A 54,252-nucleotide genomic window follows, 5' to 3' on the forward strand; every position below is an offset into this window, starting at 1 on the left:
GGAATCGATTTCGAGCAGATGGAGCAGGATGGAATGCTCAAGATTATCTGCGCTTACCCGGAATCCACAGGTCTTGAAGACCACCTTCAGATCATCAAAACGGAGATCAGCGAGTTCAAGCCGGCACGGATGGCGATCGATTCCCTCTCAGCCCTCTCGAGGGGGGTCAGTCACAACGCCTTCAGGCAATTCGTGATTGGGGTCACAGGCTATGCCAAGCAGGAGGAGATCGCCGGCTTCTTCACCAATACTTCAGAGGAATTTATGGGCAGTCATTCCATCACCGACTCCCACATCTCCACGATCACTGACACGATCATCCTGCTTCAGTATGTGGAAATCCGTGGTGAGATGGCTCGAGCCATCAACGTGTTCAAGATGCGTGGCTCATGGCATGACAAAGGAATCCGTGAGTTCGTGATCACTGGAAGTGGCCCGGAAATCAAGGATTCCTTCTCCAACTTCGAGCGCATCATCAGTGGTGTTCCCCACCGGGTCACCACCGATGAGCGGGCCGAGCTCTCGCGCATCGCCCGCGGCATCGATGGCGAGGTCACGTTCTAGAGCCGACTAGACCTCGGCCAGATTCGGCTCAGCCAGACGGGACTTCTGGGAGCGGCGCTCCCCTTCCACCATCAGCTCATCGCTGTCGGCCTGCTCCAGGGGCAGGTCGAACCAGAAAGTGGTCCCTACCCCAGGCTCGCTTGCCATCTGGATGTCCGTGCCGTGCTTCTCGAGGATGCCACGCACGATTGAAAGACCAAGCCCGGTGCCTGCCTCGGTATGAACTGCATTCTCCACCCGATAGAAGCGTTCGAAGATGCGGTGCTGATCTTCTCGGGAAATACCTGCGCCCGAGTCAGCGATCTCGACCCGCAGCCGTGGCAGGGGTGAGCTGAGTTCACAGCTCGGAGCATCACTGGCTGGTCGGTTGGAGGGATCAAAATGGCAGGAGTCGGGCCAGGGGTAGGCCCTCAGCATCAGGCTGCCACCGGCCTGGGTGAACTTGAGCCCGTTGCCCACGAGGTTATCGAGAACCTGGAGCAGCAGATCCCAGTTGCCCCGCACCCTGGGCAGATGAGCATCCACCTCCAGCTCCAGCTGCACCCCTTTCTCTTCAGCGTTGAGGCGGTAGTTGCGCAGGGTCTGCTCCATGGCCGGGCGCACTTCCATCGGCTCCAGCATCCAGGTGCGCTCGGATTCCAGCCGAGAGAGATCGAGCACGTCGTTCACCAGCCTGGTGAGGCGGTCGGTCTCGGCGTTGGCGATCGCCAGGAATTCCTGTGTTTCTTCCTCGCTCAGCTGATCGCGTAGGTCGTGCAGCGTTTCCACGTAGCTCTTGATGTTGAACAGCGGGGTGCGCAGCTCATGGGACACATTGCTGATGAAGCGACTCTGGGCAGCGTTGAGTTCGACTTCTCGCGTCAGGTCCTGCACGGTCATGGCAATGCCCTTCAGGCTTTCCCCCGCGGCATCTTTGACGGTTTGCAGAACGATCCTCAAGGTGCGCGGCGGCTCCCCGAAACTGCAGCGCACATCAGCGCTGTCCTTCTCCCCGCTGACCAGGGAATCCAGCGGTCCCTGCAGCTCCATCGCCAGCACATCGGGCAGTTCACTGCCCAGTTCGTTGCCTTCGAGGTTGCGGCCTTCCCAGCGGAACAGCCGCCTGGCGGTCGGATTGACCAGCACGATCCGCCCTTCGCCATCAAGCAGGGCCGCGCCATCCGCCATGGTGGCGATCAGGGTCTGCTGCTTCACCTGGGCGGCGGTGAGTTCCTCAATGTTGGCGGCGTCGTAGACCTCCAACTGGGAGGCCATGTCGTTGAAGCCATTGAGAAGCTCCCCCAACTCTCCGCCCACGGGCAGGGCGATGCGGGCCTCGAAATCGCCACCGGCAATAGCGCGCACACCCCGCAGCAATTCCTTCACCGGGCGTGTGATCGTGAGGGCATTGAACACCGCCCCCAGGATCACAAGCACCCAGATCGAGATGAACACCGCCACGGTCACCTCCCGGGTGAGGGCCGCGCTGGCGAGCACCGCCTCATTGGGGTTGATGCCGAGGGCAAGCACACCCAGATAGCGCCCCTCGCTCACCATCGGCACGAACACATCGGTCACCTGGCCATCGGGGCTGAGGTGTTGCCGGATCAGGGGGTTCTGGGGGCGGCGCTGCAGTTCGGCGGGCAGTTCCAGGCGACGGCTGAGCAGCAGTTCGCTGCCGCCGTTGGTGGCGCTGATCGGAATCCCGAGATAAATCACCCCTTCGGGATCGGCGAAAAAGATGTAGCGCAGGCTGCGGCTGGAGCGCCAGAAGCGTTCAGCCACCGCCGCCAGTTCCCGGTCATTCCCTTCCGCCACCAGCGGCGTCACATTGGCCGAGAGCAGCAGGCCCAGATCCCGGGCGAAACGGGTGTCGCTCATGCGCGCATCCCTCTGGATGCCATTGAGCGCCAAGAAGGTGATTCCGGTCATCATCAGGCTGACCACCAGGGTGGCCACCGCCAGCAGCTTGGTCTGGAGGCTGAACTCCGCCCACCAGAGCTTCAGTTGCTCCCACCAGCCAGGAGGCAAAGGCATGGCGCCGCCGCTGTCGGGGCTGGGGGTTGAGGACGGCAAGGCGTCGTTCACGCCTGGAAGCGAAGCTGCTTTGGCACCCTAGGGGCGCCGGACCTGGTGACCGATGTCTCGGCGAAAGGTGATGCCTTCGTAATGCACCTGATCAAGGCCGGCGTAGGCACTGGCGAAGGCCGCATCGAAATCCTCCGCCTGGGCCACCACTGCCAGCACCCGGCCCCCTGCGGTCACGCAGGTGCCCGACTCCTCCAGGCGGCTGCCGGCATGGAAGAGCTGTCGCTTAGGGGTGGTCAGCGGCTGGGTGTGGATCGCATCCCCCCGGCGCACCTCACCGGGGTAGCCCTCGGCTGCGGCCACCACACAGGCGCTGCAGCCCCCGGCGATGGTCAGGGGCGGCGCCTGATCCAGGGTTCCCTGGGCGCAGGCCAGCAGAACAGCTGCCAGTTCCCCGCCCAGCAGGGGCATCAGGGTCTGGCATTCGGGATCGCCGAAGCGACAGTTGAACTCGATCACCCTGGCGCCGTCGTCGCTGAGCATCAGCCCGGCGTAAATCACGCCTCGGTAGTCGATGCCCCGCTGGCGCAGGGCCTCCAGGGTGGGTTCGAGCACCACCTGGCGGACATGCTCAAGGGCGGCGGCATCGAGCAGGGGAGCAGGGGCATAGGCCCCCATCCCGCCAGTGTTGGGCCCGGTGTCTCCCTCCCCGATGCGCTTGTGATCCTGGGCCGGCGGCAGCAGCACCATCGTCCGACCATCGGTGAGGGCAAACACCGACACCTCAGGACCGCTCAGTCGCTCCTCCAGCACCAGGCTCTGGCCGGCCTCTCCGAAGCGGCCCGCGAAAATGTCTTCGATGGCGGCGCGGGTGTCCTCAATGCTCTCGGCCACTGTGACCCCCTTGCCGGCCGCCAGGCCATCGGCCTTCACCACCAGGGGCCTACCCTCCCGCCCCAGCACCTCCAGGGCTTCGCTGCGGCTCGAGGCGGCCCAGTAACCGGCGGTGGGCACTCCCGCCTCCAGCATCAGCGCCTTGGCCCACTGTTTGCTGGCTTCGAGCCGGGCCCCGTCGGCTCCCGGCCCGAACACCGCCAGGCCCCCGGCCCGCAGGCGATCGGCCAGGCCGTCGGCGAGTGGTCCCTCAGGGCCGACCACCACCAGGGTCACCCCCAGCTCCAGGGCTGCGCGCAGCAGGCCCTCCTGGTCGGACTCGCTGATGGCCAGGGACTCACAGCCCTCCAGCTGGGTCGTGCCGCCATTGCCTGGAGCCACCCAGACACCCTCCACTCCAGGGCACCGTGACAGGGCCCAGGCCAGGGCATTTTCACGGCCGCCTGAGCCCACCACCAGCAGCCGCTGCACGCTGGCCTCGGAGGAGGCGGAGGGTGGGAACTGGACCGAAGCTGTCATGGGGCTGGAGCGGCGGAGGTGGCCAATCGGTTCCCTTAGGTTGCCCTCTGGTGGACCGCCAGCCGTGTCATTCCTTCTTTACTTGCCGGTGGTTCCCGCTGCACCGCTGGCATGCCGTGCCCTGGCCCGCCGGGGTGGGCGAGCGGCAGGTCTGCTGACGCTGCTGTTCCTCTGCGCAGGCGTTTCGGGGGGTGCTCGTGCCCAATCGCAGCCGATTTTGCTGCCAGGGCCAGTGCCACAGCCAGTGCCGGCGCCCGTGACGCCTCTGCCGATGGACGAGCAGGTGTTTGCAGCCGCTCTGGCGTCCGATCAGCTGACGGTTCTGGAGCAGGCCTGCCAGGACGCCGCCCGGTTTGATCTTCCCGTGCGGCTCCGCCAACTCAAGGACCGGCTGGTGGCCCTGCGCCCCGCTCCCCAGCCCCTGCCGGTTGTGCTCGCCAATGCCAATGCTCTGATCAGTTGCCTGGCACCGGAGGCAGCCCTGTCGGTGCTGGATCGCTATGGACCGGGTCCTGGGCTGGAGCGGCAGCAGTGGCTGACCCTGCAGTGGCGGGCGGCGAATGCCGGCCTCAACCATCGCCGTGCGGCTGAAGCCCTGCGACGGCTGAGTGCCGGGGAGCGCAGCCGCCTGGAGACCATGGCTCTGCCGGTGCGGTTGCGGGATGATGGCACCCTTGATACCCGCTCGGCGCTCGACGTGCTCGCCTCCCACCTGGCGGCGATGGGCCGCCGGCAGGAAGCGGCTGAAGTGTTGCTGGCCGGGCGCTTGCCGGGTGTGGTGGGGGCTGAGCGGCTGAAGCTGGCGGCTGCGCTGCTCGATGACCTTCCGCTGGCCCAGCGCAACGCCCTGGTTGAGATGGCCCTTGATCAGGCCGCTGTCGCTGGGGCCTGGGGTCTGGCGGCCCAGTTGCTTGATGACCAGCAGGCCCTGCAGCGGCTCGAAGGGGGCGATCCGGAACCAGCTCGGCAGAGGCGGTTGCGCCTCAGTCGCCGCATCGACGACGCCTACGCCGAATGGCTGCTGCAGCGCGATGATCCCTCCGAGGCTGAGCGCAACACAGTCCTGGAGCGGCGCCTTCGTTCTCCGCGCAAGCAGGGAGGCCATGCGCCCTCTGCAGCTCAGCCGGCCACCCTGGCGCCCCAGGAGCCAGGGACCCCATCCGCCCCCGATTCCGCCGAGCCCACCACCCCATGACCGCCTTTCAGCTGGGCCCACTCCTCTACGAAGGCAAGGCCAAGCGGGTCTTCCAGACCGATCAGCCTGACCTGCTGGCCGTGGAGTTCAAGGACGAAGCGACCGCCTTCAACGCCCTCAAGAAGGCCGAGCTGGAGGGGAAGGGTGCCCTGAACTGCCGCATCTCAGCATTGCTGTTCGAGCACCTTCAGCGCTCGGGGGTGCCCACCCACTACCTGGGGGTGCAAGGCCTGCGCTGGATGCTGGTGCGGCCGGTGCGGGTGATCCCTCTTGAGGTGGTGATTCGCAACCTGGCAGCCGGATCGCTGTGCAAGCAGATGCCGATTGCGCCCGGAGTGCCGCTGGATCCTCCGCTTCTCGACCTTTACTTCAAAGATGACGCCTACGCGGATCCCTTCCTGAGCGAGGCCCGGCTGGAGCGGCTGGCTCTGGTGAGCAGCCAGGAGCGCCTGGAGTTGGAAGCCTTGGCCCGTCAGGTCAACACGCTGCTGCTGGAGCTGTTTGCCGGCATCGGACTGCAGCTTGTCGACTTCAAGCTCGAGCTGGGTTTTACGGCCGACGGCCAGTTGGTGGTGGCCGATGAGATCAGTCCCGACACCTGCCGCCTCTGGGACCTCGACGTGGCCGATGCCAAGGAGCGCATCCTGGACAAGGACCGCTTCCGCCAGGACCTCGGCGGGGTGATTGAGGCCTATGGGGAGGTCCTCAAACGGGTCCAAGGGGTGATCCAGGGGCCGAGCACATACAAGTAGTGTCACGGCAATTTGCGGCACTGCCGCTTTGACTCGGAGACCCATGGGTGTCATCACCAACGCCCGCACTGGCACTGCCTTCTCCGAGGCTGGGCCTCGGCCCATGCCGCTCACCGTCTGGCTGGGGCTGCCCCTGCTGGCACTTCTTGCGGTCGTTAATCCCCTGAGGGCCGCGGCCCAGAGCCAGCCGGCTGCCGAAGTGGCCCAGGCCGCAGAGCCCGCTCCCACCTCAGGGGCAGAGCCGACTCCGGCCGCTCCAGACCCCGGCGAAGCGGTTCCTGACACCACGGCTCCTCAGGCTCAACCGGCCACCCAAGACGCCGGCACCCCTGTTCCCGATCCTGCTGCGACGCCGGCAACCCCGCCTGTCGGCGCGCCCACTTCGATCAGCCCTGAAAGCCTCACCCCGGCCAAGCCGGATGAACCGCGGGTCCTGGTCAGTGAGGTGGTGGTTCAGGGTCTTGAAGGTCACCCCGAGCGTGAGCGCCTGGAGCTGGCCGTTTACGACGCCATGGTGGTGCGGCCCGGCAGCCGGGTCACGCGCAGCGAGTTGCAGACGGACCTCTCCGCCATCTACGCCAGCGGCTGGTTCTCGGATGTGCGCATCCAGCCTGTGGATGGCCCCCTTGGGGTGCAGGTGGTGGTGATCACCACCGCCAATCCGGTGTTGCAGAAGGTCGAGTTCGACGCCGCCAAGGTCAAGCTGCCGCCGGCTGTCCTGGCGGATACCTTCGCCGCGGACTACGGCAGAACCCTCAACCTCAACACCCTGCAATCCCGCATGCAGGAGCTGCAGAAGTGGTATTCCGATCAGGGCTACTCCCTGGCTCGGGTCACCGGTCCCAACCGGGTGAGTCCCGATGGGACGGTGCTGCTCAATGTGCGAGAGGGCACCGTCGAGGGGGTGGAGGTTCAATTCCTCAACAAGGAAGGCTCGGCCACCAACGACAAGGGGGAGCCGATCCGTGGCAAAACCAAGCCCTGGGTCGTCAGCCGTGAGATCTCGATCAAGCCGGGCGAGACATTCAACCGCCGCAACCTCGAGGACGACATCAAGCGTCTCTACGGGACTGGCCTGTTTGGTGACATCAAGGTGACCCTGCGGCCCGTGCCGGCCAAGCCGGGTGAAGTGGTGATCGTTCTGGGCATCGTCGAGCAGTCGTCGGGTTCCCTCTCCGGCGGCCTCGGCTACAGCCAGAGCCAGGGTGTGTTCGGCCAGATTCAGCTCCAGGACAGCAACCTGCTCGGCCGTGCCTGGGATCTGGGGGTCAACTTCACCTATGGGCAGTTCGGTGGTCTGGCCGACATCTCCTTTACTGATCCCTGGATCAAAGGAGATGCCTACCGCACGGCTTTCCGCGCCCGGGTGTTCCTCAGTCGCGACGTTCCCCAGGTCTTCCAGAGTCAGGACAACGGCAATATCAACACGGTCTCGGACTTCTACGAAGCCCCGGGCACCAATGTTGCCTACAACATCAACAACAACAACAACCCTGAGAGCAAGACCTTTCGCTCGGTGTCCGAAGCCGAGTCGCAGTCGCCCAACAACAGCTGGTTTGATTACGAAGGCAATTCCGTCGCCATTCAGCGTGCTGGAGGCAACATTCAGTTCGTTCGCCCCCTCAATGGCGGCAACCCCTTCAAGCGGGCGCTCTGGAGTGTGGTTCTCGGCGCCAGTGCCCAGGAAGTCACGCCGATGAACTTCACCGGCTCCAACCGCCGCTTCGGTGTGAGTACCAACAACTTCGATGGCTCGGATGCTCCTGTCGACGATGTGATCTGCATCGCTTTCAACTGTGCCCGCAGCAACCAGTTGGTGGCGTTGCGGGTGGCGGCCACCCGCAACAATCTCAACGACCCCCGCAACCCCACCTCCGGTTCCTTCCTCAGCGTCGGCACCGAGCAATACGTCTCCGTCGGCCCTGATTCGCCCACCTTCAACCGTCTGCGGGCCAGCTACAGCTACTTCATTCCGGTCAATTGGCTGCAGTTCTACAAGGGTTGCCGGCCCAAGCCGGGTGAAACTCCCGACTGCAAGCAGACCCTGGCGTTCCAGTTCTCTGCCGGCACCAACATCGGTGATCTGCCGCCCTACGAAGCCTTCTGCATGGGTGGTTCCAACTCCGTGCGCGGCTACGCCGACTGCGACCTGGGAGTGGGACGCAGCTTTGGCGAATTCACGATCGAATACCGGTTTCCCCTGTTCAGCATCGTCAGCGGGGAGCTGTTTGTTGATGGCGGCACCACCTTCGGCAGCCAGTCAGGTGTGCCTGGTAACCCTGGTTCGCTTCTCGACAAACCCGGCAGTGGTTTCTCCGTGGGTACGGGGCTGATCGTCACCACACCGGTGGGTCCCCTGCGTCTGGAGGTGGCCAGCGAGGGTTTCACCGGCGACTGGCGCTTCAACCTCGGCGTGGGCTGGAAGTTCTAGTGATCGTCTGGCCGGAGGACTACAGCCAGGCCTGGACCCTGGCGACGGCGGTCGAGCGCACAGGCGTTGGGTTGCACAGTGGCAGCCCCTGCCGCGTGCGCCTTCAGCCCAGTGAGCGTCCCGGCTACGTGGTGGGTTGGCTGGATGCCCCGGCACTGGAGCCGGTGGAGCTTCACCCATCCCAGGTGAGCGATACCCAGCTGTGCACGGCGCTCCGCCTCGATCAGCGCCGTCTCGCCACGGTGGAGCACCTGCTGGCGGCGCTGGCAGGAACAGGCCTTTCCCATGTGGAGTTGCTGGTGGAGGGTGAAGAGATTCCTTTGCTCGATGGTTCTGCCCTGCCCTGGGTCGAGGCCATCGCCGCAGCGGGCCTGCAGCACCTGGGTCCCCGAGAGCCCCTCAGGTCCCTGGAGGCTCCGATCACCCTTCAGCAGGGCCTGAGCTTCGCCACCGCCCTGCCCAGCGATGCTCCCCGGATCGGTGCAGCGATCGAATTCAGCCAGCCCGCCATCGGGAGTCAGCTCTACTTCCTTGAACTCACACCCGCCGCCTTCGTGGAGCAGATTGCGCCAGCGCGCACATTCGGCTTCCGCGAACAGATCGATCAACTCCGTGCCGCTGGCCTGATCCGGGGGGGTGATCTGGAGAGTGCTCTGGTCTGTGATGGGGATCGCTGGCTTAACCCGCCCCTGCGTTTCCCCCAGGAGCCGGTGCGCCATAAGCTCTTGGACCTGCTGGGGGACCTGGCGCTGGCGGGCTTGCCCCAGGCCCAGATCTTCGCCTTCCGTGGATCCCACGGGCTGCACACTGCCCTGGCGGCGGCCCTGGCCGCTCCGTCCCGCTCGACCTGAAGCCCGTTGTCCGTTCCTCCCGCTGACGCCCCCCTGCTCACCTCCGAGCAGATCCTCAACCTGCTGCCTCACCGTTATCCCTTCGCTCTTGTGGATCGGGTGATCGAGTACGAACCGGGCAAGCGGGCGGTCGCCCTCAAGAACGTCACCCTCAACGAGCCCCAGTTCCAGGGCCATTTCCCTGGCCGCCCCCTGATGCCCGGCGTCCTGATCGTGGAGGCCATGGCCCAGGTGGGTGGTCTGATCGTCACCCAGATGCCGGAGTTGCCCAAGGGCTTGTTCGTTTTCGCCGGCATCGACGGGGTGCGCTTCCGCCGGCCGGTGGTGCCCGGTGATCAGTTGCGCATCAGCTGCGAACTGCTCAGTCTCAAACGCAAGCGATTCGGCAAAGTGAGGGCTGAAGTCACTGTGGATGGAGGCCTGGTGTGCTCCGGGGAACTGATGTTCTCCCTGGTTGACTGAGGCCATGACCCGCACAGCCGTGGAAACCACGATTCACCCCACCGCGGTGGTCGACAGCCGCGCCCAGCTTGGCCAGGGTGTCCAGATCGGCCCCTTTGCCGTGATCGGTCCCGAGGTGCAGCTCGGCGCCGGCTGCCAGATCGGTCCCCATGTGGTGATCGATGGCCGGGTCACGATGGGCTCTGGAAACCGCATCTTCCCCGGCGCCTGCATCGGCCTTGAACCCCAGGATCTCAAGTACGGCGGTGCCCCCACCGAGGTGGTGATGGGCGACGACAACACCATCCGCGAGTGCGTCACGATCAATCGGGCCACCGCAGATGGTGAGCAGACGCGCCTGGGCAGCGGCAATCTGCTGATGGCCTACAGCCATGTGGGTCACAACTGCCTGCTGGGCAACCGGATCGTGGTGGCCAACAGCGTGGCGATTGCCGGGCATGTGGTGATCGGCGATCGGGCGGTGATCGGCGGAGTGCTGGGCATCCATCAGTTCGTGCACATCGGCAAACTGGCGATGGTGGGGGGGATGAGCCGTATCGACCGCGATGTGCCTCCGTTCGCGATCGTGGAGGGACACCCCGGCCGCCTGCGTGGTCTTAACCGGATCGGTCTCAAGCGCAATGGCCTGGTCGATCGGGAGGGCGGAGCCGAGCTCAAGCAGCTTCTGGCGGTGTGGAATCGGCTCTACCGCAGCCATGAGGTGCTGGCGGAGGCCCTGGCCCACATCCGCGCCGAAACCCTCCTGCCGGCCTCCGAAGAACTCTGCAGCTTCCTCGAGGCCTCGATCGCCCCAGGACGCCGCGGCCCCCTGCCCCACCAGCGCTGATGGTGCGGCTGCTGATCAGCACCGGTGAGGTGTCGGGGGATCTTCAGGGCGGTCTGCTGATCAAGGCCCTTCACGCCGAAGCCCAGCGACGGGATCTGGCCCTGCAGATCGATGCTCTCGGTGGAGAGCGCATGCGCCAGGCCGGCTCCCATCTCCTGGCCAACACCGCTCCGATGGGGGCGATCGGACTCTGGGAGGCTCTGCCCCTGGTGCTGCCCACCCTGCGGCTGCAGCGGCGGGTGGGTCGCTGGCTCTCCAGCTGCCCACCCGACGGGGTGGTGCTGATCGACTACATGGGGGCGAATGTGAGCCTGGGACGTCGTATTCGCCACCGCTTTCCTGCGGTGCCGATCACTTATTACATCGCTCCCCAGGAGTGGGCCTTCCGCCTGGGCGAGGGGGGAACCACTCGTCTGATCGGTTTCACCGACAGAATCCTGGCAATTTTTCCCGAGGAAGCCAGCTTCTATGCCTCCCGCGGTGCAAGGGTCACCTGGGTCGGCCATCCGTTGCTCGACACCCTCGGCTCCCCGCCCACCCCTGAACAGGCCCGCGGGGAGCTCGGACTTACCCCTGGCCAGCAGCTGCTGTTGCTGCTCCCAGCTTCCCGCCCCCAGGAGATGCGGTACATGATGCCGTCGCTTGTGGGAGCGGCGGCCGAGTTGCAGCGGCTGCGGCCAGGGCTGCGGGTGATGGTGCCGGCCGGGCTGGCCAGCTTCGAGGCTCCTCTGGCCGAACAACTGGAGCGGGCAGGGGTGGATGCCACGGTGATTCCAGCCGATCGCGCCGATGCCCTCAAGCCGGTCCTCTGTGCTGCCGCCGATCTGGCCCTGACCAAATCGGGAACAGCCAACCTGGAGCTGGCCCTGCGCGGCGTTCCCCAGGTGGTGGGCTACCGGCTCAGCCGGGTCACAGCCTTTGTGGCCCAACGGCTGCTGGGTTTCAACGTGCCCCACATCTCTCCGGTGAACCTTGTACTGGGGGAGCGTCTCGTGCCGGAACTGCTCCAGGACGACCTGACCGCGGAGGCGATCGTGGCCGCCGCGCTGCCCCTGCTGGACCCAAGCTCAGAGCGGACCCGGATGCTGGAGGGCTACGGCCGGCTGCGCAACCTGCTCGGGGAGCCGGGTGTGACCTGTCGAGCGGCCTGTGAGATCCTCGATCAGCTGACGGGATCCGAGACGTGAAGCCATCGCTCAGACTGTCCATGGGGCTCCTTCCCTGGCTGCTGACGCTGCTGCTGCTGGTTCTCCCCGCCGCACCAGCGGTGGCTGCCGTCGAGGAGGCCGTGCTGGCCGGCGGTTGCTTCTGGTGCCTTGAGCACGATCTGGAATCCCTGCCTGGGGTTGTGGAGGCGGTCAGTGGCTTCAGCGGTGGCAGTGTCAGCAACCCCACCTATCGCCAGGTGACGGCTGGCGGCACCGGCCACATCGAGAGTGTGCGTGTCCGCTTCGATACGGCACGGATCAATCTGCCCACGCTCCTGCGCGCATATTGGCGGAACGTGGATCCCCTGGATGGCGGCGGTCAGTTCTGCGACCGAGGCCCCAGCTACCGCCCCGTGATCTTCAGCAGCGGCACCGCCCAGCGGGATCAGGCCCGAACCAGCCTGGCCTCGGCCGCCCGGGAGCTGGGACTCAAGCCCAGCGCCATCAAGGTGGAGATCCGGGAGCTCACCCAGTTCTGGCCCGCCGAGCCGTATCACCAGAACTACGCCGATCGGAACAAGGTCCAGTACAGCTACTACCGCTGGTCCTGCGGCCGCGACAGGAGGCTTGATCAGGTCTGGGGCTCACGTGCTCGCGGATCGCTGCCGTGGCGTCCGAAAATCTGAAATCAGTGCCGGCTGGCTCAAAGAGGAACCACCCAACCCTTCCCAGATCCGAGCAGGCCGCTTACGGTAAATCCATACGGAGTCAAGGTTGCGTGCGTTGTATGTATCTGCTGACGATCCGGGATGGACTGGTGACTCGCCACATTGGGCCTTACACCAGTCCCAAGCAAGCGGTTGATGATCTGGATCGCCTGCTGGCCTCCTTTGGCGAGCGGGCCCGCTGGCAGATTCATGAACTGGAGGAACCAGGCAGCCTGCTGGAGAAGCCCATGGATCCGAGCGCTCGGGAGCCCCAGTCGTTGATGGGCTCGTCAGCGAGTCGGGTGGCTGCCTGAGCCTCCTCAGTTGGGGTGGCCAGCCCCCGCGCGGGGGCTGCGGGGGTAACCGCGCAGCAGGCCGCTTTCCACCATCAGGCCCACACCTGCGGTCACGCAGATCAGGCCGAGGGTTCCGTACCAGAACCAGGGACCTGGTTCGGCCAGTTTCTGATTGAGCGCCGCCAGTTGCAGGGTGCGGCGGGTGATGGCCTCTCCCACCAAGCAGAGACCCAGCGGCAGGAGCAGGACCCCCAGCTGAGCGCGGATGTACCAGCGGATCTTCTGAGCAGCCATGGCGTCGGGGTCCGGCGTCAGCGGTGCCAACCCTAAGCCGCACCCCCGCAGCTCACCCACTCCACCAGGGTGCGGACGCCGAAGCCTGTGGCACCAGCTGGGTCCAGGCCCCGTCCCTTGTCGCTCCAGACCGTACCCGCGATGTCCAGGTGGGCCCAGGCCAGATCGGCAGGCACGAAATCCTGCAGAAACAGCGCGGCGGTGATGGCCCCGCCTGGGCGGGGCCCGGTGTTCTTCATGTCGGCGACCGGGCTCTTGAGCCCCTTTTTGTAGGAGGCTTGCAAGGGCATCCGCCAGAAGGCCTCCCCACTGCTGCGGCCCGCCTCAACCAGCGCTTCGGCCAGCTTGTCGCTGGCAGACCAGAGGCCGGCGATCTCCTCGCCCAGGGCGATCACGCAGGCCCCGGTGAGTGTGGCCAGGTCCACCATGGCATCAGGTTCCAGCTTGGCTGCGTACACCAGGGCATCGGCGAGGGTGAGGCGGCCCTCCGCGTCGGTGTTATTGACCTCGATGGTTTTGCCGTTGGAGGCGGTGAGGATGTCGCCCGGGTGGATCGCCTCACCGCTGATCATGTTTTCGCAGGCGGCCACGATCACGTGCACTTCCACGCCGGCTGGCCGCAGTTCGGCGATCGCCCGGGCTGCCCCAAGAACCGCGGCACTGCCTCCCATGTCGTACTTCATCATCTCGATCTGGGAGCCGCCGGTCTTGAGGTTGTAGCCGCCGGAATCGAAGGTGAGTCCCTTGCCGATCAACACCAGCCGGCGGTTGGCTTCGCCCTCCGGGTGGTAGGTCAGATGAATGAACTTGGGGGGCAGGCTGGATCCCTGGGCCACCCCGAGATAGGCGCCCATGCCGAGGGCCGCGCATTCGGAGCGCTCCAGCACCTTGAGCTCCAGGCCGAACTCCCCGGCGATGGTCGCGGCAGTGTCGGCGAGGCCCTGGGGGGTGACCACGTTCGGTGGGGCCGCCACCAGCTGCCGTGCCAGCTCCACGCCCGCACAGGTGGCCGCGACCGCCTCCAGACCGGCGGCGGCCCCGTTGGCCAGGCCCAGCAGGTTGATGATCTCTGGGATGGGCTTGGAGTCAGCCTCACTGCGGAAGCGCTGATCGACGTACAGGCTCAGGCGGACGGCCTCGGCCATGGCCCGCGCCGCTGAACGAGGGTCAAGCCCCTCGGCGGGCAGGGCCAGACCCAGCGTGAGGCCAGGACCCGCAGCAGTGGCGATGGCGGCCGCACCGCTGCGCAGGGCGTCGAGATCGAAGCGGCCCGGTTCTCCCAGCCCCACCAGCACCAGCCGCAGGGGAGTGGGCTGGAGCTGGGTGAGGGTGACGCACTCGCCTGGCTTGCCCTTGAAGCTCTGGCGCTCCAGTAGCGCCTGCAGTCCGGGGCCGAAGCGTGCTTCGAGGGCCACGAGGCGCTCGCCCGTCTCGCCCTGGAACAGGCCGACACCAAGGGTGTCACCGCTCCATTCGGCCAGCGGGGTGGAGGGACAGCTGAACTCCATGGGGGCCGGTCATCGGGCCGCGATCGTAGCGACGGCGCTCAGACCGGATCGCTGGTGAACGGGGTGCTCCAGCGCTGGCGGGTCTCCTTGTTGAACGGTGGCTGCCAGCGGCGGATCAGGGCCTGCTCCAGGGCCCGCCGTGGCCGCACACGGGGCGGCACGTCGCAGCAGAAACGGATGCTGCAGCGGGTCTCCAGGCCCGCCTGGCCCATGGCCTCGCCATAGGCCGCCAGGTAGCCCTTGCAGTCGTGCTCACCTTTCCAGCGCCGGTCGGCCTGGCCGGTCTCGCCCACGTAGAGCAGCAGTGGCGTGGCCAGCCGCGGCGGTCGGTCCATCACCAGGTAGAGGGCAGGGCCCAGCTGGGGCGGTTCTGGCCAGCGCCAGAACTGCAGGTTCTGAGCCTGGAAGGCCAGGGGGTCGAAACGGCTGGCTCGCCCCTCGGGATCTTCGTCGCCGCTGGAGCCGGTGCTGGGGTCCACGCCAAAGAGACTGGCCTGCTGATGCTCGCTGGCGCTGCCCTCGAACAGCGGCCCCTGAAACACAGCCAGGCGCCGTTGCCACTCGAGCAGCTGGTCTCGCAGCAGGGGAGGCGCCGTTGGGGCCGGGCCGCCACCGCCGCCCCCCCCCCCCTGGAACAGCTCCTGCTGGCGTCCCCTGGTCATGCTCAGCGGGAGGCCGGCGGCCTGGGCGGCCTGGGCAACTCGGGGCCGATGGGCCCTTGGCCGAAGCACACCCGCCCGATCAGGTCCTCCACCAGCTCGGCAGGGAGTTGCAAGCGCTGCTGGAGATCGGCCAGGTCGCGGAAGGGTGCCCGGCTGCGCTCCTGCAGCAGGCGCCGGCAGCGGGACTCCTCCAGGGCGAGCTGGGCCCCGAGCTGCTCGGCCCTGCAGCGGTTCAGATCGAGCGGTGCCGGGCGTGCCGCCGGCGGGTCGCCATACCAGCGGAATTCCAGCAACGGCGTCCAGCTGCGGATCAGCTCCCCATCGACATGGAGCAGGTTCTGGAGATCCTCCGTCCCACTCAGCTGCACGCCACCGCTCTGCAGGCGCAGCAGCAGGTCCACGTGGCTGGGAGTGCAGCCCGGCAGGCGCAACCAGTCGGGGGCGGTGGCGCGGTTCACATCCAGACGCCAGCCCAGGGCCGCGGCCTGGCGCACCTCCTCAGCAGTGCGAAGGCGCAGACCGGGATTCTGAGCAAGCTTGAGGGCCAGCAGGTCGCGCTCGACGCTGTCGTCGCCACGGCTTTCGGGCTCACGGCATTCCGGCTCACGGCCCTCGGCCCTCCGGCGCTCGGGGGCACGGCGAATCTGACCCGTGGCCTCTAGCAGGCTGCGGGCGAGGGGATCCAACCAGTGCCCCTTGGCCATGGCGCTGGGAAGGCTCCACACAACTGGGGGGAAGTTAGCGGCTGTGGCCAGGCTGTTACGTCAATCCGTACTCGCCCCGGGCGCTGGAGGCCCTCAGAATCGTCGTCATCGCCTCATGCCTGGCACGCCCCATGGCCTTCTTCGAATCCGAGATCGTTCAGGATGAAGCCAAGCGGCTGTTCACCGACTACCAGCAGATGACCCAGCTGGGGGGCGACTACGGCAAGTTCGACCGTGAAGGCAAGAAGCTGTTCATCGACCAGATGGAGGATCTGATGGGCCGCTATCAGGTGTTCATGAAACGCTTCGAGCTCTCCGAGGATTTCCAGGCGAAGCTCACCGTGGAGCAGCTGCGCACCCAGCTGGGGCAGTTCGGCATGACGCCTGAGCAGATGTTCACTCAGATGCACCAGACCCTGGAGCGGATGAAGCGGGAACTGGAGGCCAGCGCCTGAGCCTGGCCGGCGGCTTCCTACGATCCGCCCTGACGCATGGTGCACCGATGGGGGAGGGTTTGCCGCCTTGGCTGGAGCGCGGACTGGCCGATCTCTTTCCCGCCGGATCGCCGGGGGATCCGGATCAATCCCTGGCTGCGCGGCTGAAGCAGGCCGCCAATGACGAGCGTCCCCTGCGCATCAAGCTCGGAATCGATCCCACCGGCACCGACATCCACCTCGGTCACTCGATCCTGTTCCGCAAGCTGCGCGCGTTCCAGGATGCCGGCCATACGGCGGTGCTGATCATCGGCGACTTCACCGCCCGCATTGGGGATCCCAGCGGCAAGAGCTCAACCCGCGTGCAGTTGAGCGCAGCCGAGGTTGAAGCCAATGCCGACACCTATCTGGTTCAGCTGGGTCTGGGGCAACCTCCGGAGCGGGCTTTGCTCGATTTCACCACTCCTGGCCGCCTGGAGGTGCGCCGCAACAGTGAGTGGCTGGCAAGTCTGGATCTGCCCCAGGTGATCGAGCTGTTGGGTACGTCCACGGTGGGTCAGATGCTGGCCAAGGAGGAGTTCGCCAACCGCTATGGATCAGGCACCCCCATCTCACTGCACGAATTCCTCTACCCGCTGCTCCAGGGCTACGACTCGGTGGCTGTGGCCTCCGACCTGGAGCTGGGGGGCACCGATCAGAAATTCAACGTGGCCATGGGCCGCGACCTGCAGCGCCACTTCGGCCAGCGGCCCCAGTTCGGTCTGCTGCTGCCGATCCTGCCGGGCCTCGACGGGGTGCAGAAGATGAGCAAGAGCCTTGGCAACACCGTGGGCCTGAATGAGGGGCCGCTGGCGATGTATTCCAAGCTGGAAAAGGTGCCTGATGCGGTGGCTGATCAGTACCTGACCCTGCTCACGGACCTGGATCCGGCCCACTGGCCAACAAGCCCAAGGGAGCGCCAGAAGGCCCTGGCTCTGGCGATCACGGCGGCGTGTCATGGCCTGGACGCCGCCAGCACCGCCCAGGCCGATGCCGCCAACCTGGTGGCCGGGGAGATGGCGGCCCGGACGGTCCCGGAAGCCTCCCTCGCCACCATCGGTTTCCCCGCCAAGGCCTTCCATCTGCTCAGCGCCCTCGGCCTCTGCGTGAGCAGCAGTGAGGCACGGCGCCAGATCCAGGGCGGCGGGGTGCGCCTCGATGGCGAGAAGCTCACGGATGTGAACCGCAGCTTCAGCACCGCCTCCGAGCTGGAGGGCCGGGTGCTGCAACTGGGTAAGAAGACCTTCCTGCGGCTGGTGGCGTGAGCGTCAGCACCACGACCACTCCTGGCACCGGAGGGCCAGCTGCCGACAAGATCATCCTGGCGCTCGATCGGCCCGATGCTGCCTCGGCCCTGGCGCTGGTGGCCTCGATTCCCGATCTGCGCATGGTGAAGGTGGGGCTGGAGCTGTTCTGCTCCGCTGGCCCCGAGGTGGTGCGGCAGCTGCGAGGCGAGGGCCTGCGGGTGTTCCTCGATCTCAAATTCCACGACATTCCTGTGACCATGGCCGGTGCCTGCCGCAGCGCCGCCCGGCTCGGAGCGGAGCTGATCACGGTCCATGCCAGCGCAGGCCGGGAAGCTCTTGAGGCGGCCCAGGCCGGTGCTCTCGAGGGGGCGGCCCAGGAAGATCTTCACCCGCCCACCCTGCTGGCGGTCACCGTGCTCACCAGCTGGGAGGCGGCGCGCTTCAAGGCCGAGCTGGCGGTGGCGGAATCCCCTGAGGTCTACGTGCCCCGTCTGGCGGCGCTGGCGGTGGCCGCCGGCGTCGGTGGGGCGGTCTGCTCCCCCCAGGAGGTGGCGGCCTTGCGCCGGGCCCACCCCGAGCCCTTTGCTCTGGTCACCCCCGGCATCCGTCCTGCTGGGGCGGCGGCGGGTGATCAGAGGCGGGTGATGACCCCTGCGGCCGCCCTCAGTGCGGGAGCCAGCCGGTTGGTGATCGGCCGTCCGATCAGTGCCGCCGCCGATCCAGCTGCCGCCTTTGCTGCCTGCTGCGCCGAGCTGGGTTGAACTCCGCTGAGGCAGCCAGGGGTCCGTTGTCCAGAGTTGGCATGCGATCTGTCCATACTTGGCTGGTGTTCACCCGGGCCTAGACGATGCGACGGATCCTTGGTGCCCTGGGGGCCGTTCCGCCGCTGCTGGTGCTACTGGTGCTGCTGCTCTGGCCTGGCCAGGGGGCCTGGGCGGCGGCGCCAGTCTTCACGCTCCCGGCCCTCCCCTATCCCGCCAATGCCCTGGAGCCGGCGATCGATGCCACCACGATGACGATCCACCACGACCGCCATCACCAAGCCTATGTGGACAATCTCAACGCCGCCGTCGCCAGGGATCCGGCCCTGATGGGTCTCAGCCTCGAGGACCTGCTGGCGCGGGCCTCCAAGGCCCCGCCGTCCGTCCGCAACAACGCTGGTGGCCATTGGAACCATTCGTTCTTCTGGGCCTCCCTCACCCGGCCCGGGCAGGGGGGGGAGCCCAGCGAGGCGTTGCAGGAGGCCCTGGTGCGTGACTTCGGCTCGATCGAGCAGTTCCGCTCCTCTTTCCGGGCCGCAGGCCTGGCTCGCTTCGGCTCAGGCTGGGTGTGGCTGATCACCGATTCCGACGGCAAGCTCGAGGTGAACTCCACCCCGAACCAGGACAATCCCCTGATGGACCTGGTTCCCGGGGGCGGCACACCGCTGCTGGCCAACGACGTCTGGGAGCACGCTTACTACCTCAAGTACCAGAACCGTCGCGCCGACTACCTCGATGCCTGGTGGTCCCTGGTCGATTGGTCTGTGGTATCCGACCGCTACAGCGCCCGTTAACGCCTCCCTCTGACCGCTGATGCCTCGCGCCGGGATCCTGGCCGCCCAACCGGCTCTTCGTTTCATCCCGCCGCAGTACAGCCGCTGGGTGCACCGGCTCTGCAGGGCCGCGTTGCCCATGCTGTTGCGTTCCCGGGGTCTGGTGCGTTTCGAGACTAGCGGCAGCGAGAGCCTTGCCGCCCTGTTCGCCGAGGCCCAGAGCGGCCGCAGCCGCTTGCTGATCGCCTTCCGCCATCCCAGCACCACCGACCCGCTGGTGATGGCCCAGCTGCTCTGGCGGGAGGTGCCCCGGGCGGCCAGAGCTGCTGGGCTGAGCCTCAAGGCCCCGGTCCACAGCCAGTTTCTCTACGACCGCGGCATTCCCCTCTGGGCGGGGGAGGCCGCCGGCTGGATCCTCTCGAAGCTGGGCGGCATCCCGATCCAGCGGGGCAAGCTGGACCGTCTTGCCCTCAAGACGGCCCGCAATCTCTTCGCCCACGGCCCCTTTCCCCTGGCGATCGCCCCGGAGGGCGCCACCAACAACCATGGCGAGCTGCTCAGTCCCCTCGAGCCCGGCCTGGCCCAGATGGCCTTCTGGTGCTGTGAGGATCTGGCGGCGGCAGGGCGCCACGAGCGGGTGCTGATCGTGCCGATCGGGCTTCAGTATCTCTCCACCAGCGACGACTGGGGACCCATCGATCGCCTGCTGGGGTGCCTGGAAGACCTGCTCGGCCCATCCACCACCTCACCGATGGCCGCCTCCCCGTTGCCTGCTGATCCAGACCAGGCCCAGCAGCAGCGCTACCAACGGCTGATCGCCCTCTCGGAGCGGCTGCTCTCCCTGCTGGAGGGCTTCTATCAGCGCAGTGATTGCGCGCCCTGGACCCCTGCTGGGGAGGAGTGCGCTCCAGCCGCTGACTTCCTCGAGCGGTTGAGCCGGCTGCGGGAGCAGGCCCTGGCCGTGGCCGAGGCCCACTTCCAGCTCTCCCCCAGGGGCAGCGTCAGCGAGCGCTGCCGCCGCATCGAGCAGGCAGGTTGGGCCTGCATCTACCGCGACGACCTGGACGATCTGTCCGAGGTGGAACGTTGCCTGGTCGATTGGTCGGCGCGGGAAGCGGACATCCGCATGGGCCACATGCGCCTGGTGGAGCATTTCGCCACGGTGAGCGGCTCCTATGTGGTCGAGAAGCCCAGCATCGACCGCTACGGGGAGGTACTGATGATCCTCTGGCGGGCGATCGCCTGGATCCGTGGCCGCGAGGGTGATCGTCCGCCTGCGCTTGGCCCTTGGCGGGTGCGCATGGTGGTGGCGGAGCCCATCGATGTGGGCGAGAGCAGCACCGCCTACCGCCGCGACCGCCGCGGGGCTGTGGAGAAGCTCACTGCCGAGCTGCGCCAGCGGCTCGAGGCGGCGATCGGCTGAGGCTCAGGCGGCAAGGCTGCCCTGGGGCACCAGCTCGGCGTAGAGCTCCTCCAGCTGCTCGATGTTGCGGGCCAGGGTGTAGCGCTCCAGGACCCGCTCCCGGGCCCGGCGTCCCAGCTCGGCGGTCAGCACCGGTTGATCGCGCAGCACCGGCAGCAGCGTGCGCAGCTGGGTGGTCACGCCCTGGGTGCTGATCACGATGCCGGCGCCTCCCTCCAGCACTTCCCCGTCGGCGCCGGCATCCGTGGCCACGCAGGCGGTGCCGCTGGCCATGGCCTCCAGCAGGGCCAGGGAGAGCCCCTCAACCAAGGAGGGCAGCAGGAAGACATCGGCTGCCTGCAGCAGAGCCACCCGCTGGTGCAGGTTCGCTTCGTAGCCCCACCAGAGCACGTCCTGCTCGTCGCTGTTGCCCTGCAGGGCCTGGCGCAGGGGGCCATCACCGACGATCACCAGCAGGCAGCCTGCCGGCCGCACCAGCCGCCAGGCCCGCAACAGCGCTTCCACGTTCTTCTCGGTGGCCAGCCGTCCCATGTAGAGGAAGAGGCGGCGCTGGCCAAGGCGGCCCCGCAGACTGGTCAGTTCCCGCGAGGGTGCCGCCGGATCGGGGGGGCACCACAGGCCGGGATCAACCCCGTTTGGGATCACGGCCAGCCGCTCCTCGCGCACGCCCAGCCGGGCCAGCACCTCGGCCTGAAGTTCAGAGAAGACGATCACCCGATCGAAGCGGGCCAGGGCCGGGGCGTAGAGCTGGTAGGTGAGCTGCTGGGTTCCGGCGGTGATGTTGCGCAAGCCGGCGTCGAAAGCGGGATGGAACGTGGCCACCAGCGGTACCCCCAGGTGCTGGCAGAGATCCGGCAAGCGGAAATCCAGGGGGGAGAGCGTGAGGCTGGCGTGCACCAGGTCGGGGCGCAGGCGCTCCAGTGATTCCCTCAGCTCCCTCTGGGCTCCCGGCGAAGGAATCGTGTACACCTGGGATTTGACCAGGTAAGGCAGAGCCACCTCATCAGCCCCAGCCCGGGGGTAATCCGTTGGGACCAGGCTACGCGGTTGGGTGCCGTCCAGTTGTTGGCCGGGATCCAAGGAGCGTCCGAGGCCAGTGGCGGGAGTATCGAAATGAATGAAACTGACCTGATGGCCGTGTTGCCGGAGCCGCTCGGTGGTTGAGAGGCTGTAGGTGACGTTGCCGCAGAAGGGTGACTTCTTGCCCAGCCACGCGATGTGGGCCAACAATTCAGGCCTCGTCCTGGAGAGAACGCTAGCAGCGCTGCCAGGGCTTCTCGATCAGGGCCGCCACCAGGGTGATCGCCGCCAGTCCCCACAGCACCGGCATCAGTCCATAGCGGCTCACCACAGCTCCGGCCAGCACCAGGGGCAGGCTGAGTGCCACGTTGATCAGGTTGTTCTGCAGGCCGAAGACTTTGCCGCGCATCGCTTCCGGGGTGTCGTCCTGGATGGTGGTCTGGGAGGGGATGGCCACCAGCGCCGCGCCGATGCCGAGCAGGCCGCAGAGTCCGAGAGTGAGCAGAAGGCTTCCCCGTCCCTGGCCAAGCAGCACCAGGCTGAAGGCAATCAGCGTCAGGCCTGTGGAGGCCATGCGCCGGCGGTTGAGGCCCTGGCCCAGCTGGGCTACACCAAGGGCTCCGCAGGCCATACCCACGCCGCTCATGGCCAGCAAGGTGCCGAAGCGGGTCGGGCCCAGCCCTTCGATGGCCGAGGCCAGGCTGATGGAGAGCACATAGAGCGCCGCCAGGATGCTGTACAGGAGAACCAGTTGCAGCAGGGCCCTTCGCACACTTGCCCGTTCGCGCAGCACCTCGATTCCCTCGGCGATCTCACTCCAGACGCTGGTGCCCCGCTCCACCCGTTCCGGTTCCTCCATCCGGATCGTGCTGATGCACAGGGCCGCCAGCCCGTAGCAAAGCGGCAACAGGACGAATTCCCCGCCGCCGATGCCGATCGCCTTGAGGCTGGAGCGCAGCAGCCGCAGCACCGGATCACCGATGGCGAAGCCCACGATGGTGGCCCCCATGCTGGTGGCCTGATACAGAGACATGGCCGCAAGCATGCGCGGCCTCGGCACCAGCAAAGGGATTGCGGCCTGCTCGGCCGGCGCGAAGAACTGGGTGAGCACGGACTCCAGGAAGGTCATGATCACCAGACCCCAATAGCCCCAGCTCAGCCCCAGCCACTGGGGCCCTGGCAACAGTGCAAGAGGGGCCAGCAGGGTGAGGCCGGCTCGCAGTCCGTTGGAGGCCACCATCACCTGGCGTTTGGGCCAGCGGTCGGCCCAGACACCAGCCACCGTGCCCAGCAGCATCGCCGGGACGGTGTTCGCCACGTAGATCCCCGTGGCCAGCAGGGTGATCATCTGGGCTCGGGTGTCCAGATCAAGCCGCAGAGTGGCCGCCGCCTCGGCCAGAACCATGTTGTTCTGGGGGGTGTCCGTCACCCAGTACTGGGCGATCAGGAACACCATCAGCACGATGTAGAACTTGTCGGCCAGTTGGGAGAAGACCTGCCCAAGCCAGAGCTTGCGGAACTCGGGGAGGGCCAGCACGGCCTGCAGCCCTGCGGTGCCCGATCCCGCCTCCGGGCCTGATCCTGAGGCGGGGCCCGTTTCAGTGGCTGGGCTGGTGCCTTCGGAAGGTTCCGGAAGGGGCGTGGCGGTCGGCCGGGACAATCCGCTTCAGGTGTCAGTCGTTCGGAGCCAATGATGGCGCAGCGCCATGGTGCCCCTGAGCCGTGGAGCTGAAGCAGCCCTGCAGCAGACGCAGGGCCTTCCCCCGGGAGCCGAGGTGCTCCTGGCACCACACCTGCACCAGTTCCAGCAGGCGCAGCCAGACCCAGGCCGGTCCCATCAGGCTGGCGTCGCGGCAGCGGGGCAGACTGGGTCGTGGCAGCCGTTGCAGCAGGGCCAACTCAGAAGCGTTCAGCACCAGCATCGACCCGGCCACCGAGCCGATCGCCAGCCCCTCGCTGGGCAGCAGGCTGCAGCGCCAGTCGCGGTTGCCCAGGGGAGGGGCCAGGGGCTCACCGCTGCGGGCACAGCGCTGCAGCGGTAGCCCGTAGCCCCCCAGTGCCAGCAGGTGCACATGCCCTTGCACAGCGATCGCCAGCGCCTCAAGGCTGTCCTGATGCTCGCTCACCACCGATTCCAGTCGACGCAGCTGCAGGGTGAGGTCGTCGAGGGCTCCAGCCACCCCATCCCCCTCGGGCACCAGGCGCAGGCAGAGCTCCGCCAGCGACTGGGCGGCTGCGAGGGCTTCGAGGCGCTGGCCCAGCTGGCTGAAGCTGTGGATCACCCGAAGCTGGCGCACACGCCGCAGGCCACGGCCACCGCCGACCTGGAGCCGCAACTGGGACAGGGGCACGGCCGCCGCCAGGCTGCTGCGGGGCCGCCGGGCGCCAGGCACCGCCAGGCGGCTGAGGCCACCTCCTTCGCTGAGCAGGGTGAGCAGCCGGTCGTGCTCCCCGAGGGGGCCACATTTCAGCGAGAGACCCTCCAGCGATTCCTCGGGCATCAGGCCGGGGCGCGCATGGCCTCGATCAGGGCCACGCCGCGGCTGGTGCCAAGGCGTGTGGCACCGGCGGCCACCAGATCGAAGGCCTGCTCCAGCTCGGCGATGCCACCGGAAGCCTGGATTCCCGCCCGCCCCCGGGCCAGCTCGCGCAAGTGGGCCACCTGCTCTGGGGTCACGGGAGATCCGAAGCCACTGCCGGTCTTGAGGTAGGCGGCTCCGGCATCGATCGAGGCCTCCACCAGCAGCTCCAGGGCGGCGGAATCCAGTCGTGCCACGTCCTGAATCACCTTGACCGGCAAGCCGAGTTCCACGATCGTCCCCAGCTCCTCATAAATCAAACTGCCATTCCCATCGGCAAGGGCGCCGAAATCGGGCACAACATCAAGCTCGTCAGCGCCAGCGCTGGCGGCGGCCTCCGCTTCTGCCAGCTTGATCAAGGCCGGCACCGCGCCGAAGGGGAAGGCCACCACGGCCACCAGCTTGACGCTGCCAGATCCGCCGAGCCGTTCGCGGGCGGCAGCCACCCAGCGAGATGAAACGCAGACTGCCGCAAAGCCGTAGTGCCGCGCCTGGTCACAGGCCTGGTGCACATGCTCCAGGCCCCGGTGTGGATCCAGGAGAGCATGTTCAATGAGTGGGGCCAGATCGGGCAAGGGCCCCCTGAACCTTGAGTCACGCATCACAGGGGCCAGGGGGAGTCAGCATGGATCAGGATTCCTTCGGCTGGATCACACCAAATCCACCATGGTTGCGGCGATAGACCACCTGGATACCACCGCTGGATTCCTCCCGGAACACATAAAAATCGTGGTCGATCAGCTCCAGCTGGTGCAGGGCCTGATCCAGGCTCATTGCAGGCATGGAAAAGTACTTGCGCCGCACGGCGGGAACAGGCAGGGTCGGCTCCCTGTCCCCGATCAGATCATGGGGAAGAACTTCCTCCAGGCTGGGCGGTTCGGTATCGTCGCCCATGGCTCCAGATGATCCGGCGCCGTGATGATCACTGAGGCGATCCTTGTAACGGCGGAGTTGGCGGCTCAGTTTGCTCGCCACCATGTCGATGCTGGCGTAGAGGTTCTCACTGCGTTCCTGGGCGCGGATCACTACCCCATTGGCATATACCGTGACCTCAGCGGTCTGTTGGGCCACCCTGGGATTGCGCGCCACGGAGAGATGAACATCGGCTTCTTTGACCAGCCCTTCGTAGTGATTGATGGCCCGTCCAAGCTTCGCTTCCGTGTAATCGCGGATCGCCGGCGTGACATCGAGATTGCGGCCGTGAATCAACAGCTTCATCGAGCAGTCCCCTCGCTGGTCGTTGTGGATCAACTGTAGGAAGCCATTCGCACATGACTTCGGCCCTCGACGCAATCCTTTTTGAACCACCCCTGCCCGTGCCTTTTGACCAGGCCTGGGCCTGGCAGCGGCAGCTGCAGGCGCGGCTGCTGCGCGACCCCGATGGCCCAGAAGCTCTGCTGCTGCTCCAGCACCCCCCCTGCTACACCCTTGGCCGCGGCGCCAGCGAGGGGTTCCTGCGCTTCGATCCCGCCGATCCTCCCGCCCCCCTCTTCCGCATTGACCGCGGTGGCGAGGTGACCCACCACCTCCCCGGCCAGCTGGTGGCTTATCCGGTGCTGGCGCTGCAGCGCCACGGTGGCGATCTCCACCTTTACCTGCGCGATCTGGAAGGAGCTGTGCTGGAGGTGCTGGCGGCCCTTGGACTTCAAGGAGAGCGACAGAAGGGCCTGACCGGTGTCTGGCTGGAGGGGCGCAAGGTGGCGGCGATCGGCGTGAGTGCGCGCCGCTGGATCAGCCAGCACGGCCTTGCTCTCAACGTGACCTGCCCGCTGGAGGGGTTCAGCGCCATCGTCCCCTGCGGATTGAGGGGTCATGGGGTGACGCGACTGAGCGACTGGTGCCCAGGGATCACCACCGCGATGGTTCAGATCCTGTTGTGCCAGGCCCTGGCCCGGAGGTTCGGGTTGGGGCTCCGGCCACCGAAGCCCACGGAACTGCCCTGGCGGTGATAAGCCTGGGCCACGCTCAGGACGAAAAGATGGATGGCAAGGCCTCTGCTGGCAGGCTTTCAGACAGCACAGCCTCGGTTCTCTGGTCGGGGGATCGGCTCGATGAACAGGCCCTGTCCCAGCGCGATGACTGGTATGGACTTCAGGGGCTGGAGGGCCTGTGGCCGATCCTTGCTCAGCGTCATGGCGAGGCGATCGCTCTCGATGCCCCCCACGCCCGTCCGCCGGAGCAGCTCTCCTTCCGCGAGCTCGACGCCCGCATCGAGTGGGCAGCAGCTGCCTTCGCGCAACTTGGCCTTGGGGAGGGCGAGGTGGTGGCCCTGTTCGCAGAGAACAGTCCCCGCTGGCTGGTGGCTGATCAGGGGATCATGCGCTGCGGGGCGGCGGATGCCGTGCGCGGCAGCAGCGCACCCATTGAGGAGCTCCTCTACATCCTTGACGACTGCGGGGCCGTCGGAATGGTGGTGGAGTCCGCGGCTCTGCTGGAGCGTCTGGCCCAGGAGCCCGGAGCCCTGGCCCGGCTGCGCTTCGTGGTGCTGCTGGAAGACGAAGCTCCAGCAATCGACTGCAGCACCTCATCCACCGGGCCGCGTCAGCTGAGCTGGGAGGCCTTCGAGACCCTGGGCCGTGGGGAGAACGCCCCCGTTCCGCCATTGCCGAGCCGGGGCCCTGAGCGGCTGGCCACCCTGCTCTACACCTCAGGCACCACCGGCCGACCCAAGGGTGTCCCCCTCAGCCACGCCAATCTGCTGCACCAGCTGCGCACCCTGGGGGTGGCCGTGGCTCCACGTCCGGCCGATCGAGTGCTCAGCGTGCTGCCGATCTGGCATGCCTACGAACGCACTGCCGAATACTTCCTGCTCTCCTGTGGCTGCCGCCAGAGCTACACCACCCTCAAGCATCTGCGCCCTGATCTCCAGCGGGTGAGGCCGCAGTACATGATCAGCGTGCCGAGGCTGTGGGAGGCCCTGCTGGCCGGCTTTGAGGACGCCCTTGAGGCCATGCCTCCCTCCCGTCAGGGCTTGATCCGCCAGGCCCTGCGGCTGAGCCGCTGGCATGGCCAGTCGCGCCGTCGCGCACTTGATCTCACCCTGGAGCCCGAATCGCTGCCAGGACGTCTGGGCGCAGGCCTTGCCTGGTTGCTGAGCTGGCCGGGGCACCGCCTGGCTGCTGCCCTGCTCTGGCCCAAGGTGCGCCAGCAGCTCTCGGGCGGAGCCCTGCGCACGGCCATCAGTGGTGGAGGTGCACTGGCCCTGCATGTGGATGGCTTCTTCGAAGCGATCGGCATCGAGCTGCTCGTGGGTTACGGACTCACCGAAACCAGCCCGGTGCTGGCCTGTCGCCGCCCCTGGCGGAACCGTCGTGGCAGCGCGGGGCAGCCCCTGCCGGATACGGAATTGCGCATCGTCGATCCCGAGAGCGGCGCGCTGCTGGTCTGGCGCCAGCGGGGCCGGGTTCTCGCCCGGGGCCCCCAGGTGATGGCTGGATACTTCGGCAAGCCCGAGGCCACCGCCGCTGTGCTGGATGGCGCCGGCTGGTTCGACACGGGCGATCTGGGCCAGCTTCTGGCTGATGGAACCCTGGTCCTCACAGGCCGGGCAAAGGACACGATCGTGCTCAGCAGTGGCGAAAACATCGAACCGGGTCCTCTGGAGGAGGCCCTGGTGGCCCATCCGCTGGTGGAGCAGGTGATGCTGGTGGGCCAGGACCGCCGTCAGCTCGCTGCCCTGGTGGTTCCCCGCCCGGAGCCGCTGGCCGCCTTCGCCAGGGCGCGGGAGCTGACGGACCCGGGTGGCGCTGTTTCCGTAGCCGATCGGGCCCTGCTGAGGGCCCTCAGTGGTGAATTCAACCGACTGCTGGCGGCCAGGCCCGGATCGCGGCCCGACGAACGCCTGGCCGGGGTGGCGCTGGTGGAGCCCTTCTCGATCGAGAATGGACTGCTCACCCAGACCCTCAAGCAACGCCGGGATCGCATCACCGACCGCGACGCCGGCGCGATAGAGGCGATCTACCAGGCCTGAGCTCCACGCCCCCGCGGTTGACCGCTGGACGCCTGGCTGAGAGCCTGGTCTCTGCGATCCCTCTCCCATGACTGAAGGCCACACCCTCTCGATCAAGCGCACGATCACGGTGCGGGCCGTGGTCACCCCCCGCTGGAAGGAGGACGCCGAGCGGGAGCTGAGTGCCGCGCTGAGCAACAGTGATCAGCAGCTGTCCCAGCTGGAGCAGGAGGGCCAGCAGCTGGTGGATGAGATCCGCCGACAGAGCCTGAACCCGCTCGATCCGCGCGTGCAGGAGCAGGTGGCCTCCGTGCAGCAGCAGGTGGCGGCCAAGCGGGCCGAGTTCGAGGACCAGAAGCGCACTCTGCTGGAGCAGCAGCGCCAGGTGCGCGATCTCGAGTTCGATCAGATCGTCGACCAGGGCCAGATCGAGGGCACCTGCAAGATCAAGGTGGGCGACAATCTGGTGGAAAAGCTGCAGGTGGCAGTGCTGGTGCGCGACGGCGTGGTGGAGGCGATCGAGGGGGGCTGATCTTCTGGCTCGGTGATCGGAGGGTTCCCACGTAAAATCCTGACGCAGCCTGCATTGGGATCAGGACTTTGGCGACCCACGAAATCTTCATGCCCGCCCTGAGCTCCACGATGACGGAGGGCAAGATCGTGGAGTGGCTGAAGAAGCCCGGGGATCGCGTCGAGAGGGGCGAATCGGTGCTGGTCGTTGAGTCCGACAAGGCCGACATGGATGTGGAGGCCTTCCAGGAGGGCTTCCTCGCTTCGGTGCTGCTTCCCTCCGGCGGCACGGCCCCGGTGGGTGAAACCATCGGTCTGATTGTCGAAACCGAGGCGGAGATCGCGGCGGTTCAGGCTTCTGCGCCGGCGGCACCGGCAATGGCTGCCCCGGTTGCACCAGCACCAGCGGAGGCCCCAGCCCCTGTGGCTGCTGCTGCTCCTGCCGCTGCTTCTGCAGCGCCACCGGCTGCTGTGGTGATGGCAGTGCCCGCACCAGTGGTTACTCCTGTGGCCGGCGGGCGGCTGGTGGCCACCCCGCGCGCGCGCAAGCTCGCAGCTCAGCTCGGTGTGGCTCTTGAAAGCCTGCGGGGCAGTGGCCCCCATGGCCGCATCCAGGCCGAAGACGTTGAGCGGGCCGCTGGTCAGGCCGCCAGCCTGCCCCGAGTGGCGGAGGGCACAGCTCCGGCGGTTTCAGCCATGCCTGCCCCCGCCGGGTCTGCCAACGGCTCAGCGGCACCGGCCGCCGTCGGTAAGACCTTCGGCAACCCTGGCGACACGGTGGCTTTCAACACGCTCCAGGCGGCGGTCAACCGCAACATGCTGGCCAGCCTGGCAGTGCCCTGTTTCCACGTGGGCTACACGATCAGCACCGACCGGCTCGATGCGTTCGCCAAGACGGTGAAGAGCAAGGGTGTCACCATGACGGCCCTGCTCGCCAAGGCGGTGGGTGTCGTTCTAGCCCGTCACCCCCAGGTCAATGCATCCTTCAGCGAGGCCGGCATGGTCTATCCCCCCGCCATCAATGTCGCCGTGGCGGTGGCCATGGATGATGGAGGTCTGATCACACCGGTACTGGCCGCGGCCGACCGCACCGATCTCTACAGCCTCTCGCGCTCGTGGGCCGACCTGGTGGCTCGCTCCCGCTCCAAGCAGCTCAAGCCCGAGGAGTACAGCACCGGTACCTTCACACTCTCCAATCTGGGGATGTACGGCGTCGACCGCTTCGACGCGATCCTGCCACCGGGCACAGGTGCGATCCTGGCCGTGGCGGCTTCCCGTCCAGCCGTGGTGGCCGGCAAGGACGGCTCGATTGCTGTCAAACGCCAGATGCAGGTGAACCTCACGGCCGATCACCGGGTCATCTACGGCACCCATGCCGCTGCTTTCCTCAAGGATCTGGCCCAGCTGATCGAGACGGCGCCAGAAAGCCTGGCCCTCTGAACTTTCGTTGTTTCCTCGGCCCCTCCGGGGCCTGCACCCCTGAGCGATCCGTCCGCTGATCTGCGGCTCTCCAGTTACACCTACGACCTGCCGCCGTCGTTCATTGCCCAGACGCCCGTCGAGCCGCGCCACAGCGCCCGCTTGCTGGCCCTCGGCCCCGCAACAGTTGGCTCAGGCGCAGAGCAGCAGGTCAGACATCTCAGTGTCTGGGACCTGCAGGAGGAGCTTCGCCCAGGTGATCTGCTCGTGGTCAACGACACCCGGGTGCTCAAGGCCCGGTTGCAGGCCCGCCGCGCCAGTGGAGGTGCAGTGGAGTTGCTCGTGCTCCAACCACACAACATTGCTGCGCCGCGGGAGGCGGCAGTGGCTTCCAGCGAAAGTTGCTGGATCTGCCTGGTGCGTCCGGGTAAGCGGGTGCGGCCTGGTGAGGTGCTCCAGCTCGAAGCCGCCGGCCAGCCGTCCCTGCCACTGGAGGTGGTGGCGCTCGATGAGACCACAGGTGGAAGGGTGATCCGCTTCCCCCCCGGCTGCATCGACGCCGCTTCGATCGAAGCTCTGTTGCAGCGCTACGGGGCGATGCCGCTGCCCCCTTACATCCAGCATCCGGATCCTGAGCAGGAAAGCCGCTACCAGACCCGCTATGCCACCAGGCCTGGAGCGGTGGCAGCCCCGACGGCGGGCCTGCACCTGAGTGATGAGCTGCTGGAGGCAATCCGCGCCAGGGGCGTGGAGATAGCCACCGCCACGCTGCACGTGGGTATCGGCACCTTTCGCCCCCTGGAGGAGGAGGACCTATCCAGTCTTGATCTGCACAGCGAGTGGGTGGAGATAAGCGAGGATCTGGTGGATGCCGTGGCTGCGTGTCGGTTGCGGGGCGGGCGGGTGATCGCGATCGGCACCACCAGCGTCCGCAGCCTGGAAGGTGTGGCTGCGTTCCACGACGGCAACCTGGTGCCCTTCCGCGGACCGGTCAACCTGGTGATCCAGCCTGGATTCCGTTTTCAGGTGGTGCAGGGACTGCTCACTAATTTCCACCTGCCCCGCAGCTCGCTGTTGCTGCTGGTGAGTGCCCTGATAGGTCGGCCGCGGCTGCTGGAGCTTTACGAGGAGGCCAAGCGGCAGGGTTACCGATTCTTTTCTTATGGCGATGCCATGTGGATCTCTCCTGAAGCGGTTGAGGAGGCGGCTCGCCCCTGAGCAGGGAGCCACCTCCGGCTGGATGGCCCCAAGGGAAGGGGCCGGTGAGAATCAGGCGGCGGCCAGGTTGGCGGCCACGAAGTCCCAGTTCACCAGCTTTTCAAGGAAGGTGGTCATGTAATCCGGGCGCCTGTTCTGATAGTCGAGGTAGTAAGCATGTTCCCAGACATCCATCGTCAGGAGTGCTTTCTGACCGTGGGCTAGGGGCAGATCAGCGTTGGCGGTCTTGGTGATCTTCAGAGTGTCGCCATCGAGGATCAGCCAGGCCCAGCCGCTGCCGAACTGGGTGGCACCAGCGGTCTTGAACTGCTCAACGAAGGCCTCGAAGCTGCCGAAGTCGGCGTTGATTTTATCGGCGAGGGCTCCGCTGGGCTGGCCGCCACCACCGGGTTTCATGCACTGCCAGTAGAAGCTGTGGTTCCACACCTGGGCCGCGTTGTTGAACACTCCAGCCTTGGAGGGATCTCCGGCCACGCTTGTGATCACCTCCTCGAGGCTCTGGCCGTCAAGGTCGGTACCTTCGATCAGTTTGTTGAGGTTGGTGACGTAGGCGGCGTGGTGCTTGCCGTGATGAAACTCGAGGGTGTTCTGCGAGATATGGGGTTCGAGCGCGTTGATGTCGTAAGGGAGAGCGGGCAGCGTGTGAGCCATGAACAGTGCAACGAAGGGGGAAAGGGCGGAGCCCATGGGGGACCGCCTGTTGAGGCGGCATGGCACAGGCCTGTGGCTGAGTCCCGGCGGCACGTCGAGAAAAGGCGAGCTGGATCTGTCACCAATGTGACCATGAACAGCTTGACCGGCGGTCCACCGGAGCTCTCATATTAACGAGATGAGCCCTGGCCCAGTTGCAGGATGAGGCTCAGCCTCCGACCCCGAGCAGTTCCACCTCAAATGTGAGGGTTGCGTTGGGGGGAATGACGCCGCCGGCGCCCCGTTCGCCGTAGGCCAGATCCGGTGGGATCACCAGTTTGCGCTTGCCGCCCACCTTCATACCGGCCACGCCTTCATCCCAGCCCTTGATCACCCGACCGGCTCCAAGCGGGAAGGAGAAGGGGCCACGGCCGTAGCTGCTGTCGAACTCCTTGCCGCTGGCGAGGGTGCCGCGATAGTTGACTTGGACGGGCTGGCCGCTCACGGCCTCTGCACCCTCGCCGACCACCAGATCGGTGATGCGCAGGCCACTGGGGGTGACCACTTCCTTTGCGGCCACCAATTCGCCTCCCAGGCCGGATGCGCCCACTTGGGCAACGGAGGCGTCGGCGAGGGCGGAGGTGTCGTTGGGACTGTCGGAGGCCATGGTGAACAGCGAGGGATTCGGATCGTCGGGGTCGAGCTCGATCCGACCGCTGGGTGCTGCAGGCGCCTGATTGATGGCTGAGCTGACCGAAGCCACGGCAGCTGAGCCAACGGAGGCAGTGCTGACAGCACCGCTGCCGCTGGCCTCGACTGTGCTGGGAGAAATCAGCTGACTGGCCAGGGCCAGCAGCAGGCAGGCGACGCAGACGCCGGTGCTGATCAGGATGTCACGCATGGAACGGTGTCTGGCTGCCAGGCCGGAACGAGCTGGCAGGCATTCTGCCAGCGCCGGGGATGACGACTCCTGTGCCCCGTCAGTCGGGCACTTCGGCCCCTTCACGTCGGCTGCGCAGCTGTTGCTCCAGCCGGTCGATGCGGCCCCTCAGCTCATCCACCTCGCGCTGGCGGGCCAGCCCCAGGTCCTGAAGGAAGTGATCGATGCCTCGCTCCATGGTGCGCTCGGCCTGCTTCTCCAGCTCGGGGTTCTCCCCCCGCAGCGAGCGCATCACGTCGTCGACGAGCACCGTGGCTTCGCCGGGATCCAGGCGGCCGCTTGTCACCCAGGCCTGAGTGACGTTGCGCAGACGGTCGGCCACCAGGGAACTGGTGCCCAGTCCACGCAGGATCAGTTGCTGGAGCAGATTGTCCCGGTCCATGGCGGCAAGCGCTGACCATCTGATGATGTCGTTGCATGCCGGCGCAGGCCATGGGAGATGACCGGCGCCTGAGGGTGATCACCGCCCTTGCCGGTGCCCTGGCGGGACTCTCCCTGGCACCCCTGGGCCTGCCGCCGCTGCTCTGGCTGGCCCTGGTTCCCCTCTGGGGAGCCACTCCTGCTGCCGCCGGCCTCTGGGGGGGCGTTGCGGTGCTGGTCAGCCATCGCTGGCTGCTTTGGTTGCATCCCCTCGACTGGATCGGTGTCCCCGGCCCCCTGAGCCTGCCGATCTGCCTGGCGATCTGGTTGGCCTGCGGTCTGGCCGGGGGGGGGCTGGTGGCGATCTGGGGCTGGCTGGTACGCCGCCTTGACCCCCGCCGCCTCGCCACGGCGCTGCTGGCCTCCGGGCTCTGGGGGCTGGCGGAAGTGCTCCTGGCCGCCGGACCCCTGTTCTGGATCGGGCTGGGTGCCTCCCCCCTGCCCGCCGATCGGGCTCTGGCCGGGCTGGCGGCTGTGGGCGGATCCGGCCTGGTGGCTGCCGTTCAGCTGTTGATCGGCTGGTTCTGCTGGCGCACTTTGGTGGCGCCTGCGGTCAGCCGGCGTGGCTGGGGCCTGGGTCTGGCCGCTCTGCTGCTGTTCAGCCATGGCCTCGGCTGGAGCCAGCTGCGGGCCGATCGCGTGGAGCGGGGGGAGTCCTTCCGGGTGATGGTGCTGCAACCAGCGCTGCCCACCCGGGAGAAGTTCGAGCCCGAGCGCCAGCGGGACCTGCTGGTGCAGATCGCCAGGGCCCGTCAGCAGGCGGCCGCCCTGGGGGTGCCCCTGCTTCTGCCGGAAGGAACGTTGGTGCTCGGGCAGGCCATGCCCGAGGCCGAGGCGGAAGTCCTCAGTGGTGGCTTCCGCCTTGAAGGGGAGGAGTTGCGCAGCAGTGTCCTCCGCTTCGAGCCCAGTTCGAGTCAAGCCTCCAGTTGGGTCGACAAGGCCAGGGTGGTGCCTCTGGGCGAATGGGTGCCCCTGGCGCGCTTCTGGCGCTGGGGTGGACTGTCTGCCGTGGGGGGTGTGGAGCCGGGGCCGCCCGCGCGGCTGCTGAGACGCAGCGGCGCGGATCCGGCGGTGGCGATCTGCTACGAACTGGCCAATGGCGAGGGCCTGCGCGAGGCCACCGCGGCTGGGGCCGGTTGGTTGATGGCCAGTGCCAATCTCGACCCCTATCCAGCCCTTCTGCGTGATCAGTTCACGGCCCTGGCCCAGCTGCGGGCGATCGAGGTGGGCCGCTGGTTGGTCAGCACTGCCAACACAGGACCCAGTCTGGTGATCGACGCTCAGGGGGTGGTTCGCGCCGCCTTGCCGACGGGGCGGGCTGAGCTGGGGGTGTTCGAACTGGAGCGGCTGAAGCGGGCCACGACCTATCAAATCTGGCGCGAAGCACCCCTGATCCTGATGATTCTGCTGGGGGGGGCAAGCCGGTGCTTCTGGTTTCAGCGACCTCGCCGCGGCCATTCCCACTGAACGGATCAGATCGGTCTTGCCAGTGCAGAGAGGATCCTGCAACTTCGCGGCCATGACTCACCTGATCAGGATCAGGATGTCCTGACCGGGAATGTGCGTTGAACGGGATCTTCGTTGGATCTGAACTGGCCTGGCCAGGTTGCTTTCTCCGCCAACCTCAACGAACGCACGCCATTCAGTATGTTGTCTATGATGTTCTCAAGCAATGCCATGTTGACTGGTGCCGATCTGCTCGCCAAGGTCAAGGAGCTGGGTGAGGTCAGCAAATCAGAGCTGGTGCGCTCTGCCGGCTACGTCAGTACCAAGAAGGACGGCAGTGAGCGATTGAATTTCACGGCGTTTTACGAAGCTCTGCTGGAAGCCAAGGGCGTCAACCTCGGCCCCAGCGGTGGCGGTCAGGGAGCCGGCAAAGGTGGACGCAAGCTCAGCTACATCGCCACTGTTCAAGGCAACGGCAACCTGCTGGTGGGCAAGGCTTACACGGCTCTGCTCGACCTCAAGCCCGGGGATGAGTTCGAGCTGAAGATCGGCCGTAAGCAGATCCGCCTGGTGCCTGTCGGCGCTGAAGACGAAGGGGAGGAGTGATCCTTTCCCCATCTGCATGAAGCGCTTGGGGTGCCCGGACTGTTGTTCAGGGTGCCCCAATAAAAAACCCCGCCTTGGCGGGGTTGATCAAAGTGCCAAAGATCAGGCGAACCTGATCTTTGGCTTGGGTGAAGACTCAGTAGCGGCTGCGACCACCGCCGCCGCCGCCGCCGCCGCCGTAGCCACCACCACCACCACCACCACCGCCGCCGTAGCCGCCGCCACCGCCGCGATTGCCACCACCGCCACCGCCACCGCGGGGCTCAGCCTTGTTGACCCGGATCATCCGATTCATCCATTCGACGTTCTGAAGATCGTCGATGGCTTTCTGCTCTTCGGCGTCGTTCGCGAGTTCCACGAACGCGAAACCGCGCTTGCGTCCAGTTTCCCGATCAAGGGGCAGGCTGCACTGGCGCACTTCTCCGTACTGACTGAAAAGGTCACGGAGATCCTCTTGCTCGGCATCGAACGAGAGGTTGCCTACGTAGATTGTCATGTAACTTTAAATAACTTGAACGGATCCGTCGACGGCTGGAAGTGTTGCTCTCGCCAGTGATCGAAAAATCAAAAATCACTTTACACACGCCCCCGTCCCTGCCCCCCACCCTTCCCAACCCCTTTGGTGCCATGACTCCCCGTGAACAGTTGCTTGAAGGGTTGTGCAACCCCGCTGCGCTCGGCGATCAGCGGATCCGCTCCCTGATCGAAACTCTCGAGCAGGAGTCACCCGCTGATCTGCTGCAACGGCCGGACCATCTGGAGGGGGTCTGGGAGTTGCGCTGGTGCAGCAGCAAGGCTCCTTACCTGCGGGTTGCTCCATGGATCGACAACCTTCAGGTGCTGGTCCCGGCCCGTGCCCGGGCCATGAACCTGCTGCGCCTCACTGGTGCCTTTTCGGGCCTGGGTGGCATCGCCGTGCTGGCGCGGATTGCCGTTCAGGGGCCTCAGCGGGTATCGGTGAGCTTTGAGCGGGGAGGTTGGATCGGCCCGGGGCTGGGACCGATGCAGTTGCGCCTGTTGCGTCAGGTGAGCCAGAGCTACCCGGCCTGGCTGGACATCACCGTTCTGGATCAGGAGTTGCGCATCTGCCGGGGACAGACCGGGACTGTCTTTGCCCTGCGCCGACGGGAAGAGCTGTGCTGCGACGACCTTCTCGCCCTGGCTGAACCTGCGCCCCAGCTCTGAACCGTGCAGGTGCAGAGGTTGGCGCCGCTGGGCTGCCCATGGCACCGTGATGGCATGGATCGGTTTTCCGACTTGGCTCCCGAAGTCGTTCTGATGGAGCCGCGCCGTTTTGAGGACGTCCTGCAAGCGGTTCAGGCTGTGCGTGAGCGCAAGACAGTGGTGCTCAACTTCGGTTCGATGCCACCGGAGGAGGCCCAGCGCTCGGCGGATTTTGTCTCCGGCGGAGTTTTCGCTCTCGATGGGCACCAGGAGCGACTCGGGGAGATGGTCTTTCTCTTTGCCCCCTTCGGAGTGGATGTGAGCCGGGATCCCGGCAGCAGCGCCGAGCCGTGAGCCGCCGCCGTGAATCGCTGTGGATCTGCCCCATGGCCCGGTCGTTTCTTGGCCGCCTCTTAACAATGCTCAAAGATTTGTGTTACGCTTCGCAAAGCACTTCGCTCTCCTCCAATGGCTGACTCCACCACCCGCTTCGGTTTTGTTGCGTTCGCTGAAACCTGGAATGGCCGTCTGGCCATGCTTGGCTTCGTGATTGGCCTGGCTACAGAGGTCCTCACCGGCCAAGGCATCCTCGGCCAGATCGGCCTGGGCTGATCGCGGCATCCACGAGCAACAGGTTCCCGTCATGACGGGCTCATCACCGGCCATGACCACCACCCTGGCGTTCACATTCAGCTTTGCTCCTCCCCGGGAAGGGGAGGAGTCCATTAGCTGGAGCCAAGTAGTCGCAGATCATCAGGCTTCCCTCTGTGATGCAAGGGCACTGCGCATCCTGCGCTGCCCCAAGGCATGGAGCGGCAGCCTCGATTCCCTCGTACAGGCTGGGCAGGCCACGATCAGCTGCGAAGATCCTTTCGTTGGCCTGCCCAACACCGGTCCTGCGCGGGAACGGCTCCTATGTGATGCCGTCATTCCTCGTTTCGACGCCTCTCGCCTCTGGTTGCAGGTTCACGTCCTGGAAGCCGGCCAAGGTGTTTCGCCTACCGATGCTCCGCTTGGACACGAACGGCTTGATGCAGTTCCGCTCCAGCAGTTGAGCAACGAAACCTGCTGGTTCTACCCAACCGAGGATGGCGATTACCTTGCGTCGGAACGAACCATTGACGTGCGTTTCGGTCCTGGGGTGATGGCTGAACCATTGCCGACCTCCCAGCCGTTGTCCTATGACCGCGGCGATCTGCGCCTGCTGTGGTCGCTGATGGCAGATGACGAGGATCTCAGTTGTGTGGGACTCACCTATCAGCGCCGCCGGATCGAATTCCCCCGCCATGCTGAACAGCCAGCCACCACGGCCACCTGGTCCTCCTTCCGGGTGGACGGCATGGCCAGTCCCTCCTTCCAGCGCCTCTCGACGATCTCCACCTACGGCTGATTAGACAGCTTTAGGTCGAGCAGCAAGTCAAGGTGAGGTGCCGTCAGATTTTTTCAGATCCGAGGCTTGGGCGACAGCCAACCGAATTATCGAGGCGATGCCCCTCAACAGGACCGGCAGGATCGATCGCCTCGTACTGCGGCAGCCTGCTGTCGGCTCACTTCAGGCCTATTGAAGATGGGATTTGATCCGCGCAGCTGGGCCCGTGCGCCGGCCCGGGGCGCCCATGTCACAGCCAACATTGACGCGCTGCTCGCCGAGAACGAAGCCCTGCGCCGGGAGGTATTTCTTCTGCGGCAGCAGCTCCTGCGCCAGCAGGCCCCAGGATCCGTTTTCAGGGGCGAAGTCAGTGTCGAGCGGGTGGAGGCCTGGGGTCAGGCTCTCGCCCGTCATCCCCGCTGGCGTGAGCTTCGGGTGGGCGCCTCGGCTCGGGTGGGGGAGACGCTGGTCTTCAGCGGCCTGCGTGGCCTGCTTGAGCATCTGAGCCGCCAGTGGAGCGATCCCCGTGCCCAGCTGGAGGAGGAGCTTGATCGCCGCCTGCCAGGCCTCGGCAGTGCTCTGCGGCAGGCGCTGCGCGGCCCGCAGACCAAGGCTCGCCTGGCGGTACGGGTTGCCTTTGCGGTGTATGGCGTGCGGGCAACTGAATGGCTCTCGGAATCGCCCTTGCGTGTGGTCGACGAGCTGCTGGAGCGGATTGCCGCCCTGGAGCAGGCGGCCCGCCCGGCTCCGGCCGAGGACAGCACCGATCCAGAGCGGGCGGCCGCCTTTGCGGCGCTTGGTCTGCGCTGGGGTGCCTCGAGCGAGGCCATCAAGCGGGCCCACCGCCGCCTGGTGAAGACCCACCATCCCGACCAGGGTGGAGCCGTTGATGACTTCCGCCGTATCCATGCGGCTTATCAGCTGCTGATGGCCTGAGACCATGGCCAATCTCCCTGCTGGAGCGGATCGCCGCCTTAGCCTGGAGACCTCAGGCTGCTGCTGGCATGCCAGCGCCGAAGTGTTGATCTGGTGATCTGATGAAGCGCCGCTCCCTGGCAGGTTCGATCACCGGGCTGATGCTCTCGCTCGGGGGATTCGGGGGATGGCTCGTTGGCTCCCTGGAAGTGAAGGCGGATGTGATCCTGCATGCCTTTGACTGGTCGTATGCGGATATTGCCGATAAGGCCGAGGCGATTTCGGCAGCCGGCTACAAAGCGGTGCTGGTAACACCCCCTTTGAAATCACCGAAATCAGCGAGTTGTGAGTGGTGGCTGCGTTATCAGCCTCAGGATTTCCGGGTGATCGACCATTGCGATGGCAATAAGGAATCCCTGGTGCTGGCGATTCAGGCGCTCAAGGCCAGGGGCGTGAAGACCTACGCCGATGTGGTGGTCAACCACATGGCCAATGAGAGAAACGGCTCAACGACCTTTCCTGGCGATCTCAGCCTGCGCCAGTATCAGAATGATTCACAGTATTGGAGCAGGCAAATTCTTTATGGCGACAGCAATGAAAATGGGGTTCTCGATAATGGAGTGCTGCCTGATGATGGCATTCCCGATGGGCTGTTCGGAACCCAGGATTTTCACTCTGCAGCCTGCATCCGCGACTACAGCAACTCAATTTCGGTAGTTCGTGATCGCATCTGCGGTCCTTATCCAGATCCCGGTCTGCCCGACCTCGTTGATACCGACCCAGGCAGGCACTGGGTGAATGATCAGCGCAGGAAGTATATGCAGGCACTCTATGACCTCGGCATCCGCGGTTTCCGCATTGATGCGGCCAAGCACATGCCGAATAGCGCCATCAGCTCGTTCATCCCTGAAGAGGTGACCAGAAACTCCCATCTCTTTGCCGAGATCATCACGTCGGGTGGAGCCACCTCGGGTGATTATCAGCAGTTTCTAGAGCCCTACCTACGGGAACTGCCGCCGCAGTTTGGTGCCTATGACTTTCCCCTGTTCAATGCGCTCAAGCAGGCATTCTCGTTTGGCCGTCCTCTCTCGGATGTGGCCTTCCCCTATGCCACTGGCAATGCCCTCGAGAACAGCCGTGCCGTCACCATGGTGGTCACGCACGATATTCCCTACAACGATGTGTTCCGGTCGCTGATTTTCGATCAAGATGCGCCGTCGTCAGTGGATGAAGGGCTGGCCTATGTGTACATCATGGGCCGTGATGGTGGAACACCCCTGGTGTTTGACGACCAGTCGGACGGCCGCTCCAACAACGGTCGCTGGCGCGATGTGTGGAGCAGCGATCGCATGCGCCGCATGATCGCCTTTCATAACCGCATGCACGGCAAGCCCATGGAGGTGCTGGCCGCCGATGCCTGCACCCTGATGTGGCGCCGGCAGGAAGACGGCATCGTGGCGATCAACAAATGTGATCAGCAGCGCTCAATCACGGTGGACACCCGCTTTAAACTCAAGTGGAATCACCCCTACCGCGACATGCTCACCGACACGCTGCTGCCGGAGATCATGGGCCCCAGCTACACCTTCAATCTCCCACCGCGCACCGCACGAATGTGGTTTGCGCTGGAGGGCAGTTAATCACTCTTGAGACCTTCTATGCCGGCACCTGCATCCTGAGTTGGCTTGCAGAGGCAAGTTAGAAGAATTGCCGGCCCAGCCGCTTTAGGTTATGGACAGCGAGCCAACAACTTGTCTTCGGAAATCCTTGGCAGCTGTTCTCATCAAGCGGAGCTTACCCCGAAGTGAGAACCTGGAAAATGATATGGAGCCAAGCGGATTCGAACCGCTGACCCCCTGCATGCCATGCAGGTGCTCTACCAGCTGAGCTATGGCCCCATGGTTGGCCTGGCGAACCGAACGCTGGTCGATCGGCTGGACCCTGGGGCCCTCGCTTTGGCAGTCGAAAGCTTACAACGCAGCGGTTCGCCTCACCCAAGGTTCAGGGTCTGGGCAGTGCGGTCACCTGGCGCCAGACCGCCACCATGCGGCCCTGGACGGTGACCTGCTCAGCCTCAAGCTCGATCGGGGCGTAGGCGGGGTTGGCCGCTTCCAGACGCACCTTGCCGCCCTTGCAGCTGAAGTGCTTCAGGGTGGTGCCGCTGCCGGCCACGTGGGCGGCCACGATCGTGCCGGGCCGGAGCCGGGCCGGATCGCTCACAGGCTCCATCAGCACGATGTCGCCATCGTCGATGTGGGCATCCACCATGCTGTCGCCGTTCACAGTGAGAGCGAACAGGCCACGGGTGTCCAGCAGGGGTGTGAGGTCGAGTCGCTCGTGCACGTCGTCGAAGGTTTCGATCAGGCCGCCGGCGGCTACGGAGCCCAGTACGGGAATCCCTCCGGCGCTGGCGGGACCCAGCAGCTGCAGGGTGCGGGCCTGGCCTTCCTGCCAGGTGATCCAGCCCTTCTGCTGCAGGTGCCGCAGCCGGCTCTGGATCGGCGCCGGGGAGCGCAGCCCCATCGCCTCCATCATCTGGCGGATCGAGGGGCTGTGACGGTGGTTCTGGATGTACTGCGCCAGCCAGTCGTAGAGCTGCTGCTGGGCGCTGGTTAGGTCCTGCCCGCTGGGAGCGGTTGGTCTGGAGGAGACGATCACCGGCAGTACGCATGAACCATGACACCAGTGTTCCCCCGGGCGTGCCCGTTGTCCAGCCCCTGGGCAGGTTGGCGCTTCAGAGGCAGGGCGTTTCCGGATCGGCCAGCAGGGCCGCCAGCAAGGCCTGCTGCACATGCAGACGATTCTCAGCTTGATCGAACACCCGGCTGGCGCTGCCTTCAATCACGCCGGCGCTGATCTCCTCGCCGCGGTGGGCCGGTAGGCAGTGGAGAACGATGGCGCGGGGGTCGGCTTCCGCCAGCAGAGCCTCATCGACGCAGAAGCCCGCGAAGGCCTGCAGTCGCTGCTGCTGCTCCTGCTCCTGGCCCATCGAAGCCCACACATCGGTGTAGAGCACCTCGGCGCCTCGCACCGCCGGCAGCGGCTGATGCAGCACCGAAATCATGGCTGCGCTGCCTGCCAGTGCCTGCGCCTGTGAAAGCACGGCGGGATCGGGAGCAAAACCCTCTGGGCAGGCCAGCCGCACATTCATCCCGAGCAGGGCGCCGCAGAGCATCAGCGAGTGGGCCATGTTGTTGCCATCTCCCACGTAGGCCAGGGTGAGGCCCGAAAGGGATCCGAAGCTTTCGCGGATGGTGAGCACATCAGCCAGTGCCTGGCAGGGGTGCTCCAGGTCGGTGAGGGCATTGATCACCGGAATCGAGGCCCAGTGGGCGTAGTCGGCAAGCTCCTTCTGCTCAAAGGTGCGGATCGCCAGGGCGTCGACGTAGCGGCTGAGCACCCGGGCGGTGTCGGCCACAGGCTCACCGCGACCCACCTGGGTGACGGAGGGGTTGAGGTCGAGCACCTGGCCCCCGAGGCGGCCCATCGCCACGGAAAAGCTGACGCGCGTGCGGGTTGAGGCCTTGGTGAAGATCAGGCCCAGCGCCTTGCCGCTCAGGTCGAGGCGGGCGGAGCCACTCTTGAAGTCGGCCGAGAGCTCCAGCAGCGCCAGGGTTTCATCGGTTCCCAGATCCGCTGAAGACAGCAGATCTCGTCCGCGCAGGCCAGCGAGACCGGGATAGCGCTGAGCGAAGTGCGGGCCCATGACCCCATTTCAAAGAACCCTTATCGGGGAGAACGTGCCCCCCCGTCAAGGGGCGAATCAGACAGGAGCCAGGACGGCTTCGCTGGGAAGGGTGCTGGAGACGAGCAGATCCCTGAGCTCATCCCCCTCGATCACTTCCTTGTCGAGGATCTTCCCGGCGATGTCCTCGAGCAGGCCACGGTTGCCATGCAGGATCGCCAGGGCTCGCTCGTGGGCTCGGTCAACCAAGGCCCTCACCTCCTTGTCGATGGCCTGGGCTGTGGCATCACTCACGGAGCGACGCGGGTTGTTTCCGCCGCCGAGGAAGCGGCTGCCGCCCTGCTTGTCGTAGGCGAGAGGGCCGAGGGTGTCGCTCATGCCGTAGGTGCCCACCATCTGCTCGGCGATGTCGGTGGCGCGTTGCAGGTCGTTGGCGGCACCGGTCGTGACCTCTCCGAAGACGATCTCCTCGGCAGAGCGGCCGCCCAGCAGGGTGGCGATCTGGCCTTCGAGGTCTTCCTTGGAATTCAGGAACCGCTCTTCGGTGGGCAGTTGCAGGGTGTAGCCCAGGGCCGCCATGCCGCGTGGCACGATCGAGATCTTGGCCACCTTGCTGCCGCCGGGCATCAGGTGCCCCACGATCGCGTGGCCCACTTCGTGGTAAGCCACCACTTTCTTTTCATCCGGCTGGAGCACCCGGCTCTTCTTCTCGAGGCCCGCCACCACCCGCTCGATCGCTTCGTTGAGGTCGCTCTGCTCGACCTCCTTGCGGTAAGCGCGCGCCGCGAGCAGCGCCGCCTCGTTGACGAGATTGGCCAGGTCGGCGCCCGCGAAGCCGCTGGTGGCCTGGGCGATTTTGTCGATATCGATGCTGGCGGCCAGCTTCACTTTCTTGGCATAGATGTCGAGGATCTTCTTGCGGCCGGAGAGGTCTGGGCGATCCACCAGCACCTGGCGATCGAAACGGCCGGGGCGCAGTAGTGCTGCATCGAGGGTCTCGGGCTGGTTGGTGGCCGCCAGCACGATCACTGGCTTGTCCTGGCCGGTGAATCCGTCCATCTCGGTGAGCAACTGGTTGAGGGTCTGCTCCCGTTCGTCGTTACCGCCCACAACGCCCATCGAGCCGGACCGGCTCTTGCCGATGGCGTCGAGTTCGTCGATGAAGATGATGCAGGGCGCCTTTTTCTTTGCCTCATCGAACAGGTCACGGACGCGAGCGGCGCCTGCTCCCACGAACAGCTCAACGAACTCGGAGCCGGAAATGATGAAGAAGGGCACGCTGGCCTCACCGGCCACCGCCTTGGAGAGCAGGGTCTTGCCTGTGCCGGGAGGACCAACCAGCAAAACTCCCTTCGGGATGCGGGCGCCGATGGCGGCGTAGCGCTCGGGAGTCTTGAGGAAGTCGACGATTTCGTTGAGCTCGGTCTTCGCCTCATCCACCCCGGCCACATCAGCGAAGGTGACGCGGGACTCCTCATCGGGCACGTAGACCTTTGCCTTTGATTTGGTGAAGCTGAGTGCCCCCTGGGCACCGCCTCCCATCTGACGGCGGGCGAAGAACTGGAGCACCAGGATGAAGATCAAGGGCGGCACCACCCAGCTCAGCAAGGTCGTGAAGAAATTGGGGCGCTTCGGGGGTGCGGCGGCGAATTCCACACCCTTCTGCTCCAGGCGCTGGGGCAGATCCATGTCGAAGATCGGAGTGGTGGCAAGCACCGACGGGGCACCTTCCTCAGCGTCGGTGATCTCGTAGCGGATCTGGTCCTGGGTGATATAGGCCCGCTTCACATGGCCATCATTCACCTGATCGATGAACAGGGAATAGGGCACTCTGGGCACCTGGGATCCCTGATTGGGCAGGAAGTTACTGAGCAGCAGCAGGACCCCGAAGCCGATCAGCACCAGGTTGATGATCCCGAAGCGCCGGTTCGGGGGGTTGTCGTCCTGGCGGATAGCCATGGTCGCGGTGCGCGGTGATGGAGCCAAACTAAGCGCAGGGGTCGGGGCGCCGGCCCGGCTGGCGGGGGTGAGAACCGAACGTCACGTCGGCCTTAACGTGTGCTTCTGCCTTCTCTGGCCGCCATGTGTGGTCGGTTCTGTCTCACCACCCAGCTTGATCAGCTTCTGCCCAGGTTGGCTGGGCGACTGCCGGCGGAGTTGGAACGCCACTACGCACCCCGTCCCCTGATCCAGCCTGGCGAGCCGGTGCTGGCCCTGCGCCAGGAGCACGGGTTGATCGCCAGCGCCCTGATGCTCTGGGGTCTGTTGCCGGAGTGGGCGAAAGATCCCCTCAACGCGCCCAGGCCCTTCAATGCCCGCAGCGAGACCGTGGCTGAGAAGGCCTCTTTCCGTGGCGCCTGGCGTCATCGCCGCTGCCTGCTTCCCGCCGATGGCTTTCTGGAGAAGGGCTGGCTGATTCGCCGACTTGACCGCCAACCCTTCTGGCTGGCAGGGATCTGGGACCGCTGGATCGGCCCCGACGGCAGCGAACTGGAGAGCTGCTGCGTGCTGACCACAAGCCCCAATGCCCTGGTGAAACCCCTGCACCAGCGCATGCCGGTGCTCCTTCCCGATGGCCTCGAGCAGGCCTGGCTGGCCCAGGCCGACGGGGCGGGGCTGCGGGCTTTGGCCCCCCTGCTCAGCGGCTGGGATCCCAGCGGCTGGGAGGCGCTGCCGCCCCAGCATTCCAGGGAGCAGCTCTCCCTCTTCACCTGAGCCGCTGGCTCTGCGCCTCGCCTTCGTCACAATGCGACCCAGGCCCGCCGGCCTGCCGGACCGCTTACTGGAGCTCTGCTGATCCCTTTGCGCTTCCCACATCGCGCCAGCCTCTCCAGCGAGGCACGACTGCGGCGGCGTCATCGCTTCTACATCCGCCTGCTGCTGATCACCCTGTTCGTGATGACCTGTCTGGCGCTGCCCAGGAACCTGGTCAGCCTCGCCGGGATTGGTTACAGCCTGACCACCATGCTCCTGATGGTTGAGCTGGAAGGCTCCATCCGCCATGGCGGCAAGGGCAATCCCCTGGATCTGCCCTACCGCCTGCTCGGTCTGCTCACGTTGTTGGCCCAGTGGTTCTGGTACTTCACGCCCTTGTCGCATCGCGAAAGCGGCTGGCCCCTGCTCGTGCTCACCACCCTTTTCGTGGGCTGGAGCGTGCTGCGTCTGGTGGGATTTCTGGCGGAGGAAAAGCACGTGAACGGCAGTGTTCTGATGGGGGCAATTTCGGGATATCTGCTGCTGGGCCTGACCGCCGGCCTGTTGTTCACGGGTCTGGAGACGATCCAACCCGGCAGTTTTTCGAACCTGCACATACAGGGTTCGTCCCAGTTCGCCACCGACCCGATCAGCCAGGCCAGTCCACATTTGCAGCTGGTGGATTTTGCCCGGCTCAACTACTTCGCCTTTGTCTGTCTGAGCACAGTGGGCTTCGGTGACGTGCTGCCGACCACTCCCCTCTCCCAGATGAGTGCCGTGGCCTTCACCGTGATCGGCCCGATCTACATGGCTGTGGTGATGGGATTGCTGATCGGGCGCTATGCCGCCGGCAAGGCGGTCCGGACTGACCGCGACGAACCCCCCGGCGCGTGAAGTCGCCATCGGGGCGGCGGCTGGGCTAGTACGGAGAAGTGATGGATCTTTTGCCGTGAGCCTTGAGCAACTGGACGCCTTCCTGCTCCACGCCCGCAGCTCAGCATCTCTGCAGGAGCGACTGCAGCAACAGCTCGACCTGGAGGCCTTCCTGCAGCTGGCCCGGCAGGAAGGTTTCCCCCTCGAAGAACGTGATGTGCTGGCCGCCCAGCAGCGGGAGGAAGCCCAGCTGAGCGACGTGGACCTGCAACATCGCGCCGGAATGGAAGCTCGCCGGCTGCGCACGTTCATCCCCGGCTGAGAGATTCATCCCCGGCTGAGACGTCGCAGTCAGCGCAGGCGGTCGTGCCCGTGGCCAAAGGGGATCTGCCTGGGCTGTGGTTGCTCGCTGAGCCAGGCCAGCAGGGCACTGAGGATCAGCAGCAACGCCACCGGCATCAGCCAGTTCCGACGATGACCCCGGCCACCGCTTCCCACGAGGGTCAGGCGCCGCAAACCACTCGATGCCTGCTGGGCGCCTGGCCCCAGCGGCAGGCTGCAGCGGCCACAGACCATCCGGCCCGCCAGGCTGCGGTCGCGGCGAACTTGCCAGCTTCCGCAGCGGGGGCAGGACATCAGCGCCTCATCTCCCCACGATGCGGGAGGGTTCCCTGTAGACCGCCAGGGCGGCGAGCACTCCACCGGCGAAGCCGCTCAGGTGGCCGATCCAGCTCACCCCCGCCGGGGTGAAGAAGGGCAGCAGGCCTGGCAGGAAACCGCCGTAGCTCAGGAGGCTGAACAGCGAGAGCAGCAGGGGCAGGGGGCGTCGCTCCAGGAAGCCGATCACGATCAGGTAGCCCACCAACGCGAAGACAACGCCGGAGAGGCCATGGTTGCCGTTGCTGGAGAACAGCCACACCGGGACCGCCATCACGTACACCCCCACCCAGACCGCCAGGTAGTCGTGCCAGCTCTTGAGCAGCACCAGCCAGGAGAGGGGCAGGAACCAGAGGCTGTTGCCCAGCAGGTGGCCAAGATCGCCGTGGCTGAACGGGGCGGTGAGCACCCCCAGGAACGAGCCTCCGGGCAGCATCGGCAGGTTCCAGCGCCCACCGAACACGATCTGATCGATCAGTTCCTGTCCCCAGGCCACTGAGAGGATCAGCAGGGGGATCATGGCGGTGCCGCCGAGCCGGCTCAGGAGGCGATCCAGGCCTTGGCGCGGGCGCTGGCGAATGGGTGTGGGGTTAGCCATGCTGACCATTGTCATGGCCAGGGACGGCGAATGGGGAGCAGCGAGCCGTTGGAGAGCCAAGAACGAGAGCGCGTCTGTGACTATCCGCGTCCACCGGCGCTGGAGCCCAGCGGGGCTTTGGTCGAGGTGCGGGCTCTGGGGAAGCTGCTGGCGCAAACCCGCCGCTCGCTGCGGGTGCTCGAGACCTTCCATCCCCCCACCTATTATCTGCCGCCAGAAGACGTTCACCTGGAGCTGCTGGCGCCCGCGGCAGGAAACAGCTTCTGTGAATGGAAAGGCCTGGCCCGCTACTACGACGTGGTGGTGGGTGAGCGCCGGCTGGAGCGGGCGGTGTGGTCGTATCCGCAGCCCACAGCAGCTTTTGCGGCTCTCGCCGGTTGGTTCGCCCTTTACCCGGCCTTGATGGATGGCTGCTGGCTTGACGGTGAGGTGGTGATCCCCCAGCCCGGAGGGTTCTACGGGGGTTGGATCACATCCCATGTTGAGGGGCCGTTCAAGGGGGATCCGGCCCATCCCGAGCTGATCTGAGACAGGTCGCTCAAGCGGCGGCTGCAGGGACGCGGCAACCGATCTGGATGCGGCCGGAGTCGAGAAGACGCCCAAGCTTGAGCGCCGCAGCCTCCTCCTGGCGGTTGAAGCCACTCTGCTGAGCCGCCACCCAGTCGATCTCGTCTTCCGTGATCACACCGGTGGAAAGGCTCTCAAGAAAGAGTTCGCCCATGCCCATGGCGTCTCCTGTGCGTGGAATCTGCAGAACTTATCCCTGGGGTCAGCTGAAGGCCAGGGATGCCACAGCTTTTTTAAGAGCCGAACCCAGACAGTTGGTCTTGGGGAGTGCTCTGCTCAGTTCGAGAAGCTGGGGATGGGCTGAAGCGTTTCGCCCTCCCGGTCCCACAGCACGTACTTGAAGCAGCGTGGGATGTCGGCGATGGTCAGGCGCGTTGCCCCAGTCAGCAGGGCAGCATTGCGCTCCTGGCAGGCCCGCAGGTGGTAGTTCGGAATGCGCTCGCAGAGGTGATGGATGTTGTGGCAGCCGATGTCAGCGGTGAACCAGTTCAGGATGCCTGGAAGCACCAGAAGGCTGGTACCGGCGATCGCACCCTCGATCGGGTCCCACCCCTCGCTGCGGTGGGCGTAGGACCCTTCGAAATTGTGCTGAACGAAGAAAATGCAGATGAACAGCGCTGCTGAAGCGGCCATCACAACTGCATACAGGCTCCAGAACAGGCCGGCCCCGATCCAGTGGCATAGCAGCACCCAACTGACGATCACGCAGATGTTGTTGAGCAGCAGATCGATGAATTCGGCTCCGCTGTACCAATGGCGGGATTGGTACGACAGGACGAGTTCGGGCCAGGGTGTGCGCCAGTCGGCGCTGAGCCTGGTGCTGACATGGCCTAAGAACTGGGCTGTTCCCAGCAGCAGGGCCAGCCTGGGCTTGATCACCAGGTAGAAGAAGCCGCCCGGGAATAGCATCAATGGGTGGCGCAGCAGCCGGTACACCCATTGACCGCGCGGGCTGAGCTGCTCGTACTGCTCCAGGCTGATCAGGGCGGAGGGACCCCGGTAGAGGTCCCAGTTGCCGTTGTGCTTGTGGTGGTAGGCATGTCCCTGCGACCAGGGGTACTGGGGAATGGCGTTGATGACGCCCAGCAGAAAGCCCACAGCTCTGTTCAGCCGTTTCGAGCTGAACAGGGAGTAGTGACCGCAGTCGTGCATCAGCGAGAAGCAGCGCCCTGAAAGCAGTACGAGCAGCAGCAGCAGCGGTGGGGTGAGCCAGAGCCACTGCCGAGCAACGACCACAGTGACGGCCCAGAGCAGCAGGTAAGCCCCGACTGTGCTCAGGATCTGCCATGTGGCAAGGCGATCGTCGCTGGCGATAAAGGGCTTGAGAACGAAATCTCCATACCGGACGCCGCTGGCAGACGGGCTGGAGCGGGACTCGGGGGGAGAATTCTCGAGCAGAGGGGAGGCGCGCAGAACCCTGATTTTGTAAGGATTAACACTTTAGGCAGCCGCTCCGGGCCTGGCGGGCCTCCGCCTTAAGCCAATCCGCTCATTTGTGTCCGGATTCGTCTGTGCTCAGGGAATCTTTGGGCCGATGGCTCTGTTCGGGAGCATGGTTGGCACGAGCGCCGCTCCCTCTCGATCTCCATGAACGACCCCAACGGCCCGGCCTGGCAGCGGCTGAGCCACTCCACCCTGCTGCGTTTCCTGTTGTTGCTGGCCTCTGGCTGGGCGGTGGTGCAGCTGATCGACTATTTCCGGGTGGTGCTGTCCCTGTTCACCGCGGCGGCGGTGCTGGCGGTGGTGCTGGACTATCCGGTGCGGCGGCTGGGGCGTCTGGGCTGCAGCCGTGGGCTGGCGATCCTGCTCACCCTGCTGGCCGGCATCGGTGTGGCCAGCTTTTTCGTGGCGGTGCTCGGCTTCCAACTGATCAACCAGGGCAGCAGCCTGATCAATGACCTGATGCTGGGTCTGCAACGCCCCGATCTTCCCTTTCACGGGTTCCTGAAAACGATCAACCTCCAGCAACTGCTGGAGCTGCTGCGCGCCAGCCTCGGCACGGGTCTGGGGGTGATCGGCGGCGCTTTCTCCAACGTCTTCGGCGGAGTGTTTCTGCTGGTGATCGTGGCCTACATGCTGATCGACAACGGGGCCACCTGGAGCCAGGTACTGCGCCTGCTTCCGGAGGATGTGCGCGAGCGCTTCGATCGCAGCGTGCAGAAGAACGTGTTGGGGTTCCTCAGAGGTCAGATCACGCTGATGATCTTTCTCAGCCTTGCCAGTTTCCTGGTGTTCGCCGTGCTGGGAGTGAAGTTCTCCCTGATCCTGGCGATCCTGGTGGGAGTGCTGGATGCCATCCCCGGCATCGGCGCCACCCTCGGGGTGATCGTGGCCTCCAGCCTGGTGTTCCTGACCCAGGGGCAGTGGCTGGCCCTGCAGGTGGTGATCGCCTCGGTGGTGCTGCAGCAGATCCAGGACAACTTCATCCATCCCCGGGTGATGGGCCGCGCCCTGGAGATAAGGCCTGTGGTGCTGTTCTTTGCTCTGTTCATCGGCGAGCGGCTGGCCGGTCTGCTGGGGGTGTTCCTGGCGATTCCCGTGACCGGCATGATCCTGGGCTGGGGCAAGGAGAGCGAGGAGGACGACCCGTCGGTCCAGGCGGATTCCACCCAGCAGGCGGCCAATCTTTAGCCCATCAAGCTGCCAGCATCAGCACCCTTCCGCTTTCAGCCCGCCTGTGCCCAGCTTCGATCGCCGCGCCACCCTGCTGGCGTGTAATGCCGGCCACTGGGAGGGCAGCTTCATTCGCCTCGATAGCCAGGGCCTCGAGAGCGAGCGCTTCGGCACACGCCTGCATGTGCACGAGACAGGCGGCCAGATCGAAGCGGCCCTCACTTACTTGAACACCGGCAAGGTGGCGACGATGCGCTTCGCCGAGCCGCCGACCTTGATGACTATCAGCCCCGATGGGCACTGGAGCCTCGGTCCCGACAAGACGGGTCCCTGGCCGGCGGTGATGGAGCTTTGCCTGGTGGATGGCCAGCGGCGGCGGCGACTGGTGGTGCGTCACGGCGCCGAGCGGCTCGAGAGCGTGGTGGTGGTGGTGGAGGCCCGCCCCGGGGTGGTGGATCCGGCTCCGGCGGCGCCCCTGCGGGCCACGGTTCTGCCGGGTGGCGATGGTTCAGGCCTCGGCTGCTGGCAGCTCACGGACGACATCAGCCTCACCACCGCCCTGGAGCGCCGCGGTGGAGACCCCCTGGCGGTGAGGCTGTGCTGGCGGCCCCAACCGGGGCGGGAGCTGGTGCTGGAGCGTGCCTATGGCGCCAACGGACTGCCCCAGCAGGAGCCGCTGCTGGTCTGAGGGCAGATTCAGCTCACGCGCACGCCCTTCCAGAAGGCCACCCGGCCCTTGATCTCACTGGCGGCCTGCTTGGGTTCGGGATAGAACCAGGCGGCGTTCGCGTTCACCTGATCCCCCACCACCACGTCGTAGTAGTGGGCTTCTCCCTTCCAGCCACACACGCTGCGGTGTGATGACGGCCGCAGGTGCTCGCCGACCAACGCCTCGGCGGGGAAGTAGGCGTTGCCTTCCAGTTTCACGATGTCGTCACTGCTGGCGATTACGGCGTCGTTCCAGCGGGCTTCCATGGCAGTGCAGCAAACGTCTTTCATCCTGGAGCCCACGGGAGCCCGTTGTGGTGGTCAGCCGGCGGATCTGCTCAGGCCTGCTTCAGCTCCTCGGCCCCCGCGATCAGTCGCTCCCTGGTGGCCGCGTAGATGAGTTCAGCTTCTTCAGGACTGCGGCCGATGCAGGTCATCCCCAGCTTGCCGAATTCCGAGAGGCAGCCAAGCAGGTGGAACACGCTGCCGTGCAGTGCGGCTGGGTCGAAGTGCAGACCGGCGGCGGCCACGATGTCGATCAGGTCCACCGGCAGCAGACCCCGCAGCCTCGGGTCGCAGAGGTTATCCGTGGCGGCATAGAACAGCGACTGGCCGGTGGGGGAGCGGAACAGGCCGCTGGCGCCATCGATGCGGCCGTTGGTGGCATAGCGCAGGGCCATGTAGGGGTGGGTGGTGCCGCCCTTGCGCAGGTTCACCTCGATCGCCTGCAGATCCCAGTGCTCCCCGAAGCGGCGCGCCACGAAATCCACCGCATAGCGCTCCAGGGCGCCCTCTGCCGCCAGGGCCTGGCCCACCGCCAGCCCGTGACGCATCAGTTCGGCCCGGTACTGCGTCTGGGCGGGAAAGCGGCAACCCAGGTAGGTCTGTCCGCTCACGCCGCCGAGCACCTGCTCATGGGTGGAGAGCACCTCCACCGCCCCGCCCGGGTGGATCATCCCCTGCACGCTCGGTGAGGCCAGCTCGTCGCCCCCCAGCAGCCAGGCCTCCACCAGGGCACCCTGCTCCTGCAGCAACTGGCGCCACTGGGGTGGTGGCATCGCCAGGGTCTCGAGGGCCTCGCGCAGGCGAACTCGGCGCTCCCGGCCGCTGAGCTCCGCCAGTTGCAGGGGCTCCAGCTCCAGGGGAGCATTGCCTTCGCCGCTGAATCCCTGGTCCAGCTTCACCACCACCCGGCTCAGCTCGGGGTGGGCTTCCCACAGCTCGGCCGTCACTTCGCCGAGGGCGTCGAGGTCATGGACCAGGGAGCTGCCGGGCGGATGGGGCACAGCGCAGCGGCGGAACAGCTCGCGGCTGCCGGCCTTGCCGCCCCAGTGACTCAGGGCTGGATCAGTGCCCAGCAGCGGCACCTGCAGTCGCTCGGAGAGTTGCTTCTCCTGCTCCGTCACGTTGAAGCAGGTCATGAAGCTGCGCCCGGGACGCAGGCGCTCGCGGATGCGCCCCAGCAGCGCCGGCCGCTCCAGCAGCTTCTCGGTGAGGGGCCGATTGGAGGCGTCGTCCGTGTCGAACAGATGCAGGCGCCGGCGGGCGTGGGAGGCGGGCACCCCCGGCAGCAGCTCCAGCACGGCATCCACGACCAGTTCAGGCAGCAGCTTGCTGGTGATGTAAACCGCCCGCACGCCGGGGTCGCGCAGGCGGATCAGCGAGAACAGCTGCCGTTCCTCGTAGTGGTGGGCCCCGGTCACCAGAGCCATTTGATGGTGATCGAGGCTGAGCGAGGGCACCACCAGCAGATCCCAGCCCTCATTGCCGCCTTCACCGCCACTGTTCTGGTTGCTGCCTGGATGGAACTCGCCCCATTCCGGCCGCAACTGTCGCTGGAGTTCGCTGAAACGCAGAGCCATCGTGAGATCAGCCCCTGATCAGGCTGCGCGTGGGGAAGGGCATTCCCGCTTGATGCTTCTCCACCACTTCACCGATGCGCAACAACAGCTCCTGCTGCAGATCCCAGGCGGCCTGGATGTCGCCACTGGCCACATAGCAGAGCAGACGCAGATTGAGGCTCGATTCGCCATAACCCACGAAGTGCACCGCCGCTGACTTGTCGTGATCGATACTCGTGTTCGAATCCAGCTGCTCACGCAGCTCGGAGATGATGGGCTCGATCGCGGCACGGTCGTCGTAGCGCAGCCCGAAGTCGATCCAGACCCGCCGGCTGTCGATCCGGGCGACGTTGATGATCGGCTTCACGGTGAAGATCGAATTGGGGATGAAGATCGGCTGCCGCTCCGGATCACGCAACTCCGTGTAGAACCAGCTGATTGTTTGCACGGTGCCGTTGACATCTTCTGCGGGGATTCTGATGAGATCCCCCACCACGAAGGGTCTGTTGATGTAGAGGCTGATGCCGCTCAATCCATTTTCCACGATCGTGCGGGCGCCGAAGCCCAGGGCCGCGGCACCGAAGCCACCGGCGGTGGCCAGCAGGGCGGTGGGGGTGCCCAGCAGCCGCAGCAGCTCCAGGCTGATGATCACAACCACCAGCACCGTGAGCAGCTTGTCGCTGAGATCGAAGAGGTACAGGCGCTCACGCTGGGAAAGATTCGGGAACACCTGCTGGGAGTAGGTGTCGGCCTTGCGCCAGATCTCGCCCTTCCAGCGCAGCAGCGTCCAGATCAGGCCGATGAAGATCAGCTCATTGCGCACGTCCATGCTGCCCATGGGCAGGGGCAGCAGCTCGGGTCCCAGCAAGGACAGCAGCCACCAGGCGGTGGAACTGACCAGGATCGTGAGCGTGAGGCTGAGGCGGCTGCGCAGCACCAGGGCGCGGCCCAGCGATCCACTGGGAAGCCGTTTGCCAACCAGTTGCAGGCTCAGCCAGGCTCCTGCCGCCAGCAGGATCCCCAGCAGGGGAATAGGCAGGCTCAGCTGGAGGGGATTGAGCATGGCTGGACTCTAAGGACGGTCGTCCAACGCCCTCAGCCGTCGGGTCCGTTCAGCTCCCAGATCAGATCGGCTCCCGAGCGGCTCAGCCCCATCTCTTGCCAGGAGGGCGCCATAGCCATCGAGTTCAGTTGCAGATCCCCCAGCGGTGTGCGGGCGGCGATGCCCCCCAGCAGCTTCGGGGCCACCACCGCCACCAGCCGCTGCACACAACCCTGGCGCAGCGCCGCCGCCGCCAGCTCTGGCCCGCACTCCCACAGCACCTGGTTGCAGC

The 54,252-nt window shown here is 65.9% G+C and carries 60 protein-coding genes and 1 tRNA gene (2 of these 61 running past the window's edge); 34 read left to right on the plus strand and 27 right to left on the minus strand.

The window, feature by feature from the left end; translation table 11 throughout:
* A protein-coding gene (kaiC, locus tag KBY93_RS01850) for a circadian clock protein KaiC (protein WP_255092536.1) crosses the window boundary here: on the plus strand, positions 1-564 show its 3' end. It extends 981 nt beyond the left edge of the window; 564 of the gene's 1,545 nt are visible here — the last part of the coding sequence; the start codon falls outside the window, past its left edge; the stop codon is at positions 562-564.
* A gap of 6 nt (positions 565-570) precedes the next feature.
* On the opposite strand, the gene KBY93_RS01855 is transcribed toward kaiC, so the two are convergent.
* Complete coding sequence (locus tag KBY93_RS01855; protein WP_255092630.1) at positions 571-2,580, minus strand: ATP-binding protein; 2,010 nt, start codon at positions 2,578-2,580, stop codon at positions 571-573.
* Between the two features lie 78 nt (positions 2,581-2,658).
* Positions 2,659-3,984, minus strand: coding sequence for a phosphoribosylamine--glycine ligase (gene purD / locus KBY93_RS01860; protein ID WP_255092537.1), 1,326 nt, complete (start codon positions 3,982-3,984; stop codon positions 2,659-2,661).
* Positions 3,985-4,240: 256 nt separating this feature from the next.
* Between purD and KBY93_RS01865 the strand changes: the two genes are divergently transcribed.
* The 9 genes from KBY93_RS01865 (at position 4,241) to KBY93_RS01905 (ending at position 12,670) form a co-directional block, all read left to right on the plus strand.
* The gene (locus KBY93_RS01865) at positions 4,241-5,179 is read left to right on the plus strand and encodes a hypothetical protein (protein WP_255092538.1); all 939 of its coding nucleotides are present in this window, start codon (positions 4,241-4,243) and stop codon (positions 5,177-5,179) included.
* Positions 5,176-5,931 carry a phosphoribosylaminoimidazolesuccinocarboxamide synthase gene (gene purC, locus KBY93_RS01870; protein ID WP_255092539.1) on the plus strand — a complete coding sequence of 252 codons (756 nt, stop codon included), beginning with the start codon at positions 5,176-5,178 and terminating at the stop codon, positions 5,929-5,931. Before KBY93_RS01865 ends, purC begins: the two co-directional genes overlap by 4 nt.
* Before the next feature lie 103 nt (positions 5,932-6,034).
* On the plus strand, positions 6,035-8,362 hold the full coding sequence (locus KBY93_RS01875) for a BamA/TamA family outer membrane protein (RefSeq protein ID WP_255092540.1): 2,328 nt from the start codon (positions 6,035-6,037) through the stop codon (positions 8,360-8,362).
* The gene (gene lpxC / locus KBY93_RS01880; protein WP_255092541.1) at positions 8,362-9,213 is read left to right on the plus strand and encodes a UDP-3-O-acyl-N-acetylglucosamine deacetylase; all 852 of its coding nucleotides are present in this window, start codon (positions 8,362-8,364) and stop codon (positions 9,211-9,213) included. The genes KBY93_RS01875 and lpxC overlap by 1 nt, the downstream gene beginning before the upstream one ends.
* A 6-nt stretch (positions 9,214-9,219) precedes the next feature.
* Entirely contained in the window at positions 9,220-9,675 is a 456-nt protein-coding gene (gene fabZ / locus KBY93_RS01885) for a 3-hydroxyacyl-ACP dehydratase FabZ (RefSeq protein ID WP_255092542.1), read from the plus strand.
* 4 nt (positions 9,676-9,679) lie between these two features.
* The gene (gene lpxA / locus KBY93_RS01890; RefSeq protein ID WP_255092543.1) at positions 9,680-10,501 is read left to right on the plus strand and encodes an acyl-ACP--UDP-N-acetylglucosamine O-acyltransferase; all 822 of its coding nucleotides are present in this window, start codon (positions 9,680-9,682) and stop codon (positions 10,499-10,501) included.
* Positions 10,501-11,688 (plus strand): lipid-A-disaccharide synthase, encoded by a 1,188-nt coding sequence (gene lpxB / locus KBY93_RS01895; protein ID WP_255092544.1) that lies wholly within the window; start codon positions 10,501-10,503, stop codon positions 11,686-11,688. Before lpxA ends, lpxB begins: the two co-directional genes overlap by 1 nt.
* 20 nt (positions 11,689-11,708) lie before the next feature.
* Positions 11,709-12,335 (plus strand): peptide-methionine (S)-S-oxide reductase MsrA, encoded by a 627-nt coding sequence (msrA, locus tag KBY93_RS01900; RefSeq protein ID WP_255092545.1) that lies wholly within the window; start codon positions 11,709-11,711, stop codon positions 12,333-12,335.
* Between the two features lie 101 nt (positions 12,336-12,436).
* The gene (locus tag KBY93_RS01905; RefSeq protein ID WP_255092546.1) at positions 12,437-12,670 is read left to right on the plus strand and encodes a hypothetical protein; all 234 of its coding nucleotides are present in this window, start codon (positions 12,437-12,439) and stop codon (positions 12,668-12,670) included.
* A gap of 6 nt (positions 12,671-12,676) precedes the next feature.
* Here KBY93_RS01905 and KBY93_RS01910 read toward each other — a convergent pair whose 3' ends face one another.
* The 4 genes from KBY93_RS01910 to KBY93_RS01925 are packed head-to-tail and all read right to left on the minus strand — an operon-like array spanning position 12,677 to position 15,820.
* Positions 12,677-12,946, minus strand: coding sequence for a hypothetical protein (locus KBY93_RS01910; RefSeq protein ID WP_255092547.1), 270 nt, complete (start codon positions 12,944-12,946; stop codon positions 12,677-12,679).
* Between the two features lie 32 nt (positions 12,947-12,978).
* Entirely contained in the window at positions 12,979-14,454 is a 1,476-nt protein-coding gene (locus KBY93_RS01915; protein WP_255092548.1) for a leucyl aminopeptidase, read from the minus strand.
* A gap of 38 nt (positions 14,455-14,492) precedes the next feature.
* Positions 14,493-15,116, minus strand: coding sequence for a GIY-YIG nuclease family protein (locus KBY93_RS01920; RefSeq protein ID WP_255092549.1), 624 nt, complete (start codon positions 15,114-15,116; stop codon positions 14,493-14,495).
* 2 nt (positions 15,117-15,118) lie between these two features.
* Positions 15,119-15,820: a hypothetical protein gene (locus tag KBY93_RS01925; protein WP_255092550.1), complete on the minus strand. Its 702-nt coding sequence runs from the start codon at positions 15,818-15,820 to the stop codon at positions 15,119-15,121.
* A gap of 131 nt (positions 15,821-15,951) precedes the next feature.
* Here KBY93_RS01925 and KBY93_RS01930 point away from each other — a divergent pair, with 131 nt between their 5' ends.
* The 5 genes from KBY93_RS01930 to KBY93_RS01950 all read left to right on the plus strand — a co-directional run bounded on the left by KBY93_RS01930 (position 15,952) and on the right by KBY93_RS01950 (position 20,497).
* On the plus strand, positions 15,952-16,275 hold the full coding sequence (locus tag KBY93_RS01930) for a DUF1825 family protein (RefSeq protein WP_255092551.1): 324 nt from the start codon (positions 15,952-15,954) through the stop codon (positions 16,273-16,275).
* A 47-nt stretch (positions 16,276-16,322) separates the two neighbouring features.
* Positions 16,323-17,558, plus strand: coding sequence for a tyrosine--tRNA ligase (tyrS, locus tag KBY93_RS01935; protein ID WP_255092552.1), 1,236 nt, complete (start codon positions 16,323-16,325; stop codon positions 17,556-17,558).
* A complete protein-coding gene (gene pyrF, locus KBY93_RS01940; protein WP_255092553.1) occupies positions 17,555-18,301 on the plus strand; it encodes an orotidine-5'-phosphate decarboxylase in 747 nt (248 codons plus the stop codon). The genes tyrS and pyrF overlap by 4 nt, the downstream gene beginning before the upstream one ends.
* An 86-nt stretch (positions 18,302-18,387) precedes the next feature.
* Entirely contained in the window at positions 18,388-19,095 is a 708-nt protein-coding gene (locus tag KBY93_RS01945) for a superoxide dismutase (protein WP_255092554.1), read from the plus strand.
* 19 nt (positions 19,096-19,114) lie between these two features.
* On the plus strand, positions 19,115-20,497 hold the full coding sequence (locus KBY93_RS01950; protein WP_255092555.1) for a 1-acyl-sn-glycerol-3-phosphate acyltransferase: 1,383 nt from the start codon (positions 19,115-19,117) through the stop codon (positions 20,495-20,497).
* Between the two features lie 3 nt (positions 20,498-20,500).
* Here KBY93_RS01950 and KBY93_RS01955 read toward each other — a convergent pair whose 3' ends face one another.
* Genes KBY93_RS01955 through hpf form a run of 5 tightly spaced genes read right to left on the minus strand, consistent with a single transcriptional unit; the run spans position 20,501 to position 25,314 of the window.
* Positions 20,501-21,724: a glycosyltransferase family 4 protein gene (locus tag KBY93_RS01955; protein ID WP_255092557.1), complete on the minus strand. Its 1,224-nt coding sequence runs from the start codon at positions 21,722-21,724 to the stop codon at positions 20,501-20,503.
* 28 nt (positions 21,725-21,752) lie between these two features.
* Positions 21,753-23,177 (minus strand): MFS transporter, encoded by a 1,425-nt coding sequence (locus KBY93_RS01960; RefSeq protein ID WP_399222345.1) that lies wholly within the window; start codon positions 23,175-23,177, stop codon positions 21,753-21,755.
* Between the two features lie 13 nt (positions 23,178-23,190).
* Positions 23,191-24,018 (minus strand): DNA repair protein RecO, encoded by an 828-nt coding sequence (gene recO, locus KBY93_RS01965; protein ID WP_255092558.1) that lies wholly within the window; start codon positions 24,016-24,018, stop codon positions 23,191-23,193.
* Positions 24,018-24,698 carry a deoxyribose-phosphate aldolase gene (gene deoC, locus KBY93_RS01970; RefSeq protein WP_255092559.1) on the minus strand — a complete coding sequence of 227 codons (681 nt, stop codon included), beginning with the start codon at positions 24,696-24,698 and terminating at the stop codon, positions 24,018-24,020. Before deoC ends, recO begins: the two co-directional genes overlap by 1 nt.
* Before the next feature lie 28 nt (positions 24,699-24,726).
* Positions 24,727-25,314 (minus strand): ribosome hibernation-promoting factor, HPF/YfiA family, encoded by a 588-nt coding sequence (gene hpf, locus KBY93_RS01975; protein ID WP_255092560.1) that lies wholly within the window; start codon positions 25,312-25,314, stop codon positions 24,727-24,729.
* A gap of 53 nt (positions 25,315-25,367) precedes the next feature.
* On the opposite strand from hpf, the gene lipB reads away from it, so the two are divergent.
* The 5 genes from lipB to queA all read left to right on the plus strand — a co-directional run bounded on the left by lipB (position 25,368) and on the right by queA (position 31,192).
* Complete coding sequence (lipB, locus tag KBY93_RS01980; RefSeq protein ID WP_255092561.1) at positions 25,368-26,045, plus strand: lipoyl(octanoyl) transferase LipB; 678 nt, start codon at positions 25,368-25,370, stop codon at positions 26,043-26,045.
* 29 nt (positions 26,046-26,074) lie between these two features.
* Positions 26,075-28,066: an AMP-binding protein gene (locus KBY93_RS01985; protein WP_255092632.1), complete on the plus strand. Its 1,992-nt coding sequence runs from the start codon at positions 26,075-26,077 to the stop codon at positions 28,064-28,066.
* A gap of 67 nt (positions 28,067-28,133) precedes the next feature.
* Positions 28,134-28,577, plus strand: coding sequence for a YlqD family protein (locus tag KBY93_RS01990; RefSeq protein ID WP_255092562.1), 444 nt, complete (start codon positions 28,134-28,136; stop codon positions 28,575-28,577).
* A gap of 68 nt (positions 28,578-28,645) precedes the next feature.
* A complete protein-coding gene (locus tag KBY93_RS01995; RefSeq protein ID WP_255092563.1) occupies positions 28,646-29,995 on the plus strand; it encodes a dihydrolipoamide acetyltransferase family protein in 1,350 nt (449 codons plus the stop codon).
* Positions 29,996-30,034: 39 nt separating this feature from the next.
* Positions 30,035-31,192, plus strand: coding sequence for a tRNA preQ1(34) S-adenosylmethionine ribosyltransferase-isomerase QueA (gene queA / locus KBY93_RS02000; protein WP_255092633.1), 1,158 nt, complete (start codon positions 30,035-30,037; stop codon positions 31,190-31,192).
* A gap of 51 nt (positions 31,193-31,243) precedes the next feature.
* Here the strand turns inward: queA and KBY93_RS02005 are convergent, their stop codons facing one another.
* The 3 genes from KBY93_RS02005 to KBY93_RS02015 form a co-directional block, all read right to left on the minus strand.
* Positions 31,244-31,843 (minus strand): superoxide dismutase, encoded by a 600-nt coding sequence (locus KBY93_RS02005; protein WP_255092564.1) that lies wholly within the window; start codon positions 31,841-31,843, stop codon positions 31,244-31,246.
* A gap of 208 nt (positions 31,844-32,051) precedes the next feature.
* Positions 32,052-32,723, minus strand: a complete 672-nt coding sequence (locus KBY93_RS02010) for an FKBP-type peptidyl-prolyl cis-trans isomerase (protein WP_255092565.1) — start codon at positions 32,721-32,723, stop codon at positions 32,052-32,054.
* 79 nt (positions 32,724-32,802) lie between these two features.
* The gene (locus KBY93_RS02015) at positions 32,803-33,144 is read right to left on the minus strand and encodes a phasin family protein (protein ID WP_255092566.1); all 342 of its coding nucleotides are present in this window, start codon (positions 33,142-33,144) and stop codon (positions 32,803-32,805) included.
* 50 nt (positions 33,145-33,194) lie between these two features.
* On the opposite strand from KBY93_RS02015, the gene KBY93_RS02020 reads away from it, so the two are divergent.
* The gene (locus KBY93_RS02020) at positions 33,195-34,649 is read left to right on the plus strand and encodes a nitrilase-related carbon-nitrogen hydrolase (RefSeq protein ID WP_255092567.1); all 1,455 of its coding nucleotides are present in this window, start codon (positions 33,195-33,197) and stop codon (positions 34,647-34,649) included.
* A gap of 210 nt (positions 34,650-34,859) precedes the next feature.
* On the plus strand, positions 34,860-35,234 hold the full coding sequence (locus KBY93_RS02025; RefSeq protein ID WP_255092568.1) for an AbrB family transcriptional regulator: 375 nt from the start codon (positions 34,860-34,862) through the stop codon (positions 35,232-35,234).
* Between the two features lie 136 nt (positions 35,235-35,370).
* On the opposite strand, the gene KBY93_RS02030 is transcribed toward KBY93_RS02025, so the two are convergent.
* Complete coding sequence (locus tag KBY93_RS02030; protein WP_255092569.1) at positions 35,371-35,730, minus strand: RNA-binding protein; 360 nt, start codon at positions 35,728-35,730, stop codon at positions 35,371-35,373.
* Positions 35,731-35,861: 131 nt separating this feature from the next.
* Between KBY93_RS02030 and KBY93_RS02035 the strand changes: the two genes are divergently transcribed.
* The 6 genes from KBY93_RS02035 to KBY93_RS02060 all read left to right on the plus strand — a co-directional run bounded on the left by KBY93_RS02035 (position 35,862) and on the right by KBY93_RS02060 (position 40,322).
* On the plus strand, positions 35,862-36,419 hold the full coding sequence (locus tag KBY93_RS02035; RefSeq protein ID WP_255092570.1) for a PAP/fibrillin family protein: 558 nt from the start codon (positions 35,862-35,864) through the stop codon (positions 36,417-36,419).
* A gap of 54 nt (positions 36,420-36,473) precedes the next feature.
* Complete coding sequence (locus KBY93_RS02040) at positions 36,474-36,752, plus strand: cell division protein SepF (protein WP_399222352.1); 279 nt, start codon at positions 36,474-36,476, stop codon at positions 36,750-36,752.
* 114 nt (positions 36,753-36,866) lie between these two features.
* Positions 36,867-37,010: a chlorophyll a/b-binding protein gene (locus KBY93_RS02045; protein ID WP_094554677.1), complete on the plus strand. Its 144-nt coding sequence runs from the start codon at positions 36,867-36,869 to the stop codon at positions 37,008-37,010.
* A 52-nt stretch (positions 37,011-37,062) separates the two neighbouring features.
* Positions 37,063-37,788: a hypothetical protein gene (locus KBY93_RS02050; protein WP_255092571.1), complete on the plus strand. Its 726-nt coding sequence runs from the start codon at positions 37,063-37,065 to the stop codon at positions 37,786-37,788.
* Between the two features lie 177 nt (positions 37,789-37,965).
* Positions 37,966-38,703, plus strand: a complete 738-nt coding sequence (locus KBY93_RS02055; protein ID WP_255092572.1) for a J domain-containing protein — start codon at positions 37,966-37,968, stop codon at positions 38,701-38,703.
* A gap of 101 nt (positions 38,704-38,804) precedes the next feature.
* A complete protein-coding gene (locus KBY93_RS02060) occupies positions 38,805-40,322 on the plus strand; it encodes an alpha-amylase family protein (RefSeq protein WP_255092573.1) in 1,518 nt (505 codons plus the stop codon).
* Between the two features lie 185 nt (positions 40,323-40,507).
* On the opposite strand, the gene KBY93_RS02065 is transcribed toward KBY93_RS02060, so the two are convergent.
* The 4 genes from KBY93_RS02065 to ftsH form a co-directional block, all read right to left on the minus strand.
* Positions 40,508-40,580: transfer RNA gene (locus KBY93_RS02065), tRNA-Ala, on the minus strand.
* Positions 40,581-40,683: 103 nt separating this feature from the next.
* Entirely contained in the window at positions 40,684-41,340 is a 657-nt protein-coding gene (lexA, locus tag KBY93_RS02070; protein WP_255092574.1) for a transcriptional repressor LexA, read from the minus strand.
* 76 nt (positions 41,341-41,416) lie between these two features.
* Positions 41,417-42,388, minus strand: coding sequence for an ornithine carbamoyltransferase (gene argF / locus KBY93_RS02075; protein WP_255092575.1), 972 nt, complete (start codon positions 42,386-42,388; stop codon positions 41,417-41,419).
* Between the two features lie 57 nt (positions 42,389-42,445).
* On the minus strand, positions 42,446-44,326 hold the full coding sequence (ftsH, locus tag KBY93_RS02080; RefSeq protein WP_255092576.1) for an ATP-dependent zinc metalloprotease FtsH: 1,881 nt from the start codon (positions 44,324-44,326) through the stop codon (positions 42,446-42,448).
* Between the two features lie 123 nt (positions 44,327-44,449).
* Between ftsH and KBY93_RS02085 the strand changes: the two genes are divergently transcribed.
* From KBY93_RS02085 to KBY93_RS02095, 3 genes are all read left to right on the plus strand, one after another.
* The gene (locus KBY93_RS02085) at positions 44,450-45,082 is read left to right on the plus strand and encodes an SOS response-associated peptidase (RefSeq protein WP_255092577.1); all 633 of its coding nucleotides are present in this window, start codon (positions 44,450-44,452) and stop codon (positions 45,080-45,082) included.
* An 87-nt stretch (positions 45,083-45,169) separates the two neighbouring features.
* Positions 45,170-45,955 (plus strand): potassium channel family protein, encoded by a 786-nt coding sequence (locus tag KBY93_RS02090; RefSeq protein ID WP_255092578.1) that lies wholly within the window; start codon positions 45,170-45,172, stop codon positions 45,953-45,955.
* Positions 45,956-46,010: 55 nt separating this feature from the next.
* A complete protein-coding gene (locus KBY93_RS02095) occupies positions 46,011-46,256 on the plus strand; it encodes a Nif11-like leader peptide family RiPP precursor (RefSeq protein ID WP_255092579.1) in 246 nt (81 codons plus the stop codon).
* A gap of 29 nt (positions 46,257-46,285) precedes the next feature.
* Here KBY93_RS02095 and KBY93_RS02100 read toward each other — a convergent pair whose 3' ends face one another.
* Both KBY93_RS02100 and KBY93_RS02105 read right to left on the minus strand, forming a co-directional pair.
* Positions 46,286-46,570, minus strand: a complete 285-nt coding sequence (locus KBY93_RS02100; RefSeq protein WP_255092580.1) for a hypothetical protein — start codon at positions 46,568-46,570, stop codon at positions 46,286-46,288.
* A 7-nt stretch (positions 46,571-46,577) separates the two neighbouring features.
* Positions 46,578-47,204 (minus strand): rhomboid family intramembrane serine protease, encoded by a 627-nt coding sequence (locus tag KBY93_RS02105; RefSeq protein ID WP_255092581.1) that lies wholly within the window; start codon positions 47,202-47,204, stop codon positions 46,578-46,580.
* 15 nt (positions 47,205-47,219) lie between these two features.
* Here KBY93_RS02105 and KBY93_RS02110 point away from each other — a divergent pair, with 15 nt between their 5' ends.
* Positions 47,220-47,717: a DUF427 domain-containing protein gene (locus tag KBY93_RS02110; protein ID WP_255092582.1), complete on the plus strand. Its 498-nt coding sequence runs from the start codon at positions 47,220-47,222 to the stop codon at positions 47,715-47,717.
* A 10-nt stretch (positions 47,718-47,727) separates the two neighbouring features.
* Here KBY93_RS02110 and KBY93_RS02115 read toward each other — a convergent pair whose 3' ends face one another.
* Positions 47,728-47,916 carry a hypothetical protein gene (locus KBY93_RS02115; protein ID WP_255092583.1) on the minus strand — a complete coding sequence of 63 codons (189 nt, stop codon included), beginning with the start codon at positions 47,914-47,916 and terminating at the stop codon, positions 47,728-47,730.
* Between the two features lie 116 nt (positions 47,917-48,032).
* Positions 48,033-48,992: a fatty acid desaturase gene (locus KBY93_RS02120; protein ID WP_255092584.1), complete on the minus strand. Its 960-nt coding sequence runs from the start codon at positions 48,990-48,992 to the stop codon at positions 48,033-48,035.
* Positions 48,993-49,343: 351 nt separating this feature from the next.
* Between KBY93_RS02120 and KBY93_RS02125 the strand changes: the two genes are divergently transcribed.
* Together KBY93_RS02125 and KBY93_RS02130 are read left to right on the plus strand one after the other, a co-directional pair.
* Positions 49,344-50,387, plus strand: a complete 1,044-nt coding sequence (locus KBY93_RS02125) for an AI-2E family transporter (protein WP_255092585.1) — start codon at positions 49,344-49,346, stop codon at positions 50,385-50,387.
* Positions 50,388-50,433: 46 nt separating this feature from the next.
* Positions 50,434-51,057, plus strand: a complete 624-nt coding sequence (locus KBY93_RS02130; RefSeq protein WP_255092586.1) for a DUF3598 family protein — start codon at positions 50,434-50,436, stop codon at positions 51,055-51,057.
* Positions 51,058-51,065: 8 nt separating this feature from the next.
* Here the strand turns inward: KBY93_RS02130 and KBY93_RS02135 are convergent, their stop codons facing one another.
* From KBY93_RS02135 to ribD, 4 genes are all read right to left on the minus strand, one after another.
* A complete protein-coding gene (locus KBY93_RS02135) occupies positions 51,066-51,344 on the minus strand; it encodes a DUF427 domain-containing protein (protein ID WP_255092587.1) in 279 nt (92 codons plus the stop codon).
* A 71-nt stretch (positions 51,345-51,415) separates the two neighbouring features.
* Entirely contained in the window at positions 51,416-52,939 is a 1,524-nt protein-coding gene (locus KBY93_RS02140) for a peptide ligase PGM1-related protein (RefSeq protein ID WP_255092588.1), read from the minus strand.
* Between the two features lie 7 nt (positions 52,940-52,946).
* Positions 52,947-53,981, minus strand: coding sequence for a mechanosensitive ion channel family protein (locus KBY93_RS02145; RefSeq protein WP_255092589.1), 1,035 nt, complete (start codon positions 53,979-53,981; stop codon positions 52,947-52,949).
* Positions 53,982-54,013: 32 nt separating this feature from the next.
* Positions 54,014-54,252 carry the 3' end of a bifunctional diaminohydroxyphosphoribosylaminopyrimidine deaminase/5-amino-6-(5-phosphoribosylamino)uracil reductase RibD gene (ribD, locus tag KBY93_RS02150; protein WP_255092590.1) on the minus strand. The gene runs 826 nt beyond the window's last position, so 239 of the gene's 1,065 nt are visible here — the last part of the coding sequence; its start codon lies beyond the right edge, outside the window; its stop codon occupies positions 54,014-54,016.

Source organism: Synechococcus sp. J7-Johnson (assembly GCF_024345795.1).
Lineage (GTDB): Bacteria > Cyanobacteriota > Cyanobacteriia > PCC-6307 > Cyanobiaceae > Regnicoccus_A.

Excerpts from the sequence above, each read along its gene's own strand:
- KBY93_RS01855 (WP_255092630.1), bottom strand. The coding sequence starts at position 2,580 with ATGCCTTTGCCTCCTGGCTGGTGGGAGCAACTGAAGCTCTGGTGGGCG.
- purD (WP_255092537.1), bottom strand. The coding sequence starts at position 3,984 with ATGACAGCTTCGGTCCAGTTCCCACCCTCCGCCTCCTCCGAGGCCAGC.
- purC (WP_255092539.1), top strand. The coding sequence starts at position 5,176 with ATGACCGCCTTTCAGCTGGGCCCACTCCTCTACGAAGGCAAGGCCAAG.
- KBY93_RS01875 (WP_255092540.1), top strand. The coding sequence starts at position 6,035 with ATGCCGCTCACCGTCTGGCTGGGGCTGCCCCTGCTGGCACTTCTTGCG.
- lpxA (WP_255092543.1), top strand. The coding sequence starts at position 9,680 with ATGACCCGCACAGCCGTGGAAACCACGATTCACCCCACCGCGGTGGTC.
- lpxB (WP_255092544.1), top strand. The coding sequence starts at position 10,501 with ATGGTGCGGCTGCTGATCAGCACCGGTGAGGTGTCGGGGGATCTTCAG.
- msrA (WP_255092545.1), top strand. The coding sequence starts at position 11,709 with ATGGGGCTCCTTCCCTGGCTGCTGACGCTGCTGCTGCTGGTTCTCCCC.
- KBY93_RS01905 (WP_255092546.1), top strand. The coding sequence starts at position 12,437 with ATGTATCTGCTGACGATCCGGGATGGACTGGTGACTCGCCACATTGGG.
- KBY93_RS01910 (WP_255092547.1), bottom strand. The coding sequence starts at position 12,946 with ATGGCTGCTCAGAAGATCCGCTGGTACATCCGCGCTCAGCTGGGGGTC.
- KBY93_RS01915 (WP_255092548.1), bottom strand. The coding sequence starts at position 14,454 with ATGGAGTTCAGCTGTCCCTCCACCCCGCTGGCCGAATGGAGCGGTGAC.
- KBY93_RS01920 (WP_255092549.1), bottom strand. The coding sequence starts at position 15,116 with ATGACCAGGGGACGCCAGCAGGAGCTGTTCCAGGGGGGGGGGGGCGGC.
- KBY93_RS01925 (WP_255092550.1), bottom strand. The coding sequence starts at position 15,820 with ATGGCCAAGGGGCACTGGTTGGATCCCCTCGCCCGCAGCCTGCTAGAG.
- KBY93_RS01930 (WP_255092551.1), top strand. The coding sequence starts at position 15,952 with ATGGCCTTCTTCGAATCCGAGATCGTTCAGGATGAAGCCAAGCGGCTG.
- tyrS (WP_255092552.1), top strand. The coding sequence starts at position 16,323 with ATGGGGGAGGGTTTGCCGCCTTGGCTGGAGCGCGGACTGGCCGATCTC.
- KBY93_RS01945 (WP_255092554.1), top strand. The coding sequence starts at position 18,388 with ATGCGACGGATCCTTGGTGCCCTGGGGGCCGTTCCGCCGCTGCTGGTG.
- KBY93_RS01950 (WP_255092555.1), top strand. The coding sequence starts at position 19,115 with ATGCCTCGCGCCGGGATCCTGGCCGCCCAACCGGCTCTTCGTTTCATC.
- recO (WP_255092558.1), bottom strand. The coding sequence starts at position 24,018 with ATGCCCGAGGAATCGCTGGAGGGTCTCTCGCTGAAATGTGGCCCCCTC.
- deoC (WP_255092559.1), bottom strand. The coding sequence starts at position 24,698 with ATGCGTGACTCAAGGTTCAGGGGGCCCTTGCCCGATCTGGCCCCACTC.
- hpf (WP_255092560.1), bottom strand. The coding sequence starts at position 25,314 with ATGAAGCTGTTGATTCACGGCCGCAATCTCGATGTCACGCCGGCGATC.
- lipB (WP_255092561.1), top strand. The coding sequence starts at position 25,368 with ATGACTTCGGCCCTCGACGCAATCCTTTTTGAACCACCCCTGCCCGTG.
- KBY93_RS01985 (WP_255092632.1), top strand. The coding sequence starts at position 26,075 with ATGGATGGCAAGGCCTCTGCTGGCAGGCTTTCAGACAGCACAGCCTCG.
- KBY93_RS01990 (WP_255092562.1), top strand. The coding sequence starts at position 28,134 with ATGACTGAAGGCCACACCCTCTCGATCAAGCGCACGATCACGGTGCGG.
- KBY93_RS02005 (WP_255092564.1), bottom strand. The coding sequence starts at position 31,843 with ATGGCTCACACGCTGCCCGCTCTCCCTTACGACATCAACGCGCTCGAA.
- KBY93_RS02010 (WP_255092565.1), bottom strand. The coding sequence starts at position 32,723 with ATGCGTGACATCCTGATCAGCACCGGCGTCTGCGTCGCCTGCCTGCTG.
- KBY93_RS02015 (WP_255092566.1), bottom strand. The coding sequence starts at position 33,144 with ATGGACCGGGACAATCTGCTCCAGCAACTGATCCTGCGTGGACTGGGC.
- KBY93_RS02020 (WP_255092567.1), top strand. The coding sequence starts at position 33,195 with ATGGGAGATGACCGGCGCCTGAGGGTGATCACCGCCCTTGCCGGTGCC.
- KBY93_RS02025 (WP_255092568.1), top strand. The coding sequence starts at position 34,860 with ATGTTGACTGGTGCCGATCTGCTCGCCAAGGTCAAGGAGCTGGGTGAG.
- KBY93_RS02030 (WP_255092569.1), bottom strand. The coding sequence starts at position 35,730 with ATGACAATCTACGTAGGCAACCTCTCGTTCGATGCCGAGCAAGAGGAT.
- KBY93_RS02035 (WP_255092570.1), top strand. The coding sequence starts at position 35,862 with ATGACTCCCCGTGAACAGTTGCTTGAAGGGTTGTGCAACCCCGCTGCG.
- KBY93_RS02040 (WP_399222352.1), top strand. The coding sequence starts at position 36,474 with ATGGATCGGTTTTCCGACTTGGCTCCCGAAGTCGTTCTGATGGAGCCG.
- KBY93_RS02045 (WP_094554677.1), top strand. The coding sequence starts at position 36,867 with ATGGCTGACTCCACCACCCGCTTCGGTTTTGTTGCGTTCGCTGAAACC.
- KBY93_RS02050 (WP_255092571.1), top strand. The coding sequence starts at position 37,063 with ATGACCACCACCCTGGCGTTCACATTCAGCTTTGCTCCTCCCCGGGAA.
- KBY93_RS02055 (WP_255092572.1), top strand. The coding sequence starts at position 37,966 with ATGGGATTTGATCCGCGCAGCTGGGCCCGTGCGCCGGCCCGGGGCGCC.
- KBY93_RS02060 (WP_255092573.1), top strand. The coding sequence starts at position 38,805 with ATGAAGCGCCGCTCCCTGGCAGGTTCGATCACCGGGCTGATGCTCTCG.
- argF (WP_255092575.1), bottom strand. The coding sequence starts at position 42,388 with ATGGGCCCGCACTTCGCTCAGCGCTATCCCGGTCTCGCTGGCCTGCGC.
- ftsH (WP_255092576.1), bottom strand. The coding sequence starts at position 44,326 with ATGGCTATCCGCCAGGACGACAACCCCCCGAACCGGCGCTTCGGGATC.
- KBY93_RS02085 (WP_255092577.1), top strand. The coding sequence starts at position 44,450 with ATGTGTGGTCGGTTCTGTCTCACCACCCAGCTTGATCAGCTTCTGCCC.
- KBY93_RS02100 (WP_255092580.1), bottom strand. The coding sequence starts at position 46,570 with ATGTCCTGCCCCCGCTGCGGAAGCTGGCAAGTTCGCCGCGACCGCAGC.
- KBY93_RS02105 (WP_255092581.1), bottom strand. The coding sequence starts at position 47,204 with ATGACAATGGTCAGCATGGCTAACCCCACACCCATTCGCCAGCGCCCG.
- KBY93_RS02110 (WP_255092582.1), top strand. The coding sequence starts at position 47,220 with ATGGGGAGCAGCGAGCCGTTGGAGAGCCAAGAACGAGAGCGCGTCTGT.
- KBY93_RS02115 (WP_255092583.1), bottom strand. The coding sequence starts at position 47,916 with ATGGGCATGGGCGAACTCTTTCTTGAGAGCCTTTCCACCGGTGTGATC.
- KBY93_RS02125 (WP_255092585.1), top strand. The coding sequence starts at position 49,344 with ATGAACGACCCCAACGGCCCGGCCTGGCAGCGGCTGAGCCACTCCACC.
- KBY93_RS02135 (WP_255092587.1), bottom strand. The coding sequence starts at position 51,344 with ATGGAAGCCCGCTGGAACGACGCCGTAATCGCCAGCAGTGACGACATC.
- KBY93_RS02140 (WP_255092588.1), bottom strand. The coding sequence starts at position 52,939 with ATGGCTCTGCGTTTCAGCGAACTCCAGCGACAGTTGCGGCCGGAATGG.
- KBY93_RS02145 (WP_255092589.1), bottom strand. The coding sequence starts at position 53,981 with ATGCTCAATCCCCTCCAGCTGAGCCTGCCTATTCCCCTGCTGGGGATC.